This is a genomic window from Streptomyces sp. CNP082 (assembly GCF_059570535.1).
In genome coordinates, this window is the sequence record NZ_JCANSZ010000041.1 from 1 (window position 1) to 55,900 (window position 55,900).

The 55,900-nt window shown below is 70.8% G+C and carries 60 protein-coding genes and 1 pseudogene (1 of these 61 cut by a window edge); 23 read left to right on the top strand and 38 right to left on the bottom strand.

Annotated features, from left to right (window positions below; all coding sequences use genetic code 11):
* Together B124_RS26770 and B124_RS26775 are read right to left on the bottom strand one after the other, a co-directional pair.
* Nucleotides 1-245, bottom strand: a 245-nt coding sequence (locus B124_RS26770) for a transposase (protein WP_496505530.1), incomplete at its 3' end; no start/stop codon positions are given.
* A gap of 196 nt (nt 246-441) precedes the next feature.
* Complete coding sequence (locus B124_RS26775; RefSeq protein ID WP_496505596.1) at nt 442-1,665, bottom strand: IS701 family transposase; 1,224 nt, start codon at nt 1,663-1,665, stop codon at nt 442-444.
* 250 nt (nt 1,666-1,915) lie between these two features.
* Here B124_RS26775 and B124_RS26780 point away from each other — a divergent pair, with 250 nt between their 5' ends.
* Entirely contained in the window at nt 1,916-2,326 is a 411-nt protein-coding gene (locus tag B124_RS26780; protein ID WP_496505531.1) for a VOC family protein, read from the top strand.
* Here the strand turns inward: B124_RS26780 and B124_RS26785 are convergent.
* From B124_RS26785 to B124_RS26795, 3 genes are all read right to left on the bottom strand, one after another.
* Nucleotides 2,323-4,443: an ATP-binding protein gene (locus tag B124_RS26785; protein WP_496505532.1), complete on the bottom strand. Its 2,121-nt coding sequence runs from the start codon at nt 4,441-4,443 to the stop codon at nt 2,323-2,325. The genes B124_RS26780 and B124_RS26785 overlap by 4 nt on opposite strands.
* Nucleotides 4,444-4,827: 384 nt before the next feature.
* Complete coding sequence (locus B124_RS26790; RefSeq protein WP_496505533.1) at nt 4,828-5,088, bottom strand: DUF397 domain-containing protein; 261 nt, start codon at nt 5,086-5,088, stop codon at nt 4,828-4,830.
* A complete protein-coding gene (locus B124_RS26795) occupies nt 5,085-5,915 on the bottom strand; it encodes a helix-turn-helix domain-containing protein (protein ID WP_496505534.1) in 831 nt (276 codons plus the stop codon). Before B124_RS26795 ends, B124_RS26790 begins: the two co-directional genes overlap by 4 nt.
* A 145-nt stretch (nt 5,916-6,060) precedes the next feature.
* On the opposite strand from B124_RS26795, the gene B124_RS26800 reads away from it, so the two are divergent.
* Nucleotides 6,061-6,309 carry a hypothetical protein gene (locus B124_RS26800; protein WP_496505535.1) on the top strand — a complete coding sequence of 83 codons (249 nt, stop codon included), beginning with the start codon at nt 6,061-6,063 and terminating at the stop codon, nt 6,307-6,309.
* Nucleotides 6,306-6,806, top strand: a complete 501-nt coding sequence (locus B124_RS26805) for a hypothetical protein (protein WP_496505536.1) — start codon at nt 6,306-6,308, stop codon at nt 6,804-6,806. The genes B124_RS26800 and B124_RS26805 overlap by 4 nt, the downstream gene beginning before the upstream one ends.
* Before the next feature lie 59 nt (nt 6,807-6,865).
* Here the strand turns inward: B124_RS26805 and B124_RS26810 are convergent, their stop codons facing one another.
* From B124_RS26810 to B124_RS26820, 3 genes are all read right to left on the bottom strand, one after another.
* Nucleotides 6,866-7,270 (bottom strand): PIN domain-containing protein, encoded by a 405-nt coding sequence (locus B124_RS26810; RefSeq protein ID WP_496505537.1) that lies wholly within the window; start codon nt 7,268-7,270, stop codon nt 6,866-6,868.
* Nucleotides 7,267-7,512 carry a type II toxin-antitoxin system Phd/YefM family antitoxin gene (locus tag B124_RS26815; protein WP_496505597.1) on the bottom strand — a complete coding sequence of 82 codons (246 nt, stop codon included), beginning with the start codon at nt 7,510-7,512 and terminating at the stop codon, nt 7,267-7,269. Before B124_RS26815 ends, B124_RS26810 begins: the two co-directional genes overlap by 4 nt.
* Nucleotides 7,513-7,703: 191 nt before the next feature.
* Nucleotides 7,704-8,297 carry a TetR/AcrR family transcriptional regulator gene (locus tag B124_RS26820; RefSeq protein ID WP_496505538.1) on the bottom strand — a complete coding sequence of 198 codons (594 nt, stop codon included), beginning with the start codon at nt 8,295-8,297 and terminating at the stop codon, nt 7,704-7,706.
* 88 nt (nt 8,298-8,385) lie between these two features.
* Here B124_RS26820 and B124_RS26825 point away from each other — a divergent pair, with 88 nt between their 5' ends.
* Nucleotides 8,386-9,096: an SDR family oxidoreductase gene (locus B124_RS26825; RefSeq protein WP_496505539.1), complete on the top strand. Its 711-nt coding sequence runs from the start codon at nt 8,386-8,388 to the stop codon at nt 9,094-9,096.
* A 174-nt stretch (nt 9,097-9,270) separates the two neighbouring features.
* On the opposite strand, the gene B124_RS26830 is transcribed toward B124_RS26825, so the two are convergent.
* The 6 genes from B124_RS26830 to B124_RS26855 all read right to left on the bottom strand — a co-directional run bounded on the left by B124_RS26830 (nt 9,271) and on the right by B124_RS26855 (nt 14,556).
* Nucleotides 9,271-10,644: a serine/threonine-protein kinase gene (locus tag B124_RS26830; RefSeq protein ID WP_496505540.1), complete on the bottom strand. Its 1,374-nt coding sequence runs from the start codon at nt 10,642-10,644 to the stop codon at nt 9,271-9,273.
* Nucleotides 10,645-10,773: 129 nt separating this feature from the next.
* Nucleotides 10,774-11,511, bottom strand: a complete 738-nt coding sequence (locus tag B124_RS26835) for a hypothetical protein (protein WP_496505541.1) — start codon at nt 11,509-11,511, stop codon at nt 10,774-10,776.
* Nucleotides 11,512-11,683: 172 nt separating this feature from the next.
* Nucleotides 11,684-12,697 (bottom strand): sulfatase-like hydrolase/transferase, encoded by a 1,014-nt coding sequence (locus B124_RS26840; protein WP_496505542.1) that lies wholly within the window; start codon nt 12,695-12,697, stop codon nt 11,684-11,686.
* 60 nt (nt 12,698-12,757) lie between these two features.
* Nucleotides 12,758-12,976, bottom strand: coding sequence for a hypothetical protein (locus tag B124_RS26845; RefSeq protein WP_496505543.1), 219 nt, complete (start codon nt 12,974-12,976; stop codon nt 12,758-12,760).
* A 372-nt stretch (nt 12,977-13,348) separates the two neighbouring features.
* Nucleotides 13,349-14,035 (bottom strand): GntR family transcriptional regulator, encoded by a 687-nt coding sequence (locus B124_RS26850; protein WP_496505544.1) that lies wholly within the window; start codon nt 14,033-14,035, stop codon nt 13,349-13,351.
* Entirely contained in the window at nt 14,035-14,556 is a 522-nt protein-coding gene (locus B124_RS26855) for a peptide deformylase (protein ID WP_496505545.1), read from the bottom strand. The genes B124_RS26850 and B124_RS26855 overlap by 1 nt, the downstream gene beginning before the upstream one ends.
* A 24-nt stretch (nt 14,557-14,580) precedes the next feature.
* On the opposite strand from B124_RS26855, the gene B124_RS26860 reads away from it, so the two are divergent.
* Nucleotides 14,581-15,516, top strand: coding sequence for a threonine ammonia-lyase (locus B124_RS26860; RefSeq protein WP_496505546.1), 936 nt, complete (start codon nt 14,581-14,583; stop codon nt 15,514-15,516).
* A gap of 188 nt (nt 15,517-15,704) precedes the next feature.
* On the opposite strand, the gene B124_RS26865 is transcribed toward B124_RS26860, so the two are convergent.
* Together B124_RS26865 and pdxR are read right to left on the bottom strand one after the other, a co-directional pair.
* Nucleotides 15,705-17,180, bottom strand: a complete 1,476-nt coding sequence (locus B124_RS26865) for a tryptophanase (RefSeq protein WP_496505547.1) — start codon at nt 17,178-17,180, stop codon at nt 15,705-15,707.
* Nucleotides 17,181-17,322: 142 nt separating this feature from the next.
* Nucleotides 17,323-18,714: a MocR-like pyridoxine biosynthesis transcription factor PdxR gene (pdxR, locus tag B124_RS26870; RefSeq protein WP_496505548.1), complete on the bottom strand. Its 1,392-nt coding sequence runs from the start codon at nt 18,712-18,714 to the stop codon at nt 17,323-17,325.
* 442 nt (nt 18,715-19,156) lie between these two features.
* Between pdxR and B124_RS26875 the strand changes: the two genes are divergently transcribed.
* Together B124_RS26875 and B124_RS26880 are read left to right on the top strand one after the other, a co-directional pair.
* Nucleotides 19,157-20,248, top strand: a complete 1,092-nt coding sequence (locus B124_RS26875; protein ID WP_496505549.1) for an exonuclease/endonuclease/phosphatase family protein — start codon at nt 19,157-19,159, stop codon at nt 20,246-20,248.
* Nucleotides 20,245-21,180 carry a DUF6772 family protein gene (locus B124_RS26880; RefSeq protein ID WP_496505550.1) on the top strand — a complete coding sequence of 312 codons (936 nt, stop codon included), beginning with the start codon at nt 20,245-20,247 and terminating at the stop codon, nt 21,178-21,180. The genes B124_RS26875 and B124_RS26880 overlap by 4 nt, the downstream gene beginning before the upstream one ends.
* 35 nt (nt 21,181-21,215) lie before the next feature.
* Here B124_RS26880 and B124_RS26885 read toward each other — a convergent pair whose 3' ends face one another.
* Complete coding sequence (locus B124_RS26885) at nt 21,216-22,418, bottom strand: RNA-guided endonuclease InsQ/TnpB family protein (protein ID WP_496505551.1); 1,203 nt, start codon at nt 22,416-22,418, stop codon at nt 21,216-21,218.
* Nucleotides 22,419-22,492: 74 nt separating this feature from the next.
* On the opposite strand from B124_RS26885, the gene B124_RS26890 reads away from it, so the two are divergent.
* The 7 genes from B124_RS26890 to B124_RS26920 are packed head-to-tail and all read left to right on the top strand — an operon-like array spanning nt 22,493 to nt 29,443.
* Nucleotides 22,493-22,885 carry a hypothetical protein gene (locus tag B124_RS26890; protein ID WP_496505552.1) on the top strand — a complete coding sequence of 131 codons (393 nt, stop codon included), beginning with the start codon at nt 22,493-22,495 and terminating at the stop codon, nt 22,883-22,885.
* A gap of 15 nt (nt 22,886-22,900) precedes the next feature.
* A complete protein-coding gene (locus B124_RS26895; RefSeq protein ID WP_496505553.1) occupies nt 22,901-24,427 on the top strand; it encodes an ABC transporter substrate-binding protein in 1,527 nt (508 codons plus the stop codon).
* 19 nt (nt 24,428-24,446) lie between these two features.
* Nucleotides 24,447-25,535, top strand: coding sequence for a LacI family DNA-binding transcriptional regulator (locus B124_RS26900; protein WP_496505554.1), 1,089 nt, complete (start codon nt 24,447-24,449; stop codon nt 25,533-25,535).
* Nucleotides 25,532-26,461 carry an ABC transporter permease gene (locus B124_RS26905; protein WP_496505555.1) on the top strand — a complete coding sequence of 310 codons (930 nt, stop codon included), beginning with the start codon at nt 25,532-25,534 and terminating at the stop codon, nt 26,459-26,461. Before B124_RS26900 ends, B124_RS26905 begins: the two co-directional genes overlap by 4 nt.
* Nucleotides 26,458-27,363, top strand: coding sequence for an ABC transporter permease (locus B124_RS26910; protein WP_496505556.1), 906 nt, complete (start codon nt 26,458-26,460; stop codon nt 27,361-27,363). The genes B124_RS26905 and B124_RS26910 overlap by 4 nt, the downstream gene beginning before the upstream one ends.
* 29 nt (nt 27,364-27,392) lie before the next feature.
* Nucleotides 27,393-28,412, top strand: a complete 1,020-nt coding sequence (locus B124_RS26915; RefSeq protein ID WP_496505557.1) for an ABC transporter ATP-binding protein — start codon at nt 27,393-27,395, stop codon at nt 28,410-28,412.
* A complete protein-coding gene (locus tag B124_RS26920) occupies nt 28,409-29,443 on the top strand; it encodes an ABC transporter ATP-binding protein (protein WP_496505558.1) in 1,035 nt (344 codons plus the stop codon). Before B124_RS26915 ends, B124_RS26920 begins: the two co-directional genes overlap by 4 nt.
* A 236-nt stretch (nt 29,444-29,679) precedes the next feature.
* On the opposite strand, the gene B124_RS26925 is transcribed toward B124_RS26920, so the two are convergent.
* Both B124_RS26925 and B124_RS26930 read right to left on the bottom strand, forming a co-directional pair.
* Nucleotides 29,680-30,246, bottom strand: coding sequence for a DUF6817 domain-containing protein (locus B124_RS26925; protein WP_496505559.1), 567 nt, complete (start codon nt 30,244-30,246; stop codon nt 29,680-29,682).
* Between the two features lie 161 nt (nt 30,247-30,407).
* Complete coding sequence (locus B124_RS26930) at nt 30,408-30,845, bottom strand: ATP-binding protein (RefSeq protein ID WP_496505560.1); 438 nt, start codon at nt 30,843-30,845, stop codon at nt 30,408-30,410.
* A 297-nt stretch (nt 30,846-31,142) separates the two neighbouring features.
* On the opposite strand from B124_RS26930, the gene B124_RS26935 reads away from it, so the two are divergent.
* The gene (locus tag B124_RS26935; protein ID WP_496505561.1) at nt 31,143-32,471 is read left to right on the top strand and encodes an NsdA family TPR-like regulatory protein; all 1,329 of its coding nucleotides are present in this window, start codon (nt 31,143-31,145) and stop codon (nt 32,469-32,471) included.
* Between the two features lie 9 nt (nt 32,472-32,480).
* Nucleotides 32,481-33,032, top strand: coding sequence for a GNAT family N-acetyltransferase (locus B124_RS26940; RefSeq protein ID WP_496505562.1), 552 nt, complete (start codon nt 32,481-32,483; stop codon nt 33,030-33,032).
* Nucleotides 33,033-33,095: 63 nt separating this feature from the next.
* Here B124_RS26940 and B124_RS26945 read toward each other — a convergent pair whose 3' ends face one another.
* Nucleotides 33,096-33,428 (bottom strand): hypothetical protein, encoded by a 333-nt coding sequence (locus B124_RS26945; RefSeq protein ID WP_496505563.1) that lies wholly within the window; start codon nt 33,426-33,428, stop codon nt 33,096-33,098.
* Nucleotides 33,429-33,713: 285 nt separating this feature from the next.
* On the opposite strand from B124_RS26945, the gene B124_RS26950 reads away from it, so the two are divergent.
* Together B124_RS26950 and B124_RS26955 are read left to right on the top strand one after the other, a co-directional pair.
* The gene (locus B124_RS26950) at nt 33,714-34,001 is read left to right on the top strand and encodes a type II toxin-antitoxin system Phd/YefM family antitoxin (RefSeq protein ID WP_496505564.1); all 288 of its coding nucleotides are present in this window, start codon (nt 33,714-33,716) and stop codon (nt 33,999-34,001) included.
* Nucleotides 33,998-34,285 carry a type II toxin-antitoxin system RelE family toxin gene (locus B124_RS26955; RefSeq protein ID WP_496505565.1) on the top strand — a complete coding sequence of 96 codons (288 nt, stop codon included), beginning with the start codon at nt 33,998-34,000 and terminating at the stop codon, nt 34,283-34,285. The genes B124_RS26950 and B124_RS26955 overlap by 4 nt, the downstream gene beginning before the upstream one ends.
* Before the next feature lie 47 nt (nt 34,286-34,332).
* On the opposite strand, the gene B124_RS26960 is transcribed toward B124_RS26955, so the two are convergent.
* Complete coding sequence (locus tag B124_RS26960) at nt 34,333-34,857, bottom strand: hypothetical protein (RefSeq protein WP_496505566.1); 525 nt, start codon at nt 34,855-34,857, stop codon at nt 34,333-34,335.
* A 97-nt stretch (nt 34,858-34,954) separates the two neighbouring features.
* Between B124_RS26960 and B124_RS26965 the strand changes: the two genes are divergently transcribed.
* From B124_RS26965 to B124_RS26975, 3 genes are all read left to right on the top strand, one after another.
* Nucleotides 34,955-36,325, top strand: a complete 1,371-nt coding sequence (locus B124_RS26965; RefSeq protein ID WP_496505567.1) for a BTAD domain-containing putative transcriptional regulator — start codon at nt 34,955-34,957, stop codon at nt 36,323-36,325.
* Nucleotides 36,326-36,438: 113 nt separating this feature from the next.
* On the top strand, nt 36,439-37,023 hold the full coding sequence (locus B124_RS26970) for a TerD family protein (protein WP_496505568.1): 585 nt from the start codon (nt 36,439-36,441) through the stop codon (nt 37,021-37,023).
* A gap of 194 nt (nt 37,024-37,217) precedes the next feature.
* Nucleotides 37,218-38,414 carry a right-handed parallel beta-helix repeat-containing protein gene (locus B124_RS26975; RefSeq protein WP_496505569.1) on the top strand — a complete coding sequence of 399 codons (1,197 nt, stop codon included), beginning with the start codon at nt 37,218-37,220 and terminating at the stop codon, nt 38,412-38,414.
* Between the two features lie 104 nt (nt 38,415-38,518).
* On the opposite strand, the gene B124_RS26980 is transcribed toward B124_RS26975, so the two are convergent.
* The 4 genes from B124_RS26980 to B124_RS26995 form a co-directional block, all read right to left on the bottom strand.
* A complete protein-coding gene (locus tag B124_RS26980; RefSeq protein WP_496505570.1) occupies nt 38,519-39,358 on the bottom strand; it encodes a hydrolase in 840 nt (279 codons plus the stop codon).
* Nucleotides 39,359-39,461: 103 nt separating this feature from the next.
* Complete coding sequence (locus B124_RS26985) at nt 39,462-40,364, bottom strand: carbohydrate ABC transporter permease (RefSeq protein WP_496505571.1); 903 nt, start codon at nt 40,362-40,364, stop codon at nt 39,462-39,464.
* 1 nt (nt 40,365) lies between these two features.
* On the bottom strand, nt 40,366-41,268 hold the full coding sequence (locus B124_RS26990) for a carbohydrate ABC transporter permease (RefSeq protein ID WP_496505572.1): 903 nt from the start codon (nt 41,266-41,268) through the stop codon (nt 40,366-40,368).
* Nucleotides 41,265-42,590: an extracellular solute-binding protein gene (locus tag B124_RS26995; RefSeq protein ID WP_496505573.1), complete on the bottom strand. Its 1,326-nt coding sequence runs from the start codon at nt 42,588-42,590 to the stop codon at nt 41,265-41,267. The genes B124_RS26990 and B124_RS26995 overlap by 4 nt, the downstream gene beginning before the upstream one ends.
* 248 nt (nt 42,591-42,838) lie before the next feature.
* Here B124_RS26995 and B124_RS27000 point away from each other — a divergent pair, with 248 nt between their 5' ends.
* Together B124_RS27000 and B124_RS27005 are read left to right on the top strand one after the other, a co-directional pair.
* Nucleotides 42,839-45,379: a beta-glucosidase family protein gene (locus B124_RS27000; protein ID WP_496505574.1), complete on the top strand. Its 2,541-nt coding sequence runs from the start codon at nt 42,839-42,841 to the stop codon at nt 45,377-45,379.
* A complete protein-coding gene (locus B124_RS27005; RefSeq protein ID WP_496505575.1) occupies nt 45,363-46,373 on the top strand; it encodes a LacI family DNA-binding transcriptional regulator in 1,011 nt (336 codons plus the stop codon). The genes B124_RS27000 and B124_RS27005 overlap by 17 nt, the downstream gene beginning before the upstream one ends.
* A gap of 27 nt (nt 46,374-46,400) precedes the next feature.
* Here B124_RS27005 and B124_RS27010 read toward each other — a convergent pair whose 3' ends face one another.
* From B124_RS27010 to B124_RS27070, 13 genes and pseudogenes are all read right to left on the bottom strand, one after another.
* On the bottom strand, nt 46,401-47,555 hold the full coding sequence (locus tag B124_RS27010; RefSeq protein WP_496505576.1) for a universal stress protein: 1,155 nt from the start codon (nt 47,553-47,555) through the stop codon (nt 46,401-46,403).
* An 8-nt stretch (nt 47,556-47,563) separates the two neighbouring features.
* Nucleotides 47,564-48,160: a potassium-transporting ATPase subunit KdpC gene (kdpC, locus tag B124_RS27015; RefSeq protein WP_496505577.1), complete on the bottom strand. Its 597-nt coding sequence runs from the start codon at nt 48,158-48,160 to the stop codon at nt 47,564-47,566.
* A 14-nt stretch (nt 48,161-48,174) separates the two neighbouring features.
* Nucleotides 48,175-50,229 (bottom strand): potassium-transporting ATPase subunit KdpB, encoded by a 2,055-nt coding sequence (gene kdpB / locus B124_RS27020; protein WP_496505578.1) that lies wholly within the window; start codon nt 50,227-50,229, stop codon nt 48,175-48,177.
* Nucleotides 50,226-51,887, bottom strand: a complete 1,662-nt coding sequence (gene kdpA, locus B124_RS27025; protein WP_496505579.1) for a potassium-transporting ATPase subunit KdpA — start codon at nt 51,885-51,887, stop codon at nt 50,226-50,228. Before kdpA ends, kdpB begins: the two co-directional genes overlap by 4 nt.
* Nucleotides 51,887-51,976, bottom strand: coding sequence for a K(+)-transporting ATPase subunit F (kdpF, locus tag B124_RS27030; protein ID WP_496505580.1), 90 nt, complete (start codon nt 51,974-51,976; stop codon nt 51,887-51,889). The genes kdpA and kdpF overlap by 1 nt, the downstream gene beginning before the upstream one ends.
* On the bottom strand, nt 51,973-52,101 hold the full coding sequence (locus B124_RS27035) for a hypothetical protein (RefSeq protein WP_496505581.1): 129 nt from the start codon (nt 52,099-52,101) through the stop codon (nt 51,973-51,975). Before B124_RS27035 ends, kdpF begins: the two co-directional genes overlap by 4 nt.
* Nucleotides 52,102-52,251: 150 nt before the next feature.
* Nucleotides 52,252-52,440, bottom strand: a pseudogene (locus B124_RS27040) (hypothetical protein); the annotation flags it as partial.
* Nucleotides 52,441-52,526: 86 nt separating this feature from the next.
* Entirely contained in the window at nt 52,527-52,853 is a 327-nt protein-coding gene (locus B124_RS27045) for a DUF1048 domain-containing protein (RefSeq protein WP_496505582.1), read from the bottom strand.
* Between the two features lies 1 nt (nt 52,854).
* Nucleotides 52,855-53,211, bottom strand: coding sequence for a DUF1048 domain-containing protein (locus B124_RS27050; RefSeq protein ID WP_496505583.1), 357 nt, complete (start codon nt 53,209-53,211; stop codon nt 52,855-52,857).
* Complete coding sequence (locus B124_RS27055) at nt 53,208-53,534, bottom strand: PadR family transcriptional regulator (protein WP_496505584.1); 327 nt, start codon at nt 53,532-53,534, stop codon at nt 53,208-53,210. The genes B124_RS27050 and B124_RS27055 overlap by 4 nt, the downstream gene beginning before the upstream one ends.
* Nucleotides 53,535-53,839: 305 nt before the next feature.
* Nucleotides 53,840-54,565: an SGNH/GDSL hydrolase family protein gene (locus B124_RS27060; protein ID WP_496505585.1), complete on the bottom strand. Its 726-nt coding sequence runs from the start codon at nt 54,563-54,565 to the stop codon at nt 53,840-53,842.
* 233 nt (nt 54,566-54,798) lie between these two features.
* Complete coding sequence (locus tag B124_RS27065; RefSeq protein ID WP_496505586.1) at nt 54,799-55,083, bottom strand: SpoIIE family protein phosphatase; 285 nt, start codon at nt 55,081-55,083, stop codon at nt 54,799-54,801.
* 216 nt (nt 55,084-55,299) lie between these two features.
* Nucleotides 55,300-55,900, bottom strand: the 3' portion of a protein-coding gene (locus tag B124_RS27070) for a DUF3558 family protein (protein ID WP_496505587.1). Its footprint extends 5 nt past the window's final position; the window shows 601 of its 606 coding nt (coding positions 6-606); the start codon falls outside the window, past its right edge — the gene reads right to left on this strand; its stop codon occupies nt 55,300-55,302.

The window sequence follows — 55,900 nt, forward strand, 5'->3', positions numbered from 1 at the left end:
TGGACGTGGGCCAGCAGCCGGTTCCAAGTGCCGTCGGCCGACCAGCGGCGGAAGCGTTCGTAGACCGTTTTCCACGGGCCGTAGCGTTCGGGCAGATCCCGCCAGGCCGCTCCGGTGGACAGCTTCCACAAGATGCCGTTGACCACCTGACGGCGATCCCGCACCGGACGGCCCATCCGCGAAGGAGCCAGCAACGGCTCGATCACCACCCACGCCTGATCAGTCAGCTCATGACGACGCACCACGAACAGACCAACGCACCAACCACTTTGCGGACACGACCTAGTACTCCAGTCGCAGTTTGCTATCGGTGCTGGTCAGAAGCGCTATTCTGAGTGTACTTGGTTGACGTGCCGTCAGGTGTGGGTGGTTCGTGACCTCGGGTGCGGTAGTGGCAGCGGCGGGCGGTGGCTTGGTGGCGGCGGCGCCATCTGGACCAGTTCAGTGCGTGGCCGGTGCGCCGGAGATGGGGCTGGGCAGGGCCAGTTGCCAGGAGTCGCCGGATTTCTGCCACGGTGAGCGGTGCCAGGGCGCCGGAACCGTTTCTGCTGCCCCCCTTGTGCTGGCTTGGGCAGCGGTGGCAGCGAGGAAGGCGTGGGCGAGCATGGCCAGGGTGATGTGCCGGTACCAGCCTGGATACCGGCGGACTTCGTACTGGTCCAGGCCACACTCGTTCTTGGCGGCCTGGAAGGCTTCCTCGATCGCCCAGCGGGTTCCGGCGATGCGCACCAGTTCGGCGATGCTGGTGCCGGTGGGTGCGTAGGCGAGGTAGTAAGCGATCTCCTCTGGCCGGGTCAGACTGCGGCGGGCCAGGACCCACCGGTGGTGGGCAGGCTTCTCGCCGTCGAAGTCGTCAATGGTGGGCAGGCGAGCTGCGGCCCAGTCGTAGACGCGCGGGCCCTTCGCGCCGTCGCCGCAAGAATGGCGTTCCCACACCTCGTCGGGGGCCTGGGCGATGGCGAAGTCGATGCGGCCCACGGCGTGGACGTGCTGGGACTTGGGCACGGCCAGGACGTAGCCGACGCCGGCTTCCTCCAGCATCCGCCGGAAGCGCCACTCCTGGCCGTAGGCGGAATCCGCGGTCACCCAGGCGATCGGCAGCGGTGAGGCCAGCGCCCGCGCCACCATGGCCCTGGCCAGCTCGCCCTTGGTGGCGAACTCCCGCTGCCGGGGGATTTTCGCCGCAGCGCAGCGGTCAGGGTCGCTGGTCCAGGATTTCGGCAGGTACAGCTCCCGGTCCACCAGCGCCCGCCCCTTCGGTGAGGCATACGCGGCGAAGACGCCTATCTGGCAGTTCTCGGTGCGTCCCGCGGTGCCGGAGTACTGCCGCTGCACCCCGGCCGACGTCACGCCCTTCTTGAGGAACCCCGTGTCGTCCACGATCAGCACACCGCCGGGCTCACCGAGCTTCTCGGCGACGTATTCCTGAAGGTCATCGCGTATCTCATCGGGATCCCAGCAGGCCCGGCTCAGCAGGTGCTGCAACCCGGCCGGAGTGCTGTGGCCGGCGTACTCAGCCAGTTGCCAGCCGTTCTTCCGGCCCACCGGTCCCAGCAGCCCGCGCACATAGGCCCGCATGCGCAACCGCAGATCCACCCGCCCGAACCGGTGACCGATCCGCACCAGCAGCTCTTCCAGCTCCGCCGACCAGACATCGGGCCGCACATCATCTTGCACGACAAGTACAACGACCTACCGCACCCAAGGTCACGAACTACCCACACCTGACGGCACGTCAACCAAGTACACTCAGAATAGCGCTTCTGACCAGCACCGATAGCAAACTGCGACTGGAGTACTAGGACCAGGGACCGATGGCGTACGGGCGGGTGATCTCTAAGCTCGCTGCCAACCGAGCCCACGGATGCGGACGCTGGTCCGCCGGGCCGCTCCGACCAGGATCAGGAGGTACCCCATGCCGGCCGACGCCGCAGCACACATCCGCATCGCCCGTCCCTCGCGCGACCTGACGGCAGCGGAACGCTTCTGGGTCGCGGGCCTCGGGCTCGACGTCCTGTACCGGCATGAGGCGGACGGCACCCCCGGCGAGAGCTCGCTTCTCATGGTCGGCTGGCCCCGGGGAAGCTGGCATCTGGAACTCGTCCGCGACCCCGCCGCCCCCGTGGAGCCGCGGCCGACCCCCGAGGACCTTCTGGTCGTCTACCTCGGCGAACCAGTGCCCGACACCCTGGTGGCGCGGCTTGTGCGGCACGGCGGGAAGCGCGTGCCGGCGCACAATCCGTACTGGGACACCTGGGGCGTGACGCTCCGGGACCCCGACGGGTATCTGCTGGTGCTGTCCACCCGCACCTGGTCCGACTCCTAGCCGGGCGCGGCGGGGAGATCCGCCAGCCACTGCCGCAGGCGGTCCGCGTCCCCGGGGCGGCCGTGGGTCTCGTACCATGCGAGGCTCTGCTCCCAGACGGTACGGGCCTCAGCGTGCCGGCCGAGGGCGACGTAGATCTCTCCGACGTGCTCCAGCATCTCGGTCTCGTTGTGGGCGTTGCCGGAGTCGCGGTACAGGGCCAGCGCCTGGTGGTAGTGCTCCAGGCCCTTCGCGTAGTCGCCGGTCTGCTGGGCGATGTACCCCAGGCTGTCCAGGGTGCTCGCCTCGCCGACCCGATTGCCGCGCAGGCGGCACAACGCCAGTCCCGCCTCGCAGGACTCCCGGGCCTCGGCGTAGTTCCCCAGGAGCGCGTGGTGCCAGCCGGCGGTGTTGAGCGCTCTCGCCAGCCAGATCTCGTCGTCGAGTACCTGGAAGAGCCGCTTGGCCTCCAGGGCGTGGAAGAGCGCCTTGTCGTGCTTGCCCTGCCGGCCGCGGATCCACGCGAAGGCGAAGTGACTGTGCGCCTTGTCGCTGGCGGAGTCGGCCTCGTCCGCGCAGGCCAGCGCCTGCGTCATGTGCGCGGCGGCTTCGTCGTACCTGTTCAGCGGCGCGCAGGTGTAGGCGACGGAGCGGTGGGCCAGCGACAGGGTGACCGGATCCGCCAGGCGCTGGGCGGCGGCCAGGCCGGCCTGCCACATGGCGTAGTTGTCCTGGGCGTAGCCCCGCCACAGGTGGAACGTGCCCAGGCCCCAGATGAGCTGCCACACCGCCGCATGCCACCCGCGGTCGATCGCCACCTGCTGTGCGCTCCCCAGGTTGGGCTTCTCCGCCTCCAGCCACGCCAGTGCCCCGGCCTCGTCCGTCAACGTCTGCGAGACCCGCCCGGGGACGGGCTCGGGCAGGCTGACGGGCTCCCGGTGCGGGTGGAGCAGCCGATCGGCGGCGCACGCCGTGTGGACGTAGAAGTCCGTCACCCGCCGCAGCGCAGTGAGACGGTCGTCTTCCGGGAGGTCGCGCTCGGCCTGCTCCCGGGCGAACAGCCGGATGAGGTCGTGCATACGGAACCGGTTGGCGGCGTCGCGGCGGCACAGGTTCGCCTGCTCCAGCTCGCGCATGACCAGCCGCAGCCGCGACAGCGGCCACCCCACGAGACTGGCGGCGGCCGGCAGGCCGATGTCCGTACCCGGCGCGACCCCCAGCAAGGTGAACGCCCGCGCGGCGTCAGGCGACAGGGCACGGTACGACGAGGAGAAGGCCGCCCGCAGGTTCACCCGCATGTCATCCGTCTCCAGCACTTCCAATCTGGTGATGGTGTCGACGAGTTCGTCGGCCAGGGCAGCCAGCGGCAGGTGCGGACTGGCGGCGGCGCGGGCGCCGACGATGCCCAGCGCGAGCGGCAGGCCGGCGCAGATCTCCACGAGCTGAGCCACCGCCCCGGGCTCCGCGGCAATGCGCTCCGCGCCGACGCGCTGGCGTAACAGCTCCCGTGCCTCCTCCTCGGCCAGGACGTCCAGCGGCAGCGGCAGCGCGCCGTGGCTCGCGACGAGACCGGTCAGCGAGGTGCGGCTGGTGACGAGGACGGTGCAGGTCGCGGTGCCGGGCAGCAGCGGGACGACCTGCGCGCTGTCGCGGGCGTTGTCGGCGAGGATCAGCAGTCTCTGCCCGCTGACCACGCTCCGGTAGAGCGCCGCCTGCTCCTCCGGTCCGGCGGGGATCGACGACGGCTCCACCCCGAGAGCGTTGAGGAAACCGCGCAGCGCCGCCGACGGGGTGACCGGCTCCATGGAAGGGTCGAACCCTTGCAGATTGACGAACAACTGCCCGTCCGGGAACCGGTCCAGGTGCTGGTGGGCCCACCGCAGCGCCAGCCACGTCTTGCCCATCCCGCCGGCCCCGCCGATCGCCGAGATCACCAGCGGCCGGCCCTGCCCGGCCCCGGCCTCACCATCGAGCGCCTCGGCGAGCCAGGCCAACTCGTCGCCCCGCCCGGTGAACTGCCCGGGTAACTGGGGCAGTTGCCGCGGCACCACAACGGGTGGCGGCGCCTGCTGTACGTGCAGGTCCCCCGCGACGGTGCCGACCTGCACCACGACCCCGTCGACCGCCCCGTCGACCACGTTCCGGACGGATCCCTCCCCGTCTGTACGGGCCGGCTCCCCCCGCCCTTCCGACGCTTCCGGCGTACTGTCCGTCACCGCACCGATCACCCACTCCGTCGAGGGCACCACACCACCGACCAGCTTTCCCCGCCGGCCCTTCCGGCGCAATGCCCACCCCGGCCGGGCGGGGCGGGTGATCCTCGTTCGGCGAAACTCGGCTCGGGTGGGTGATTTGGGCTGATTTTGGGGGCGGGTTACCGCGAGTTCGTCACGGCGAGGTGCAATCGCCGCCCACCCCGTACATCGCCCGACCCGGATCACCCGACGACCGGGCCCACCCCCGGACGGCTCCGGTTGCCCGGAGCCGTCCGGGGGGTGCCCAGGCCGGGGCCGGGAAGGCGTTCAGCGGGTGCCGAACTCGTCCCGCTGGACGGCGGTGACGAATGCGGACCAGGCTGCGGTGTCGAAGCTGAGGGCGGGGCCGTGGGGGTTCTTGCTGTCGCGGACCAGGATCTCGCCGGTGGTTGCCGCGTGGTCCGGCGCCCACTCGATGCACTCGCCCCCGTCGCCGCCGCTGTACGTGCTCTTGACCCACACCCACTCGATGCATTCGCCGCCGTTGCCGCCGCTGTACGTGCTCTTGATCCACCGTGTGCTGCTCATCTGGTGTACTCCTCCGCGATCTCCCGAATCAGAGCCAGGGACTCGTCGGGGTCACGAGCGGAGGCCCGCAGACGCTCGTACGCCGTGCGCGCGCTGTCCACCGCCGCGGCGGAGTCCGTCACGTGCCCCTGCCCCTTGCTCTCCGAGTACAGGACTGTTGCCCCGTCGTCTGGCGTTAGCAGGATAAACGGACCGGGCGACGCGGGGGCACCCGCTGCGAAGCGCAGAACTTGGAGCGTGATGTGGGGGTTTCCTGCGACGGAGACAAGGTGGCGGAGCTGGTCGGCCATGACGGCTCGGCCGCCCACTTCGGTCCGTAGCGTCGATTCGTGCAGGATCACCCACAGCAGCGGCGGCTTGTCGCGCTCCATGACCTCGCGACGGGTCAGCCTGGCTTCGACCCTGGCCCTGATCTGGTCGTCGCTCTCGCGTGGTTGCGTGGCCCGGAACGTGGCCTCCGCGTAATCCCCGGTCTGAAGCATCCCCATGATCAAGGAGTTGGAGTAGTTCTCGATCCGGCTGGCCTGCTTCTCCAGGTTGATGTACGGCACGAACCAGCCGGGATGCCCGCGTTCGCTCACCCGGACCAGCAGCCGGGCGAAGTACCCCGACGTGTCGAAGTACCGGTCGCACCCTTCGGCGAAGTACATCGACGCCCGCGCCTTGCCGTGTTTCACCTTCGACACGTACGGCTCCTTGTAGCCCGTAGCGTCTGCCAGTTGGCGCTGGTTGACGCCCTTGTGGGCAAGGGCCGCCGCCACCTCGCGCCCGAACCACTCAAGGCCGTTCCCCGGCTCGTCGCTCAGTTCGGATAATGGCTCGGTCATTCGTTCAATCCCCTTTCTTTTCCACGTGCCTTGGAACGCCGTTTGGCCTGTTGAGAGTACGTCGCGACGGTGATGCTGGCGGCACACTTCGTGATTACCGACCCGGACGAGGGACCCGGGAAGTAAGAGGCAAGGAGCGACGGATATGGCGACGATGGGCAGCCCCCAGACGCCCGACAGGGTCACCCAGGCCGGGCAGGCGTGCGACGAACTGCGGGAGGCGCTGAAGGAGGCAGGGGTGGTGTTGCCGTCCTTGGGACTCGACCCCGTTTCGTGCACCGGGGCCGCGCCGCTCGGGCTGATCGACCTGGGGCGCTGCAACATCGCCACCGCCCGCGCGCTCGCCGCCGCCCTCCGGTCCCGCGGCACCCGGCAGCGGGAGATCCCGCAGTGACTGCGAACCGGCCGGGGGGCGACGGGTTCCTGCCCGCCGTGGAGCGGCCGTGGCGCGACGCCTGGCCGCCGGTGGCGCGGGCCGGGGACGGCAACGGGTGGCAGTCGGGCGCGTGTTGGCTGTTCTGCCGGCGGGAGGAGGTGGCCGTGGTGTGGGTGGGGTCGGTGATCACGCCGGGGGCCGGCGGTGAGATGTACGGCTGCGGGGCGTGCATCGCCGAGCTGGACCACATGGTGCGCGCCCAGGCCCACGGCCGCGACCGCCGCGGCCACCGCGCCGCCCGCTACGCGACGCTGACCCTCCCCGCCTACGTACCGCCGCGCACCCCGCCCGGGGAAGGCCGGCACCGCGCCGCCGCGGGCGGCACGGCCGAGGCGTCCCCCCGGCTCCGTACCCCCGGCGCGACGTCCCGCGCCGGGGGGTGCGACCACGCGCGGACGGGGAAACGCGGCGGCAAGACCTACTGCCAGGACTGCGAACAACAGCTCTACCTCTGAGGCCCCGGCCGCCCTGCTGGAGACGCCCCGCGGCCGAAGCCCGCGGCCAGCCTGCATCGCTACCCGGCGACGATCATCTCCGCGGCCACGCCGGGCAGTTCATCGAACTTCGCCTTGGCGTCTGTGGTCGCCACCGTCCGGTTCGTAGCGATCGCCGTGGCCGCGATGATCAGGTCGTGTGCCCCACGCGGCCTGCCCGACCTGCGTGTGTACGCAAGCAGTCGGGCGTACACACGAGCCACATCCAGCGTGTAGTCATCCACAGGCACTACGGCGAGCACCGCGTCGACGAATGCCTGGCGCCTTCGCGTGGTGAGTTCGTCACCGGCGAGTTCCACGCCTTGGAGCAGTTCAGCCGCAGTGACCGCGGCGATGGTGATGTCGTCGTCGCGGTCACGCAACAGCTTGGCCAGTTCAAGCCGACCACGGTCAGCCGAAGCGAGGACGCCGGTGTCGAGGATCACCCTTCCCACGGGTCCTCCAGGGTGAGCAGTTCCCGGGTGTCCAGCACATCGGAGGCGAAGTCTTCGTCGAGGGTCGCGGCGTGTGCTTCCAGTACGTCGGCGAGCGCGGCCCCGTTCCCGCGTGGCGCGGGCCCGAGGATCGCCAGGCGTCTGCCGTTGCGAGTGATCACGATGGTTTCCCCGTGCTCGGCCTGGTCCAGCACCGAGGCGAAGTTCCGGGCCGCCGCACCGGCAGCCCTCAGGTGCGCGCGACGGGGACAAACTCTGGGTAACCCTCACGCCATACGGGGGCAAATCGCCCACGCGGGCCGAGTTTTGCTCAACGAGACGCACCCCCCGCCGGCACGCCCGCCCGGCGGGCGAGGGCGCCGCTGAGTGCGCGGCCCAGCCCGTCGGTGGCTCCGGTGATGACGATGGTTCGATCGGGCATGCGCTACTCCTCGCCGGGGTGGTCGGTCAGCACTCGCCGGATGGCGGTGATGTCGCCTTGGTCGAGCAGGCGCTCGGTGGCGAGGACTCGGTACCAGATCAGACCGAACACCACGTCGGCGGCGAAGGCTGTCGTCAGGTGAGCAGGCTTGTCGCCCCGCTTCGCAGCCCGCTCGACGATGGTCTCAAGCGCCGTCCTGCGCTTGATCAGGAAGCCGTCCTGGAAGCGGCGGCGGAAGTCTGCGTCCCGCTGCGCCTCGGCCATCAGGGAGCGCAGGGCGGGGGCCACCCCCGGGAATGCCAGCAGGGCCGCGGAGTCCCGCAGGAACGCGTCCAGCTCCGCGTCGAAGGCCCCCTGGTCCGCGGTGGAGACCTTCAGGTCCGCCTTGAGCGCCAGCGCTTCGAGCAGGACGTCCGCCTTCGTGGGCCACCAGCGGTACACGGTCTGCTTGCCTGCCCCCGCGCGGGCGGCGATGCCTTCGACGGTGAGGTCCTGGAAGCCGACCTCGGTCGTCAGCTCGTAGGCCGCGGTGAGGATAGCGAGCCGGGTCTGCTCGCTTCGCTTGCGGCCACGGGCGGGTGTCGTAGCGCCGGTCATGGATGCCAGCTTAACCATACCGAGACGCCACGTCTAGAAACGGTGCTACGCTGATGTGAGACGCGACGTATCGAAATAAGGAGTCAGCATGTCCACTGCACTCGTGATCGGCGGCACGTCGGGAGTCGGCCTGGCGGTCGCCCGGCAACTCGCCGGTCGAGGACACGCGGTCCACATCGCCGGACGCAACCCGGAGCGACTGCACGACGCAACGGCAGCCATCGGCGGAGACGTCCACGGGCACGTACTCGACGCCGCCGCCGCGGCGGCGGTCGCGGCGCTCGCGGCCCGGATCGCCCCGATCCGCCACCTCGTCATCACCCTCGGCGGCAGGCGCGGGCTCGGCCCGCTCGCCGACTTGCCCCTCGACGGCCTGCGGCAGGCGTTCGAGGAGAAGTACTGGCCCACGGTCACCGCACTCCAGTCCTCGCTCGCCCACCTCGGCGAGGACGCCTCGATCACCCTTGTCGGAGCCGTCACCGCACGGGCCGCACTGCCCGGCACCGCCGGGGTCGGCTCGCTCAACGCCGCTGTCGAAGGACTCGTCCAACCGCTCGCCGCCGAACTGGCGCCGGTCCGGGTGAACGCCGTCTCGCCGGGGTACGTCGACACGCCGTGGTGGGACGGACTCGCCGCCGAGGACCGATCAGCCCTCTTCCAGCAGGCAGCCGACGCCCTGCCCGCCAAGCGCATAGCCACAGCCCCGGACGTCGCCGAGGCCGTCGTGCTGCTGGCCACCAACCCCAACATCACCGGAACCGTCCTCGAAACGGACGGCGGCGCACACCTCACCGCCTGACGCCCTGTCACCATTGCCGGGCCGCCGCACCGGCAGCCCTCAGGTGCGCGCGACGGGGACAAACTCTGGGTAACCCTCACGCCATACGGGGGCAAATCGCCCACGCGGGCCGAGTTTTGCTCAACGAGACGCACCCCCCGCCGGCACGCCCCCCCCGCGCCCGCTCGCCGTCGCTCAGTCCGAGAGGAGTTCAAGCATGTGGGTGCGGAAGGTGTCGACCGCTGCGAGCAGGGCCTGATGCGCGCTTTCTCCCGTCAGGAGGGTCGTCGGCAGCGGGAGCGTGGTATCGAGCGCGGCGAGGGTGCGGCGGTGGGCGGCTAGCCATTCGCCGTGGCGGGCCGCGTACGACTCGATGGCCTGCCACGACTCCGCGTCTTCGTGGTCGCGTAAGCGGTGGAGTTTGTGTTCCTCGTCTTCCAGGATGCGGCTCACCCGGTGGGTGTGCGTGTCCTTGAGGTTCTTCAGGCCCGTCAGCAGGTCCGCGTCCGAAGGCGGCGACTCGGCGATGACGTCCAGGAGCCCGAGGTGGACCTCCAGTTGGCTGTGCAGCCGCTCCCGTGCCGCGCGTTCCAGTTCCTCCACGGGGTCGGCCCGCGTGATCCGCGTCGGGGTGGCCTCCACGGCGTACGTGGGCGGGGCCGGCGTGGTGCGGCGGGTGGGGCGGAGTTTCCAGGGGCGGCGGCGTGGCGTGCGGGCCCCGGGGGCTGCCGCCGTACGGGACGTGTGGCGGGTCAGGGACGCCGCCGTTGCCGCGAGGGTTGCGCGGTCGGCGGGGTTCTTGGCCAGCAGCGCCGTGAGGACCGGGGCCAGCGTGCCGGCGTGGCGGAAGGGCGCCGGGTCGGATTCGCAGACGGCCTGGCGCAGCGTCCACAGGTCCGCCCCGTGGAAGGGCAGGCGGCCCTCGACGGCCGCGTACAGCGTGGCGCCGAATGACCACAGGTCCGAGGCGGCCGTCGCCGGTTCGCCGCTCAACTGCTCGGGGGAGGCGTACGCGGGAGTGCCCAGCATGCCGCCGGTGGTCGTCAGGCCCGTCGCGCTCTCGGGTCCTGCCGCGTCGGCGATGGCGGCGATGCCGAAGTCGGTGATCACCGCGCGCCGGGCGGTGACCAGGATGTTGTCCGGCTTCAGGTCGCGGTGCACCACGCCCGCGGCGTGGGCCTCGGCCAGCGCGTCGAGGACCTGGACCCCGATCTCCGCGACCCGCGGCACCGGCAGCCGGGTCCGTTCCCGCAGTACGGTGGCCAGGGAGCTGCCGGCGACGAACTCCATCACGATCACCGGGGCGCCGTCGTGCTCGACGACGTCGTACACGGTGGTGATGCCGGGGTGGTTGAGGCGGGCCGCCGCGCGGGCCTCGGTGATCATGCGGCGTAGCTGCTTGTCCCGCTGTCTGTCCTCGACGCCGGCGGCGAAGAGGATCTCCTTGACCGCGACCTGCCTGTCGAGCAGCTCGTCGCGAGCGCTCCAGACCCGGCCCATGCCACCCTGCCCCACCGGTCGGTCCAACCGGTACCGGCCCGCGATCAGCAGACCGCTCGCCCCAGCCATGCCTCCATCGTAGGCAGGGGCAGGTGCGCCGCAGGAGTCGGAAGCGGAGGCGGAGACGGCTGACGGCGGTGGTACGGGCCCCCCGACCCGTACCGCCGCCGTCCCGGAAACGGGCGCCCCCACCGCCCGCTACATGGTCTCCAGCCGGATGTCCGAGAGCTGCTCCTCCGTCAGCACCGAGTCCGCGGCCGGCGCCTCGGCCTTGACCGGCTCCCCGAACGCCGAGAAGGCCAGGTCGACTTCCGCGCCCTCCGGGTCGGTGATGGCCACCGGGTACGGCTTGCCCTCGGCGGCGATCTTCATGCTGGCGCCGTCGCTGGTCGAGGGGTCCTCGTTCACGTACGGGACGACCGCGACGCCCTTGTGCTCCGTCTGCTCCTTCTGCGTCATCCCGGGGCTGAACGAGACGACGCTGTCCGTCTGCTTGACGTACGTCTTCAGGTTGCACAGGTCCGCGAGGGCCGACGGGGCGTCGGACTTGGCCTCTTCCAGGTACGAGCCCTCCACCTCGGCGATCACCGGAGCGTCGTACATCCATTCGGATTCCAGGTAGGCGGCGTCCGGCTTCAGCCACGCGGTGTCGCCCTGCATGACGAACTCGACGGCGCCCTCGTCGCTCTTCGCGCTGCCCGCGCAGTTGCCCTCGCTGTCCACCTGCACGTCGATCTGGGCGGGGTCGGCGATCAGGATCATCTCGCCGGTCGCGTGGACGGACTTGACGCCGCGCATCGCCTCGACGGCGTCCGCCTGCGCGGGACCGCCGCTCGCTCCGCCCTCGTCGTCGCTGCCGCAGGCGGCCAGCGCGAGCAGCGCCGCCGTCCCGGCCGCCGCGACGGCGGCCCGGCGCCCACGTATGCCGTGCTTCATTTCGACCTTCGCTCACTCTCGACTGCGCGGTGTCCCCGGCGAGTTGGCGCGACGGCCGGGCCGGAGAAGGCGCACACGCTACATGCGGAGTGCGGGAGTGCCAAAACGTTCCTGGTACGCGGGACGCGCGGGACGCGCGGGCCCCGTGCGCCCCGGCGGGCGCGCGGCGCGGCTAGGCGCCGGGCGGCCGGTGCCAGTTGTGCGGGGGCAGGAGGGGGTCGTACTGCCCGGCGGGCAGGTCGTCGGTGAGCCGCAGCGCCCAGCGGTGCAGCCGCTGCGTCAGGTCGGTCCGTACGTCCCGCAGCCGCGGGTCGTCGAAGCGGTCGTGCAGCTCCATGGGGTCGGCGGCGACGTCGTACAGCTCGCCCGTGCCGTCCACGTGCTGGTAGAGCTTGTAGCGGTCGTGCCGCAGCATCCGCGACGCGCCGCTCTGCGTCACGCTGTTCAGCTCGTCGTACCTGGTCCCCTCGTACGGGAAGTGCAGCTCGGGCCGTGCGTCGTCCGGGTACGGCAGCCCGCCGTAGCCGCGCTCGGTGACGATGTCGGCGAACTCGGCGGCCGGGTAGTCCGCCCCGGTGAGGATCTGCCACAGGCTGCGGCCCTGGACGCCGAGCGGCAGGGGCCGCCCGACCGCCTCGCAGACGGTGGGCAGGAGGTCGGCGAGCGAGACGAAGTCCCGCCGGTTGTCGCGGGGCTTGACGCCGCAGCCGTGCACGACGAGCGGGACCCGCGCCAGCACCTCCGGCATCCCGGCGCCCTTGCGCTGCAGGCCGTAGTCGCCGGTGTAGTCGCCGTGGTCGGCGAGGAACACCAGCAGGGTGTCGCGCCAGACGTCCTGCGCCCGCAGGTGGTCGACGAGGCGGCGCAACTGGTCGTCGATGAGCCGGAGCATCCCGCAGTACGTGGCGCGATAGCGCCGCCAGAGCCGGTCGTACCCGGGCCGCTTCTCCTCCACCAGCTCCCGCAGCCACTTGTACGCCCCGCCCTTGGCCTCCGCCGCCTCGGGCCCGCAGGCCCGCGCCGGCACCTCGTCCTCGCCGAAGAGCGAGAAGTACGGCTCCGGCGCCTGGTACGGGTTGTGCGGCTCGGGCATGGAGACCCAGGAGAAGAACGGCCTGCCGGGGTCGCGGGCGCTGATCTGCCCGATGGCGTCGGAGACGATGCGGTGCGCGAACTGCAGCTCCACCGGGAACGGGGTCGCCTCGGTCGTCGGCCCGTGGTCGATGGAGCGCAGCCAGGCGGCGAACTACTGCTGCTCGGTGGTCTCGTCGGGTCCGCTCTCGTGCCCGTACGGGCCCGAGAAGGCGTCGAAGAACTCCTTCCGCCCGCGGTACATGTGCGTCTTCCCGGCGTAGAAGAGCTGGTAGCCGGCGCCGCCGAGCACGTCGAGCAGGTCGTCGCCGCGGACCACCGCCTGCGGCGTGGAGTTCTGCCGCACCCGGTGCGCGCTGGGCCGCCGGTCCACTCCAGGCGTCCTCGCGGGGCCACAGATCGGCTCTGGTGTCGGCGAGCCCGTACGGCTCGGGGTCCGGCCAGTTCGCGGGGGACTCCCCGGCCGCCGCCGCCGCGTCTGCGGCGCCCGCCGCGCCGGTGGCGGCGGACGCCGCGCCCGCGGGCAGCGCCAGCGCGCCCACGGCACCCGCGGTGCCTGCCAGCACGGCCCCGGCTGGTGCGCCACCCGTACTCGGTACCGGTGCTCATCCGTCGCACTCTCCTCGATCGACTGATCCGGGGCTACGGAGCACCATGCGAACGCGCGCCGAATCAGGTCAATGAGGCGGGTATTTAATCCGGGCCAGGCGGTCCGCACCACACGGAAAGCCCGGCATTTTTCCGGTCAGGATGCGGGCCGGTCCGCGTGGCCGTCGAGCCAGTCGAGGATGGTGCGCATGCCGTCGTGCCAGTGCTTCTCCAGCAGGTCGGCGGCGTGCGCGAAGTCGCCTTCGGCGAGCGCCGCCAGCACCTTCCGGTGCTCGTGGTCGACCTCCGCGCGGTGCTTGACCTCGCGCATGTACGCGAGTTCGTAGCGGGACAGGTTCGTGCGCAGTCGGGTGAGCATTCCCAGCAAGTGCCTGTTGCCCGCCGCCGCGGCGATCGTCGTGTGCCACTCGGTGTCGAGTTGCCAGCGGCGTACCGGGTCGGCGCACTGGGCGAGTTCGTCGAGGGTGGTGTGGAGCTGCCGCGTCGTGACGGCGTCGAGCGACGTGATCGTGCGGGTGGCGAGGGCTTCGAGGGTCGCCAGGACGGGGTACAGCTCGGCGGCGTCGCGGCGGATGAGGGGACGTACGGTGAAGCCGCGGGCGAGGGCGGACTGCAGGACGCCTTCCGCCTGGAGGCGGAGGAGCGCTTCGCGTACCGGCGTGCGGGAGACCTGGAGGGTGCGGCTGAGGCCGGCCTCGGTGAGGGGGGCGCCGGGGGCGTACTCGCCCGAGGAGATCAGGTCGACGACGCGGAGGTAGACGGCTTCGCGGAGCGGTTCGGCCCGGGTGATGGGCTCGGGGGCGCCGACGGGGTACGAGGTCATCAGTAGGGGCTTTCATCGCGGTGGCGGTGCTCGAACTCCGAGCGCATGCACAGGGTGGTCGTCGAGGTCATCCGGTCGACGGCCATGATGCCGTCCAGGTGGTCGATTTCGTGCTGGAGCAGTTCGCCGAGGTCGCCGTCCGCGCGCAGGCTGTGCTGCTCGGCGTCCGGGGACTGGTAGACCACGTCCACCCACGTCGCCCTGCTGACCTTGCAGAAGAACTGCACGGAGAAGCTGAGACAGGCGTCCCACAGTTCCCACGTCGTCTCGGATCGTCCCACGATGCGCGGATTCACCAGCGTCCAGGGGGTGTCCAGGTGGAGGTGGACGATCCGGTGGGGCACGCCGATCTGCGGCGCGGCGATGCCGCGGCCGTATCCGGTGCGCGCCACCCAGTCGGCCAGCGTGTCCGCGAGGTCGGCTGTGGTCTCGGCGGTCTGTGCTGATCCCGGCTCCGGGACGGCGGTGGCAGGCACGCGCAGTGCGGGGTCGCCGAGTTGGAGAGTCGATCGTACGGCCATTCGCCTATCGTATACGATACGCAGATGGTGAAGCCCCTGCAGGTGCAGAACATCGAGGAAGCGGCCGGCCTTGTCGATCCCGTCTTCCGGGACAGCCCGTACGTCGAGGACGCCGCACTGGCCCGCCGGGTGGGCCGGGACCTGGCGCTCAAGCTGGAGATGTGCAACCCGATCCGCTCCTTCAAGGGCCGCGGCGCCGACTACTTCATGCACGACGTGACCGGCGGACAGCAGGTGGTGTGCGCCTCGGCCGGCAACTTCGGCCAGGCCATCGCCTACGCGGGCCGCGCGCGCGGCATCGCCGTCACCGTGTACTGCGCCCGCAGCGCGAACCCCGTCAAGGTCGCCCGGATGCGCGACCTCGGCGCCGAAGTGGTCCTGGCCGGCGACGACTTCGACGCCGCGAAGGACGCCGCGCGGGCCTACGCGGACGGCGCCCCCGGCCGCCTCTTCGTCGAGGACGGGCACGAGCCGCGCATCTCCGAGGGCGCCGGCACCATCGCCGTGGAACTCGCGCCGCTGCCCGGCACCCTCCTCGTACCGCTCGGCAACGGCGCCCTGATCGGCGGCGTGGCCTGCTGGACCAAGGCCCGTGCGCCCCGGACCCGCGTCGTGGGGGTCTGCGCGGCGGGCGCCCCCGCGATGGCCGAAAGCTGGCGCCGGGACGAGCCGTTCTCCACCCCCGAGGCCCGGACCATCGCCGACGGCGTCGCCGTGCGGGTGCCGGTGCCCGATGCGGTGGCGCGGATGCGCGGGGTGGTCGACGACGTCGTGCTCGTCGACGACGACCAGATCCGCGAGGCGCTGCGGACGGTACGGGACACCCTCGGCCTGATCCTCGAACCCGCCGCCGCTCTCGGCGTCGCCGCGGCACTCCAGCACCGCTTCCCGGCCGGCACCCTCGCCACCATCGTGACCGGCAACAACTTCTCCCCCGAACTCCTCGCCGAACTGCGGTAGTCCCCCGGCAAGGTCTACCGGCCCCCGCCCCGCTGCAGTTTCGATCACGGGGTGTCCTGCAGCCGGTGACGTCGTTGGTGGCAGTCGGTGGCAACGGCTTGATGATGGCAGCGCCAGGTGATCCAGTGCAGTACGTGTTCTCGGTCGCGAACGGGCGTCGGCAGGACGGCAATGCCTCGACCGCCGCATCAACGACTTTCGCCGTACTCCCCACCTGACCCGACCGGCTTTGCCGCATTTTCCTCCCACGTGAAACGGGCAAGGAAATGCCTGAGGACCGGCGGCTCGAACTCGAAGGTCATCCCCCGGATCTCATGGGCCCGTTTGCTGAGGGCGATGATCGCGTCTGCGATGTAGTCCATGTGGTCGTTGGTGTAGACCCGGCGTGGGACCGTCAGCCGCAGCAGCTCCAGAGGCGAGGGCTCCTGCTCGCCTGTGCGCGGGTTGCGACCGAGCATGAGCGAGCCGATCTCGACCGCGCGGACGCCGGACTCGACGTAGAGCTCACAGGCGAGCGCGTGGCCGGGGAAGAGTTCGCCGGGAATGTGCGGCAGCATCTTTGCCGCGTCGACGAAGACCGCGTGGCCGCCGGTAGGGGACTGGATCGGGACGTTGCCGGCCTTCAGCCTCTCGCCGAGATGGCGGACCTGGGCGATGCGGTAGTTGAGGTGCTCTTGGCGCATCCCTTCTTCGAGGCCGACCGCCAGGGCCTCCATGTCACGGCCGGCCAAGCCGCCGTAGGTGACGAAGCCCTCCATCGGCACGCAGCGCATCTGCACGGCGCGGAACAGGTCCTCGTCTTCCTTGAAGCAGCAGAGGGCGCCGATGTTGACCAACCCGTCCTTCTTCGCCGACATCGTAAAGATGTCGGCATAGGAGAACATCTCGCGGGCGATCTCAGCGATCTCGCGGGCGTGGAAGGCCGGGTCGCGGTGCTGGATAAACCAGGCATTCTCTGCGTAGCGGGCGCCGTCGATAATGAAGGGGATGCCGTGCTCGCGGGTGATCGCCGAGGCGGCGGCGAGGTTGGACATCGAGACCGGCTGCCCGCCGGCGCTGTTGCACGTGAGGGTCGCGATCACGCCCGCAATGTTCTGCGCGCCGCGGGCGGCGATCACCTTCTCGAGGGCGACAAGATCGAAATTGCCCTTCCAGTCATGGTCGGTGGTCGTGTTCATAGCCTCGGGAGTCAGCACGTTGACAGCCTCGGCCCCGGCAAGCTCGACATGTGCCTTGGTCGTGTCGAAGTGGTAGTTCGAGACGAATGCCGGCTCCTCAGAGCCGGTCCGTTGGACCAGCTCCGGGAAGAGGATCTGCTCGGCACCCCGCCCCTGATGAGTCGGAATGGTGTACGGGTATCCGAACAATAGCTCGACGGTCTCGGCCAGCCGGTTGAAGCTGCGGCTGCCCGCGTACGCCTCGTCCCCTGTCATCAGCGCCGCCCACTGGCGATCGGTCATCGAGCCCGTGCCGCTGTCTGTGCAGAGGTCGATGTAGACGTCCTCGCTGTTGAGGAGGAAGGGGTTCAGTCCTGCCGCCTCCAGTGCCGCCTGCCGCAACGGCTTGTCCAGCAGGCGAATCGGTTCGGTCATCTTGATCCGGAACGGCTCCGGAACACGCGCACCCACAGGAAGGTCTCCTTCGGCTTTTTCGGGTTCGGTCACTGCCCCCCGGGCTTGCAGGGCAGGAGGCGAACCTAGATCTGATCTGGACCGATAACCAGTGCCAGAACTTCGCCAGAAACTAGGACCAGATCGTCAGAAGTGAAGCCCCGAAGGATGACTCGACACGTGCAAGATCGCTCTGCTACACGTTGGCGACCTCGGCCAGGCGCTCGACGGCCTCCTTCAAGGCTCGCTCGTGGTGCGCGGCGAAGCCCACCAGGAGTGTCGGCGGTCGAGTGGCGGCGATGCTGTGCTCGGCGATCCCGCCGACTCTGATCAAAGCCTCGAGTGCGCGGCGCCGGAAGTCGTTCTCGTTCGGAACGTTGATCTCTACCGCCAAGTGCAGGCCGGCCGGGATGCCGAGCACGCGCGAGCCTGGAAAGTGGTCTTCGAGTGCCGCCAGCAGCGCGGTACGCTGCTTCCGGTAGCGGATCCGCAGTCGCCGCAGGTGCCGGTCCATCTCCGACCGCTCGAGGTAGTCGGCCAGGGTGAGCTGGTCGAGAGTCGGCGAGCCGAGGTCGGCGTAGCGCTTACGTTCGATCACTTCGTTGACGAGGTGATCCGGCAGCAGCAACCAGCCAAGGCGTAGTCCCGGCATCAGCGACTTGCTTACCGAACTCGTGTAGAGGACAGCCTGCGGCCGCAGTCCCTGGAAGGCCCCGACCGGGCTCACCGCGTAGCGGAACTCGGCGTCGTAGTCGTCCTCGATCACAAATCGATAGCCCCCGTCGAGCCATCGCAGCAACTGCTCGCGCCGCTCCGGCGAGAGCAGCACCCCGGTCGGGAACTGGTGTGCCGGCGTCAACAGGACAGCCTGCGCGCCGCTCTCTTCGAGCGCGTCGACCTGGATTCCCTCACCGTCGACCGGGACCGGGACGATCGAGATTCCGGCGCGGCTGATCACCTCGCGCTCCTCATTGTGCGACGGATCCTCGACAGCAATCCGTTCAATGCCGCGGGCGCGTAGCGCCGCGCTGACCAGGCCGATGGCCTGCGTCGCCCCTTGGGTGATGACCACGGACTGGGCGGAGGCGGCGACGCCGCGGACCCGACTGAGGTAGTTGGCCAACGCCTCCCTCAGCCGCGGGTGGCCGGCCGGCGTCAGATAGCCGAACTCGCTGTCGCCGATCTCGCGCAACACGCGACGCAGGGAAGAGATCCAGGCGCCGCGAGGAAAGGCATCGAGCGCCGGCACCCCGGGGGAGAGGTCGAAGCGGAGGGTCGACGGTGGCGGAGCCAACGGGTCCACCGGACGGCCGCCACTGCCGACGGCGTGCGTGGCGACGCGCGGCGCCGCCCGCTCGCGGGCGGTCACATAGCCCTCGGCGATCAGTTGGCTGTAAGCCTCGACCACCACCCCGCGCGAGACCCCGAGCTGCGCGGCGAGCATTCGTGAAGACGGAAGCTCCGCCCCCGGTCGCAAAGTGCCGTTGCGGATCGCGAGCCGCAACTGGCCCTCAATCTGCTCGTGCAGCCTGCCGCGGCCGGCGACGAGCGTGATCAACAGCTCGGTGGCGGAGTTGGTGCGGGCCAAGGTCAGGCGCTCCGATCACAGTAGGTTTTGCGACGAACGACTGGACCTGAAAACAAGCTCCATTGTGCCCCAGTAACCGAACCTGTTGGCGCTACGCTACCGCACCCGGCAACTCGCCGATGGACCGCACGGCAGGAGAGGTCGAGAGGAACGGGCCGACGGCGTACGTGGCGGTCGCGATTGTCCGGAACGAGCTGGCTGTGCAGTTGCGCGTCGGGGCTGCGCGCCCGGAGTGAAGGCGACCTCGACCCCGGCATCTCGCGCAGCATCAGCAGGTTCGCGTCGTCGTAGTCGCGCAGCACCACCGGGTACGTGCACTCGTCGCGTCCGGACCGTTTACTTCCAGCCACCGCATGCGTAATGTGCCTGTCGCAACGCTCACGTTAACGTTCATGTCGAGGCTGGAGCCGAGATGCGTCCTAGATTGCGTGCAATATCCCCCGTGGTGGTCCCCGGTGTCGCGATGGCCCTCGCGCTGCTCGGCGGGCCCGGTGCCATGGCCGCCGCCGGGCAGGACCAGAGCAGCGAACCCGCGCCGTCCGCCCGGACCGCCCCGACCGTGGACGTCCGGGTCGGTACGTACAACGTGTGCGGGCACGGGTGCCTGCCCACCAAGGAGGAGTGCGAGCGGGTCATCGGCCGCGACTGCGCCACCAAGCTGCGGCCGTGGGCCGAGGGGCGGGCCGAGGACGTCGCCGCGGACATCGACGCCGCCGGGCTCGGCGTCGTCGCCACGCAGGAGATCGGCAACAACGCCACCCCCACCCAGCCCGAGGTCGACGTCGAGTCCTTCCGCGCGCCGCTGACCGCCGCCCTTGAGAAGCGCGGGTACGCCGAGGCGCCCGCGGACTACGCCGGGACCCGCCACCCCGAGCAGGGCTACCCGCTCAAGTCCGGCGCCGGGCGCTTCACGTACTACGACGCCGAGCGCTACTCCCACCTCGACAAGCGCGGGCGCGAACTGCCCCACGACCTGCTGTGGCTGCCGGACTCCACCGAGATCTACGGCAAGACCATGACCTGGAACGTGCTCCGCGAGAAGGCGTCGGGCGCCCGCTTCGTCGTCGTCGACATGCATCTGGAGTACCGCAAGAACGGCGCCACCGACCCCAACGGCTGGACCAAGAACTGGGACGAGGTCCGCTACGCCGACGCCAGGCGCACCGCCGAGGAGCTGACCCTCCGCAACAAGCACACCCGCAACCTGCCCATCGTCTTCGCCGGCGACATGAACTCCAGCACCGACGCCGAGGGCGCCAGCGCCATCGACGCCTTCGCCGACACCGGCTACGTCGACTCGATCGCGGTCGCCGACCGCGTCACCGGCGACAGTTACGCCTCGTACAACGGCGGCAAGATCCCGCTGCCGCTCGGCGCGAAGATCGACCACCTCTTTGTCAGCGAGGGCACGCGGGTCAGCGAGTGGGTGCAGATTCCGCAGACCACCGAGACCGAAGGGGAGCAGGCCGAACTCCTGCGCTCCGACCACAACATGTCCTACGCCACCGTCCACCTCCAGAAAGGAAACCGGTGACGACCGCACCACACCCCGATCCGCGCCTGCTCGACCCGAAGCTGGCGAAGTTCAACCCGCTGCGCCGCGTCCTCGTCCACGACGACTTCAACACCGGGACGCACGGCTGGATCGAGCTGATCGGCAACCACGACCAGCACGGTGACCTCGACACCGTAGACGAGCACATGTCGGACTTCCGGCCGCCGCAGCTCAGCTCGTGCAACTTCTTCGACGTCGGCACGCACGGGGCCATGTCCGGCACGTACGCCCTGAAGGTCGCCACCCGGCCGGTCACCGGCCACACCGGCGTGGCGATCCGGCGGCTGACGATGTCCGGCCGGGGCCGGGTGCAGTTCGAGACGTACTTCGCGTACAAGGCGGAGGCCGCCTCGGCGGAGAACGGCGCCGCCACCGCCGCCGGCGGCGGCAGGTGGGACGCCAACAACCACCCGTCGGAGCAGCAGTTCGGGGCCGTCACCGTCGCGACCGACATCTGCGACGGCGTGCGCTACCACAACGTGGTGCGATACCAGAACACCGATCTGGACCACACCGTGCAGCACCGCTGGATGTACCCCACGGTCCCCGAGCCGACCCCCCGCGAGCACTTCGAGGGCAAGGTCAAGCTCCCGCGGACCGCGGACTTCACCGCCCCCGACCCCGCCGACTGGCGGCAGTTCGGGGAGCGGCAGGACCTCTGCTTCAACGAGGTCCCCACCAAGGTCAACTGGCACTACCTGCGCTGGGTCATCGACACCAGCACCCGCAGCAACGTCGAACTCCAGGTCAACGACGTCGTCCACGACATGCGGGACGTGCCCGTCCCGCCGTACGACGAGGAGTACGGGTCGCTGCAGAACCTGCTCAACTTCTACGTCTCCGTCCGCACCCACACCGACGTGCGGAACTTCCTGTACCTCGACTCCGTGCTGATCTCGGTGGACTGTTGACATCCTCCCCCTCCGGGAGGAAGGGGATTCCTGGCTCAGGCAGCCTGCGGGAGCGGCGCTCCCGGAGGTCTTACGCCCTCGACACCAGCCGGGTTGAGACCAGCCCGGACGAGCATCACGCGGGCGGAGTTCTTGTCCCTGGGGCGGGACACTCCGCACGCGATGCACGTATACGTTCGTTCCGAGAGAGGCAGCGCGTGCTTGGTTCTCGCTCCGCAGTCTGCGCAATCCATCGTGGTGTGCGCCGGGTGCACCAAATGGACACCACGGCCGTGCTTGCGGGCCATCTCCACCAGGGCCGCCTTGGTGGCTCCGATTGCTGCATCGGCGGCCTTGCGGGCCATCGTGGTCCTGGCGAGGAATTTCGGACGAAAGTCCTCCACGGCGATCATGTCGTGGTCACGGACCACGCGCTTGGCCCACTTGCGGGCCGTGTCCTGCCGCCGCCGGGCGACCTTCCTATGCAGTTTCGCGGTCTGCCGCTTCGCCTGAAGGTAGCCCTTAGACGCCGCCTTCCCCTTGGCGGGACGCCTGCGGGCCATCATCCGCTGATACCGGGTGAGTTTCTGCGTGGCCGCCTGGCCGTACTGCGCGTGCGGCAGGTCGTGGGAGTCAGAGGTGGTCGTGGCGGTCTCTTTCACGCCCCAGTCGATGCCGATCACGCGGCCCGTGCCAGGCAGCTTCTCGGCCTGGGCGGGCACGACAAAACTCGCGTACCAGCCTCCGGTGCTGTCCTGGTAAACACGCACGCTCGACGGGTCGGCCGGCAGATCCCGCGACCACACCACGCCCAGCACAATTCCGCCAGCCAGGTGCAGGCGCCTTCCCTTCAGATGGAAGCCGCGCCGGGTGTAGTTCAGCGACGGGCGCGCCTCGCGTTTCTTCTTCCATCGCGGCATACCTGCCCGGCAATGCCGCGGGACGCGTTCCTTGATGTCCTTGAGTACCTTGGCACGGGACTTGGCGAAGTCACGGATGAGCTGCTGCTGAGGAACCGACGCCCCTTCAGCGAGCCATGGTGTTCGTGCGCGTGCCTCGGTCAGCATCTTGTCGAGCGTGGCCGGGCCGACTTTCTCACCGTCGGTGTACGCCTTCTTGGACCGGGCCACGCACTCATTCCAGATCCACCGGCACCGGCCCCACTCGACTTCGAGTGCGCGCCGGGCCGTACGCGACAGGCGCACACGGTAGCTGTATCGGGCGTACCCGATGTCTTCCGTGGTCGCTTCTGTCGTCATGCATCCGAACCTACCTGGAAGGACTGACAGTTGACGTCCCGCCTCGGCACCCTCGATGGACCGGTGAGTGCCCCATGACCATGCGACAGTCCTTCACCGCCGTCATCGAGCGGAACCGGACGCTGACGGGCGAGTTCGCCACCGAGCCGTACGAGGCCGCCTGGGCCCGCGAGGCCCGCTGGTTCGTCCGCGTCCTCGACTCCTCGGGGCGCGCCCCGAAGATGCTCGTACGCACCCAGATATCGCCGGACGGCCTGCACTGGTGCGACCTCGATGCCGGTGCGGAGCAGTCCGTCGACCCCGGCGAGGGGCCGCTGCACAGTTGGCCGGCGGCGGAGTTCGGCGGCTGGCTGCGGCTGCGCGGCACGGTCGTGGACGACCCGGCGGCAGACCCGGCCGACGCACAAGACCCCGACGGCGCGCCCGCGTCCGTCAAGGTCCTGATCTACCTGGCCCTCAAGTCTTGACCCGGAGGTGGTGAGATGACCAGGACGAGCACAAGGGGCCGTCCGGGGCGGCGGGACTTCCTCGCCCTGGCGGGCCTGGGCGCCTCGGCGGTGCTGCTGTCCGGCTGCGGCATCGGCAGCGCCGCACCCCGCGGCGCGCTGCGCGCGGCGTTCGGGCAGCCGGTCACCGACCTGGACCCGTACAACGCCGCGACCGCCGTCGACGAGGCGTCGCTGATCGTCAAGCGGCTCGTCTTCGACACCCTCGTACGGCGCGAGGGCGGGGAGCTGGCGCCGGGGCTTGCGACCGGCTGGCGGCGCGAGGGCGACACCAGGTGGGTCTTCACGCTCCGCCGCGGCGTCCGCTACCACGACGGCAGCAGGCTCACCGCCCGCGACGTGGTCGCCTGCCTGAAGCACACGCAGCAGGTCGCGTCCGCGCAGACCCCGCTGTGGGCGACGGTCACCGGCGTCGAGGCGCCCGACGACCACACGGTGGTCTTCACCACCGACGGGCCCCTCGGCTCGCTCCCGGTCAACCTCACGCTCCTGTTCATCGTCCCGGCGCGGCTGGTCGCCGACCCGGAGCAGAAGCGGAGCCCGGTCGGCTCCGGTCCGTTCCGGGTCACCGACTTCACCCCGTCGACCTCCGTCGAGCTGGCGCGGTTCGACGGCTACTGGGGCGGCCCGGCCCAGCTGCCGGCGGTCTCCATGCCGTACATCGCGGAGACCTCCACGGCGATCACCGCCCTGCTGGGCGGCGACGTCGACCTGCTCTGGCCGGTCCCGCCTGACCAACTGCCCGAGGTCACCGGGGCGTCCGGCGTCACCGTCGAGACCATGCCCTCCTGGACGTACTACTTCAACTGGTTCAACTGCTCGCGCAAGCCCTTCGACAACCCCGACGTCCGCCGCGCACTGTGCCAGGCCGTCAACGTGCCGCAGATCGTCGACTCCCTCTTCGGCCGCGGCGGCAAGCAGATGCGCGCCCCCATCCCCGAGACCGTGGCCGGCTTCGCCGCCCAGGAGCCCTGGCCGTACGACCCGGACGGCGCGCGCCGGCTGCTCAGGCAGGCCGGGCTCGGGCGGGGGTTCAGCACCTCGGTGATGTGGTTCGACGCCACCGGGCCGCTGTCGCGGGAGCTGGCGCAGGCGCTGATCTCGGCGTGGGACGGCATCGGCGTCACCGTGGAGCCGCAGAGCATCGAGAAGGCGATGTGGCTGGAGCGGCTGAACACCCTCGACTGGGACATGAACCTCCAGACGAACACCGTGACCACCGGCGACGCCGCCTTCACCATCGGCCGCCTCTACACCTCGGAGGCCAATCGCCTCGGCTACGCGAACAAGCAGCTCGACGCCGTCCTCGCCCAGGCCGCCGGCGCGCCGGAGGGGCCGGAACGCGACGCCCTCTACGGCGACGCCTGCGGGACCATATGGTCGGACGCCGTCGGTCTCTTCCCCGTCACCCTCGTCACCGGGTACGGGCGCGCGAAGGCGCTGACCGGCTTCACACCTGCCGCGAACAACCAGCCCGACCTCGCCGTGGTGGGGCGCCGATGACACCGCGCCGGAGGATCCCATGACCGCACGCCGCCGACCCACGCTGCGCGACATCGCCCTGTCGCTCGACCTGTCGGTCAACACCGTCTCCCGGGCGCTCGCCGACAAGGACGCGGTCAGCCCCGAGACGCGCGAGCGCGTCAAGCAGGAGGCGGAACGCCTCGGTTACGTGCCCAACACCATGGCCCGCTCCCTCGTGCTGCGGAACGCCATGACCCTCGGGCTCGTCATCACCAACCCGTCGAACCCCTTCTACGCCCGCCTCATCTCCGCGATCGAGGAGCGCGGACGCGAACGCGGCTACTCGCTGATGCTGATGGTCACCGAGGACTCCGCCGAGAACGAGCGCCGCGCCGCCGAGGAGCTGATGCGCTGGGGCGTGGACGGGGTGCTGGCCATCCCCGTCCAGCACGGCGCCGACCACTGGCACCGGCTGCGCAAGTCCGGCACGCCCGTGGTGCTGCTCAACCGGCACCTGCCCGAGCTGGACGCCGACGTCGTCGGCGTCGACTACTACGCGGGTGCCTCGGCGGCGACCGCCCACGTGCTGGACAGCGGGGCGAGGGAGCTGTACCTCGTCGAGGAGGATCTGGAGATCTCGCCGGTCTCCGAGCGTATCCGCGGCTTCCGCGAGACCCTCGCGGCCCGCGGGATCGACGCCCCGGACGACGCGGTGGTGCGCGTGGAGCCGGGGGCGGCGGCGCCGGAGGGCGCGCCGGTCTCGGGGCCCTTCGACCCCGGCGTGGCGTACGCCGTCGGCGCCGGCCTGGCCCGCCGGGCGGGGCCCGGCGCCGTGGTGCTGGCCGGCAACGACTACCACGCGCTGGGCCTGTACCGGGCGTTCCGCGAGCGCGGGCTGCGGGTCGGCACCGACATCGGCGTCGTCGGCCACGGCGACCACCCGTTCTCCGCGTACCTCGACCCGGCCCTGACCACGGTCCGGCTGCCCGCGTCCGACGTGGGCCGCGCCGGCGTCGACCGGCTGCTGGAGCGAGTCGGAGACGGAGCGGCCGGTGCGGACGACGCGGAGCCGATCCGTACGCTCCTGGCCCCCGAACTCGTCGTACGCGACTCGGCCGGACCACTGGGAAGAAGAGGTGAGCAATGATGGGCGCGTTCCTGGCCAAACGCCTCGCGCAGGCCGTCGTGGTCGCCTTCGGCGCGCTGACGCTGGTGTTCCTGATCGTGCGCGTCGTCCCCGGCGACCCCGCCAAGCTGATCGTGGGCCCCGACGCCTCCGCCGGGCAACTGGAGAGCGTACGCGCCGACTTCGGCCTCGACGACCCGCTGTGGCGGCAGTACGTCGACCACCTCGCCGGCATCGTCCGCGGCGACCTCGGCGACTCCTGGCGCCTGGGCGGCTCGGCCCTCAGCAACACTCTGGACCGCTTCCCCGCCACCCTGACCCTGTCGCTCGCGGCGCTGCTGCTGACCGTCGCGGTCGGGATCCCGCTGGGCATGCTCTGCGCCCGCCGCCCCGGCAAGCTGCTCGACCTGGTGGTCTCCACCGGCTCGCTCGCCGGCCAGGCCATCCCGTCGTTCTGGCTCGGCATCGTGCTGATCCTCATCTTCGCCCGCCGGCTCGACTGGCTGCCGGCGACCGTGGACGGGTCACCGGCCGCGGTGCTGCTGCCGGCGGTCACGCTCTCGCTGCCGTTCATCGGCTGGCTCGCGCGGCTGGTGCGCAGCAGCGCGCTGGAGGAGGGCGGCAAGGACTACGCCCGTACGGCCCGCGCGAAGGGCGTGGGCGAGTCGACGATCCAGTACGTGCACGTCGGCCGGAACATCGCGATCCCGGTGGTGACCGTGCTCGGCCTGCTGATGGGCAACTTCATCGCCAACGCCGTCATCATCGAGGTCGTCTTCTCCTGGCCCGGCATCGGCTCGCTGATGGTCGACGCGATCACCAACCGCGACTACGCGGTCGTCGAGGCCGCGATCCTGACGATCACGCTCGCGTACATCGTCCTGAACCTGCTCGTGGACGTCGTCTACTTCATCATCGACCCCCGTCTCACCCCGGAGGACGCATGAGCGCCACGACCACGGCCGCGCCGGCGAAGGCCGCCGGCTCCCCGCGTACGGGCAGAGCCCCCGGCGCCGCCGCGCGGCAGGTGCCGGTGCGGGTGTGGACAGGCGCCGGGGTGCTGGCGCTCTTCGTCCTCGCCGCCCTCGTCGGGCCGCTGCTGCACCCGTACGACCCGGTCGACGTCGACCTGCCGAACCGGCTGCTGTCCCCCGGGGAGCGCACCGACGACGGCGACATCGCCTGGCTGGGCACCGACCAGATGGGACGCGACCTGCTCGCCAACCTGCTGGCCGGGGCGCGGATCTCGCTGCTGGTCGCCGCCGCGACGATCCTCGTCGGCGGCGCGGTCGGCCTCGTCGTCGGGCTGGTCTCGGGCTACTTCGGCGGCTGGACCGACACGATCGCCTCCCGCATCGGCGACATCCAGCTCGCCTTCCCCTCCATCCTGCTGGCGATCCTGCTGGCCGGGGTGCTCGGCCCGTCCGTCACCAACATCGTCATCACGCTGGCGATCACCCGGTGGGTCATCTTCGCCCGCGTCGCGCGCGCCTCGGCGATGGCCACGCGCCGGCTCGGCTTCGTCGACTCGGCGCGGGTGCTGGGCGCGGGACACGTACGGATCATGGTCCGCCATGTGCTGCCGTCCCTCTGGCAGCCGCTGCTGGTCGCGGCGACGGTGCAGGTGGGCCTGGTGATGGTGGCCGAGGCGTCGCTGAGCTTCCTCGGCCTCGGCGTGCCGGTCGACACGTCCTCGTGGGGCGCCACGGTCTCCGCCGGGCGCGACTACCTCGGCTCGGCGTGGTGGATCTCCACGATGCCGGCGGCGGCGCTGGCGCTGGTCGTGACCGCGGTGGGCGTGATCGGCGACGGCTTCCGCGACGTGTCGGACCCGCGGTCGCAGCTATGAGCCCGGACATGAGCAGAGAGGAGAACAGAGTGTCTTCCACGACCGCGGAAACGGCCCCGGCCGCCCGCCTGCGCGACGTCCACATCGGCTTCGGCGACGGCCGCGACGGCACCCGCCCCGTCGTCCGCGGGGTCGACCTGGACCTCGTACCCGGCCGGGTCACCGCCCTGGTCGGGGAGTCGGGCAGCGGCAAGTCGCTGACGTCGCTGGCCCTGATGGGCCTGCTGCCCCCGGGCGCGCGGGTGACGGCGGGCACGGTCGAGATCGACGGCAAGGACACGGCCGGGTTCACGGCCGGGCAGTGGCGCGAACTGCGCGGCGCAAAGGTCGCGATGGTCTTCCAGGACCCGATGGCGGCGCTGAACCCGTCGTTCACCGTGGGCTGGCAGATCGCCGAGACGCTCCGCCGCCGCGGCACCGGCCGCCACGCGGCCCGGGAGCGGGCGGTGGAGCTGATGCGGACGGTCGGCATCCCCGACGCGGAGGCCAAGTACGGCGCGTACCCGCACGAGTTCTCCGGCGGCATGCGGCAGCGCGCGGTCATCGCGATGGCGCTCACCCTGGACCCGGCGGTGCTGCTGGCCGACGAGCCCACGACGGCGCTGGACGTCACGGTGCAGGCGCAGATCCTGCGGCTGCTCGCGGGGCGGCAGCGGGACGCGGGGATGGCGATGCTGCTCGTCTCGCACGATCTGGGCGTGGTGGCCCGCGTCGCGCAGGACGTGGCGGTGATGTACGCGGGCCGGATCGTGGAGACGGGCGCCCTGGACGACGTCTACACCGCCCCCGCGCACCCGTACACCCGCGGCCTGCTCGACGCCGTCCCGGACCCGGCCCGCCCCGGCCGGCTGGTCCCCATCGACGGCCAGCCGCCGGCCCCGGGCAGGCAGCCCGCGGGCTGCGCGTTCGCGCCGCGGTGCCCGTACGCGACGAAGGTGTGCGGCACGGAAGACCCCGCGCTGGCGGCCGTCGGGACCGGCCACGCGGCGGCCTGCCACCACAGCGAGAAGGTCCAAGCCAGCGCAACCGCCGCGGAGGCCGCGTCATGAGCACGATGCAGACGACCCCGCAGCAGCCGGCCTCGGACGAGCCCCTGCTGCACATCAGCGGCCTGCACGCCGGCTACACGGTCCCCGGCCGCGCCGGCCTCGGCCGCCGCCGCCGGATCGACGCGGTCGCGGGCGTCGACCTGACCGTACGGGCGGGCCGGACGGTCTGCATCGTGGGCGAGTCCGGCTGCGGCAAGTCGACGCTGGCCCGCTCGGTGGTGGGGCTGCTCGAACCGTTCGCGGGCTCGGTCTCCTTCGCGGGCCTGGACCTGGCGACGGCGGGCCGCCGGGAGCGGCGGCGGGTGGCGCACGACCTGCAGATGGTCTTCCAGGACCCGTACACCTCGCTGAACCCGCGGATGCGGGTGGCGGACATCGTCGCGGAGGGCTGGCACATCCACCGCGACCTGGTCCCGCCCTCCGACCACGCGACGGAGGTGGCCCGCCTCCTCGACCAGGTGGGCCTGGACGCCTCGTACGCGACCCGCCGCCTGCACGAACTCTCCGGCGGCCAGTGCCAGCGGGTGAGCATCGCGCGGGCGCTGGCGCTGCGGCCGAAGCTCATCGTCTGCGACGAGGCGGTCTCGGCCCTGGACGTCTCCGTACGCGCGCAGATCCTCAACCTGCTCGCGGACCTCCAGCGCGAGCTGGGGGTCGCGTACCTCTTCATCTCCCACGACCTCGACGTGGTGCGGCACATCGCGGACGAGGTGGCGGTGATGTACCTGGGCACGATCGTCGAACACGGCACCGCGACCCAGGTCTTCGAGTCCCCCCAGCACCCCTACACCCAGGCCCTCCTGAAGGCCGCCCCCTCGGTCCACGACCGCCCGGGCACGGCCAGGGACCTCCCCCTCGCGGGCGAAGTCCCGTCCCCGTCCGACCCCCCGTCGGGCTGCCGCTTCCGCACCCGCTGCCCCCTGGCGGCGGCGGTCTGCGCGGAGGAGCGGCCGGAGCTGCGCGTAGGGGACGGGGGCGGCCACCCGGCGGCGTGCCACTTCGCGGGACAGGAGGTGGCGACGGCGCGGTGACGGGCCCGCGGGCGCGTCGATACGTGCGCGACAACACCGGCCGCCGGGCAAGCCCGGCGGCCGGGACCCGGCGTCGTTCCGGGACGGCCCCGGCGGGCTGGCCTGTCTCCTGCCGGGGCCGCGGGCGCACCTCGCCGTGACGAACTCGCCACAACACCCCCTACAAACAGGGGCAAAACGCCCACACGCCTCGACTTTTGCCCACCGAAACGCACCATGTCCTTGCCATGATCTGACTACCGGCCGTTCGGGGTGGCGCCGAGTACGGCCGCGCAGTCCTGCCAGGCGGGCGGGGTGAGCAGCGGGCGGAACCCGGTGAACAGGGCCAGGAGGCTCGCGCCCTGGCGCTCGCGGAAGGCGTCGTCGACCTGTGCGATGTCGAGTTCGTTCGCCGCGGTGAGCTCCGCGAAGTCCCGTCGCTCACCGGCGGTGGGCACGCGGCCGGCACCGGTGAACCTGTCGTGCAGGGGCGCGGCGGGGTCGGTGAGCACGGGGTAGGCGGCTTGGCGGTCGCGACTGGCGTAGAAGTAGACGATCGCCTCGGCGTCGGCGCCGATCAGCCGTTGCAGCCGGTCGCGTTGGCCGAGCGGCAGCAGGGCGGGGCCGAAGCCGTCGGTGCCGTAGAACGCGTGGCACAGCCCGGCGAGCTGCAACGCCGGGCGGGCTCCCCAGGCGGCGAGCCGGCGGCGGACGCGCTCCAGGTGGGCGGACAAGGTGCCCCCGGGGTGCTCCATGGTGTCTGCCCCCAGGTCGTGCAGCAGCCGATGAGCGGCCTGAACCGCGGCAGAAGTCTCGGCATTCACGGGGCAGGGCCCTTCTGTCGGACGTACGAGGCGGGGTGCAGCGGAGAGGGTCGGCACCCGGCTGGCCCACCCCGTGTCGTCCGGATCGACGGGTGGGACTGGCCGGGTTGCCGCCCGGGACCCCGGAGGATCGTCCCGTGATGGCCATACCCCAGTCAATCCTAGGGTTCTATAGGTGATGTCCAAGCTGAACCTTCACCCTTCTCCGTAACTTCCCTCCGGGCAGTGCTGGATTCGACCACCTCGGCCCAGACCTGCTTGCCGACGCCCTTGCGCTCGGACACCCCCCACCGGGCTGCGCAGTGCTCGACCAGGTGAAGGCCGTAGCCACCCCACTCGTCAGGCGTCCGCTGCTCCGGCCGCGTGCCGCAGGCGTCGTGCACCTCGATACGCACGCCGCTTTCCTGCCGTACGAACCGCGTCTGGATCTCCCGCCCCGGCGGTACGCGGGCATGCACCACGGCGTTGGTCATCAGCTCCGAGACCACCAGCGAAGCCGGCTCTTCAATCCCGGCCAGCCCCCACGCGGCCAACGCCTTGCGCAACTGCGCCCGTGCCAGCCCCACGCATCGGGGATGGCGTCGCCACTGCCACTTCATGACTGAAGCGTCAGCCACTCCGTTCTGATCTGTCGTCGTACGCGGCACCGTGTTTCGCCTCGTCTCGCCTCAAAACTGATGTTCCGTCGGTGATTGGGGTGCTCACTCGGTCTATTGGCTGCGTCCTGTGGGAAACCTGTGCCTGATCCATGACGATGAGTCTGGGATGAGTCACCGTGACCGTGCGAGGGCCTGAACCGGACCTCTGCAGGACCGTGTGCGGTCCTCGTGCGGACATGGGCCCGCATCGGCTGGACTGTGGCTGCATGGTGGGCTCACGAGACAGGGAGGGGTGCGGTGGCAGGCAAAGGCAGGGAGCACCCGCGCACAGTGCTTGAGTACCTCCTCAGCCAGAGGAAGGACCGAACGTACGAGGAGATCGCGGCAGAGTTCAACAAGATCGCGCAGGATCTCCACGAGGACGCCACCCTCAGCACACGCCACTTGAGACGACTTGCAAGCGGCGCACGCGCCAACGTCACTCCCGTGACTCGCCGGGTCTTACAGGCGATGTTCGGCAGGCCGCTGGACGAACTGCTTCGCCCGTGCGGTGAAGGGGTTTCCGGCACGGCAGGGCAGCCAGCCGGTCTGGCTATCGCCGTGGATCACTCCGATGGCGACAAGGAGCTCATCAAAGTGGCAGCGAAACGTGCACGGCAGTTCGCCCTCATGGCAGGCGCAGGGAATCTCACCGACGCGGCGATGGAGCAAGTGTACGAGGATGTGCACCGCCTTGCTCTTGACTACCCCAAGAAGCCGCTGTCGGGCATCCTCGGGGAACTGGTCGCGACGCAGGAGACGGTCTACTCGCTCCTGGAGAACCGCAGGCAGCCGAATCAGGCGCGGCAGTTGTATTTTCTCGCCGGAGTCGTCAGCGGGTTGCTCGCCAAGGCCAGCCACGACCTTGCCGACCCGCATACCGCCATGACGCAGGCGCGTACCGCCTTCCTGTGTGCGGACAACGCCGACCACGATGGACTGCGCGCGTGGATTCGGGGACTTCAGTCGCTCATCGCCTACTGGGCAGGACGGCCCCGAGAGTCCGTGAAATTCGCGCAATCCGGGACCGAGTTCGCGAATCGGAAGTCCAGTACGACTAGCGTCTGGCTGCCGATCAGTGAAGCCCGTGCCTGGGCGGTTCTCGGGAACACGGAAGAGACGCAGGCGGCGATCCGCCGGGCGGAGTCCGCATGGGACCATGTTGCGGAAGACGAGTTGGACGAGCTCGGCGGTCTCTGCACATTCGGTCGAACACGGCAGTTGTACTACACGGCTGACGCCTTCGCCTGGCTGCCGTCACAGGATCGAGTTGCCCAGGAGTATGCGAGCGGGGCGGTCGAGCAGTACGAGGACACCAGCGGGCCCGAGTGGGCCTTCGGCGACCAGGCAGGCAGCCGGGCGGATCTGGCCATCGCCAGGATCAAGGCCGGTGAGCTGGAGGGTGCTGCCGAAGCGGTTCAACCTGTCCTGGAACTCGCCCCTGAGAACCGCATCGTCGGCGTCGTCAACAGCGCGCTCAGAGTCCACAAGGCGCTACGGAACTCGCCTCTCTCCGAGGCTGGCGGCGCCCTGCAAGAGCACATCGAGGTGTTCGCCAGGACGCCGCTCAAGTCACTTCCCCGATAGGAGTCCAGAGTGCCGTATCCCGTCCGGATAACCGGAAAATCGGTGACACTCCGGGAGTTCACGATGGAAGACGTCGATGACGCCTTGGAGATCGTGGGAGACGACCGCGTGACCGGGTTCCTGTCTTTCGACAGCCGTGACCGCGAGGCGGCGCGCGCGATGCTCGCGGGGGCCGTTCAACGTGCGCAAGACGAACCTCGTACGGAGTACTACCTCGGGGTCACCCTCCCCCCCGGCGACCGTGTCATCGGTTTCGCTCGCCTTGCTCTGGGAGGAGTCAAGGCAGCCAAGCTGGGCTACGCGCTCGCATGGTCCGAGTGGGGAAACGGATACGCGACGGATGCGGCGGGGGCGTTGATCGATTACGGCTTCCAGGAGTTGCTCCTGCATCGCATCACAGCCGCTGTCGGACCTGACAACCCTGCCTCGATCGAAGTGGTCAGAAAACTCGGGTTCACTCGCGAGGGCACGCTCCGCGAACACGTCTTCACCAACGGAAAGTGGCGCGACAGCATCCTGTTCTCCCTGCTCGAAGGGGATGCCAGGGAGGTGGACGCTTGAGCGAAGCCCGCCCCGGTGACCGCCCGCCCCGGCGGGCGAGGTGGCTCCCGGCGCCGGAGCTGCTCAGGCGCGAGTGGCCGCGGCCCGGTCGATCAGGATCGGAAGGGCGGTGTGGCGCCAGAAGTGGAGGGAGACGGTGCCGTCGCTCATGCCGGAGCCGGTGGCCAGGTGCCGGACGTAGCGGCGATCGTCCAGGTCCGGTCTGGTCGGCAGGTCCTCGCCGGTGATGGCGGCGAATTCGGACTCCACGATGGTGACGATGCTCAGCGGGAACTCGGGGATCGGCCGCCCCCGCAGCCGCTCCCGCATCTCCTGCCACACCACCGGATCACCGCGCAGGCCCCACTGGTGGGGGCGGCGGGCGAACAGCGTGTCCAACGTGGGCTCGTCGGCCATATGGCGAAGTCCCGTTCTACGTCAGGTCGGCGAGGAGGCCGTCCAGGGCCTTCTTGAGGGCGGCGCCGTTCGCCGGGGCGAACTGCTGGCGCTGGTCCCAGCACCACAGCCGTACACAGGGGTGAGGTGGCCGTCCGCGGTGACGTCCGGAAGCCCGGTCTGGGCCGTAGGTGCGGCGAGGGCGAGGCCGAGTGACAGTCCTGCGCCACACAGTGTTGCGATTTGATCGCATGGAGTGCGCGCGCTCGGAGCGCCCGCTAGATGTACATCTGGTACACTGATTACATGAGAGAGCCTATCGTCGAAGCCATGGGCGAGGTGCGAGCCCACCTGGCCGACAGCATTGACCGTGCCCGCCGTGAAGCTACCCCCACCATCATTACCCGGCGGGGCAAGGCCGAGGCCGTGATTCTCGACCTGGCCGAGTACCAGCGCCTCAAGCAGCTTGAGGAGCGCGTCGAGGATGCCTGGCTCTCCCGACTTGCCGCAGACTCCCTGGCCGAAGGGCGCGAGCCGGCCGTCAGCCTGGAAGACCTCGCTGCTGAGATCCTGGGCGAGGCCACCCAGGCATGACTGACGGCGTCTACTGCACGAAGTTCACCTCCACTGCTCAGCGTCAGATGCGGGCCGTGCCGCTCCGTGAGGCGCGCAGGATCCTTGTCCGCCTCGGAGAGTTTCAGCGCGCGGTGGACAAGGGTGACACTTCGGCCTTCGACATCAAGCCCCTGACCGGACAGAAGGGCATGTCCCGACTGCGCGTCGGCGACTACCGGGTCGTCTACACGATCGACAACGGCGAACTCGTCATCTGGGTCGTCGCCGTCGGTGACCGCCGCGACGTGTACCGCGCCCTGTAGGCCACTGGCGTCGCACCGGCAGCCAGGGCAGCCGGCGGCCTGCCCGGTCAGTCGATCTGGTCGCAGACGTCGGTCAGCTTCTTCGTGCCTTCCTTCCACGTAATCGTCCGCTGGCCGTCGGCGGTGAACGCCGCGGTGTACACGCCGTCGACCACGTACTCGCCGCGCGGCAGGTTCCCCTGTCCCTCCCCGAAGCCGACGAGGAACGGGCCCGTGGCGTAGTAGACGTACGCGCCGTCGGGTTCGTAGCGCGCGATGGACCGGCCGCCGGCGTCGGCGTCGTGGAAGGCGCCGGTGTCGAGGTTGGTGACGCGGACGATGAGGGCGCCCTTGTACAGCTCCGTCTTCGGGGAGCCGTCGGGGTAGGTGGCGATGGTCTTGACCATGACCTCGTCGAGGAGGGGCTCCGTGCGGAAGGGGAAGTCGCAGCGCTCGCCGGCGGGGTAGTTCACCGGGGGGTACGTGACGGGGCGCCAGCCCCGGTCGTCACCCTCCGCGGCGGATACCGCCGGGGCGGCAAGGGCGGCGGTCAGGGAGAGCGCTGCGGCTGTGGCGGCTGCGTAACGGCGCATTGGTATGGGCTCCTTCGGCTCGCGTGGTGTGCCTGCGCCCGAGCCTGGTCCGCCCGCCTCACCATCCGCTTACCACAACCGGCGGTACGCTGCCCACGTGTGGGAGTTCCGCCTGCTCGGTCCCTTCGAGGCGGTACGTGACGGCGTCCCCGTCCAGGTGAGCCGGCGGCGCCAGGAGCGGCTGCTGCTCGCGGTGCTGCTGCTCACCCCCGGGCGGGCGGTGGCAGCGGACCGGATCGCGGAGTTGCTGTGGGACGGGGACAGGAGCGGGGGCCGCGGCACCCTGCACACCTACGTCAGCCGGCTGCGCCGCGCGCTCGGGCCGTACGGGGTACGCATCGCCACCCGCGGCGACGGGTACGCCGCCGAGCCCGGCGGGTGGCGGACCGACGCCGCCGAGTTCGCCGAACGGGCCCGCGCCGCCGCCGCGTTGCCCGACCCCCGCGAGCGGCTGCGCCGTACCGAGGAGGCGCTGGCCCTGTGGCGCGGCGAACTCCTCGACGGGCTCGTCGACGGCGAGCTGCGTGCCCGGCTCGGCGGGGACCTCGCCGAACTGCGGCTGACCGCCCTGGAGCAGCGCGCCGAGGACCGGCTGCACACCGGCCGCGACGGTCACCCCCGCGGCCCAGGCACCGGGACGCTCGCCGCCGAGCTGCGGCCCCTGGTCGCCCGCCACCCGCTGCGCGAGCGGCTGGTTGCGGCGCTGATGACCGCCCTGTACCGCGCCGGCCGGCAGGCCGAAGCGCTCGACGTCTACCGCACCACCCGCCTCGCCCTGGACGCCGAGCTGGGCGTCGCCCCCGGCCCGGCGCTGCGGGACGTCCACGCCCGGGTGCTCAGCGCCGACCCGTCGCTCGACGAGCCGCCGCTGCCCGCGTACGCCGTACAGGTCCGGGACGTACGGCTGCCGCTGCACACCAGCGGCCAGCCCGCCCTGGAGTTCTGCAACACCTGGGCCGGCTGGGGCGGCGCCCGCGAGCGCGGCGCGGAGTGGCTGACCGGCTACCGGGCGCTGGCGGTGTGGGCCTGCCACCTCGGCCTGCTGGAGGACTGGCTGGTCACCCGGCTCCTCAAGCAGGCGGAACAGCAGCCCGCCGCGGCCCTGGACGCGCTGGCGGAGGCCCGCGAGCTGCGTACCGCGCTGCACGCCTGCTTCGTCGACCCGGCCGACGGACGGGCCTTCCGGCAGGTCGCACGAACCGCCGAAGCCGCCGCCCGGGCAGCGGAGTTCGTACGTGACGAGGACGGGCTCGGCCGCTGGCGGCTGCCCGCCTCGACGGGCCTGCGGCTGCCGGTGCTCGCGGTGGCCCGCAGCGCCGCCGACCTGCTCGCCGACCCGCAGCGCCTCACCGTGACGGCGTGCCCGTCGCCCGACTGCGGCTGGCTGTTCCTCGACGCCCCGGGGCGCCGGCGCTGGTGCTCCCTGGGCACCTGCGCGACGCGGGAGGCCGCGGGCTGCCTGGGCTGACGGGCACGACGGGGCGCGTGGATACGGGGCTGCCGCCCTTCCCTGTTGTGCGGTGAAGGGAGGTATGTTCCCTGTACGTCGCAAGGCACTCTCTTACCACCGAAGGATCGGCAATGATCACGCTCTCCAAGGAAGACGAACCGGCGGACCTGACCGGTGTCACCCACTTGTCGATAGGGGTTTCGTGGGACCCGACCGCCGGGAGCAGCGGCGGGATCATCGGCAAGCTGCGGCAGACCAAGGGCACCGACCTCGACCTGATCGCCATCGCCATGGCGGGACCCGACCCCGTGCGGCTGGCCGGGCTCGACTCGCTGGACCCCCTGGGCAACGGTGCGATGGTGCACAGCGGCGACAACCAGACGGGGAAGGGCGACGGGGACGACGAGACCGTGACCGTCGAGTTCTCCAAGGTGCCGGACCGGGTCACCGCCATCGTCTTCGTCGCCGCCGCGTACAAGAAGGGCAGCAGCTTCACGAAGGCGCGGAACATCAGCTTCAAGGTGTACGACGCCTCGGGCGGCAGCGCGCAGCAGGTCGCCGACATCTGGCCGAGCCTGCTCTCCGCGGACAACGGCTGCGCGGTGGCGAAGGCGACCCGCAACGGCGCGAGCTGGACGCTTCAGGTGATCAACGAGACCGGGAAGATCAAGCAGGGCAACGAGCAGTCGCTCATGCGTTTTGCCGCCGGCAAGTAGTCGAAGAAGCAGCCGGAGAAGCGTCCGCCCCGGGGGCCCTTCCCCGCCGGCGGGCGCATTTTCCTTCCCTTGACGGCCCTTGTCGTGGCCGTTAATTTGTTCGCGATATGGCGAACATTGTTCGGTATTGCGGACAATTCTTCGCCAGGGGCCTCATCCTCATCTCCCTCCCCCACGCAAAGGAGTTGACGATCATGGCTCAGCGATCTGGTGCCCGGCGCTCCACAGCCGTCGCGGGCGCCGCGGCTGCGGTCCTGGCGGCGGCCCTGACGATGCAGGGCACCGCCTCGAGCGAGGCGCAGGAGCAGCCCGCCGCCCAGGCGCCCCGCGCCGCGGCGCAGGACTGCGGCGCGGGTACGCACCACGCCGAGGCCGTCAAGGAAGGCTCCACCTGGACCGCCCGCCACGGCAGCGACGTCGTCTACACCGGTGACGACATGCTCGCCGCGATGAGCGCCGCCGTCGGCAGCCTCACCCCGAACCGCACCGGCCAGGAGCGCGTGGTCGTACGCGGTGACGGCACGATGCGCGCCGACACCCGGCTGGGGCTGCCCAGCCACACCGCCCTCGACGTGTGCGGCACCATCAACGTCACCGGTGCGTCCGCCACCGACATGGCGCCGGTCTACGCCCGCGGGGTCACCGACGTGGACGTCCAGCACCTGACCGTCACCGGCACCCCGCTGTACGGCGTCTTCATCCGCAACGCCACGGACGTCCACCTCGGCCAGATCGACATGCGGCTGTCCGGCGGCGGCATCGGCGTGCGCGTCGACCGGATCAACACCACCGAGTGGACCCGGAACGTACGGATCGACAACGTCTACGTCTCCGGCGCCGGGTCCCACGCGGTGGAGACCTACGGCGTGGACGGCCTGACCATCGGCACCGTCACCGCCCGCGACGTCGGCGAGTCCGGCCTGCTGCTGAACCAGACCGTCAATGCCGAGATCGGCACCGTGGATGCCGTGGACGCCGGCACCGGCACGGGCTACGCCGCCTTCCGCATGGCCAACCGCAACGGCCGTATCGGCGCCAGCTACGCGACGAACGTGCACGTCGGCCAGGTCATCGCGCGCGGCGGCGGGCGCGGGGTCTTCTGCGTCTCCGAGAGCGGCGGCGCGGTCATCGACCGCGTCGACATCGCCGACACCGGTAACAACGCCGTCCTCATCGAGAACTGCTACAACGTCACCATCGCCGGGCAGAGCGGCAGCGTGTCGGGCCCCGGCGACATCCGCCTGGCGGCCCGCAGCGAATTCGCCAACAACCGGGACATCACCCTGCAGAACCTCACGGTGACCAACTCCGCGGTCAACGAGAACCCGTGCGGCGAGAACACCGTCGTGCGGAACATCCAACTGGTCAACTCCCCGCAGAACACCTGCTGAACCGCGCCGCCGGCCGCGCGCCGGGCCGGGGGGCGAGCCGCCGCCCCGGTCCGGCGCCAGGTCCGGCGTCTGGTCCGTCGTCAGGCCCGTCGTCAGGCCCGGCGTCATTCGCAGCCGATGCGGCTGGTGCCCACGGCGACATCGTCGTACCAGAGGGTGTCCGTGCCCTGGCCGTAGCTCTCCCAGCCCAGCCGCAGGTCGGTCACGGAAGGCTGCCAGGTGCCGCTGTTCAGCCACTGCTGGTCCACGTCCTGGGTCGGCGTGCCGTCCACGATCAGCCCTTCGACGCTCTCGCCGTCGAGCCAGGTCTCCAGCCGGCCGGCCGGTTCGATCCGGTACTCCACGCAGGACCACTGCTCCAGCGGCAGCGGCCGGCTCAGCGCGACGCCCGCCGGGCTCTGGGCGGGCAGCGTGGCGTCGTCCGACTCGCGGTTCCACTGCAGGGCCGCGTTCTGCCCGCCCATGCGCAGGTCGGTGTCGCGCGCGTTGGTGTCCCGCATGGCGAGGAAGGTGACGTGCTGGACGGGCAGCGCGGTGGTGTGGCGGACCCAGAAGCGTACGAACAGCTCGGAGCCCGCCGGTACGTCGTCGAGCGAGGTGCCGGCGAAGGCGTGGTTGCAGTACCCCTCGCCGCCGTTCACCCGCAGGGACGTCGTGCCGCCGTGGGCGACGGCGGTGTCCACCGTGACGGTGCCGGTGCCGGTGCAGTCGTCGGCCTGGAAGCTCCAGCGGCCGGAGGGCTGGGTGCCGGTCTGGGACTCGAAGTCCTCGCAGAAGCCGTCGGCCGTACACGCCTGAGCCGGCGAGGACCCCGACGCGCCGGCGTCGGGGTCCGGGCTGGCCGCGGTCGCCGTCAGGGCCGTGAACCCCGCGAGGAACAGGGCGAGAGCCCCGCCGAAGGCGGCGCGCGGACGGCGGGGCGGGCGAGCGGGGGAGAGCGCCATCGGTCCTCCAGGGACGTGGGGGGTGCGTACGGGAGTACGCAAACGCATGGGAGCGCTCCCAGAGCGTAGCCAGATCCCCGCGAGGAGGCCAGGGTCCGGGTGGTCACCGGCTGAATCCCGCGGTCAGGCCGCTGAGCAGTTGGCGGCGGCCGAAGACGTACAGGACCAGCAGGGGCAGCGTGGTCAGGACCACGGCGGCCAGGACGGCGGGGATGTTGACCCCGTACTCGCTCTGGAAGGTCCAGAGCGAGAGCGGCAGCGTCCGCTTGTCCGGGCTCTGGGTGAGGATCAGCGGCAGCAGGAACCCGTTCCAGATCGTCAGCGCGTTGAAGATGGTCACGGTGAGGATGGCCGGCCGGGTGAGCGGCGCCGCCAGGCGCCACAGCGTCCCCCACTCGGTGGCCCCGTCCACCCGCATCGAGTCGAACAGCTCCTTGGGCACGTCCCGGATGAAGTTGGCGAGGATCAGCACCGACAGCGGGATGGCGAAGGCGATCGACGGGAGGATCAGCGCCAGCAGGCTGTCGTACAGGTGCAGCTTGATGACCATCAGGTAGACCGGGATGGCCGTGGCCTGCAACGGGATGGCGAGGCCCATGAGGAAGAGCCCGTTCACCGACCGCAGGAACCGCAGGCGCCAGCCGCGCACGATGGCGTACGCGGCCATGAAGGAGACGGTCACCGCCGGCACCACGGCGCCGACGGTGACCACCACGCTGTTCACGAAGTAGCTGACGAAGTCGGACTCGATGACCAGTTGGTAGTTGTCCAGCGTGGGGTCGTCCGGCGGCGCCAGCGGGTTGCTCGCGTAGTAGTTGCTCTGTGCCTTGAGGCTGGTGATGAGAATCCAGTAGAGGGGGATGACGACGACGGCGAGCCAGAGCCAGGCGGCCAGGCCGCCGGGCCAGTTGCGTCGGCGTATCGCCGGACCGGGGCGGGGCCGCCGCTCGCGTGGCACGGTCTTGTGCGGTTGCGGTTTGGTCAGGGTGGTGGTCGTGGTGGTCACGTCAGACTCCCTCAAGCTGGCTCTCGCCGGCGTCCTTGCCGCCGAGCCGGCGCAGCAGCAGGGCGATGGCGAGGCCCACGAGGACGAGGATGACCGCGATGGCGCTGGCGGGTCCCATCAGGTTGGCCTGGAAGCCCCGTTTGTACATGTCCAGCGCGAGGACCCGGGTGGCGTCCCCGGGGCCGCCCTCGGTCAGGACGAAGATGAGGTCGAAGAAGGTCAGCGACCCGATCACCATCAGCGTCGACGACGTGATGAGGGTGTACTTCAACTGGGGCAGCGTGATGCTGAAGAACTGGCGGACCCGTCCGGCGCCGTCCAGTTGCGCGGCCTCGTACAGGGACTGGGGGATCTGCTGGACGGCCCCCTGGTAGATCAGCGCGTGGAACGGGATGAACTGCCAGGAGACGATGAAGATGACGACGCCGAACGCGAGCCAGGGGCGCCCCAGCCAGTCCTTGCTGAACCACTCCACGTCCAGCCCGGCGCTCAGCCCGAAGTTGGGGTCCAGCAGCGCCTTGTACGCGACCGCGATCGCCGCGGAGCTGAGCAGGAGCGGGATGAAGTAGACCACGCTCAGCACGGCGCGGTAGCGCTGGCGGCCGGCCAGGAACGTGCCGAGCAGGATGCTCGCCGGGGTCTGGACCGCCCAGGACACGGCCATCACCAGGAACGTCACCCAGAGGGCGTGCGGCAGCCCGGGGTCGGTGAGCACCTCCCGCCAACTGTCAAGACCGGACGGGTGGATGTCGCCGATCCCGTCCCACGTCGTGAAGCTCAGCAGGAGGACGCCGACGAGCGGGACGATGGCGAAGCCGACGAAGAACACCAGCGCCGGCACGGCCAGCCACGGCAGGATGCCGGGCCGGTCCCCGCGCCGCGTGGTGCCGGTGACGGTACTCAATTGCCGATGACCGCGTTGAGGTTGTCGACGAACTGCTGCGGCGAGACGGACAACTGGAACAGTTTGACGATGTTGTCCAGCAGGGTCTCGGCGGCCGTCGGGCTGAGCGCCTGGTCCCAGGACTGGCCGAACACCTCGGCGTTGCTGGCGATGCCGTAGACGAACTCCAGGAACTCGGCGTTCTCCGATTCGGCCAGCAGCTTCTCCGAACCCTTGCGGATCGGCACCGCCCCGGTGCCGATCCACTCCTTCACCTCGGCGTCGGTGAGGACGCCGTTGGCGAAGAAGTCCTTGGCGATCTTCTTCTCCTCGGCGCTGGCCTTCGAGGAGATGGACAGGTACTGGCCGGGGTTGCCGACGGAGTTGGCCGGATTGCCCTTGCCGCCTTCGACGGGCGGGAAGTTCATGAAGCCGAGGCCGCCGCTGGAGACGAAGTCCCCGCCCTCGGCCTGCTGGATGCCGTACGACCAGGAGCCGTGCAGCATCATCGCGGCCTTGCCGGTGTAGAGCAGCGCCTGGTCGGCGTTGGAGTCCGCGGTGATCGAGGAGAAGCCCTTGATGAAGCCGTCCGCCTTGACCAGGTCCTGCATCTTGGTCAGAGCCTCGATGGCGGCCGGGTGGGACCAGGCGTCCTTCTCGCCGTCGAAGACGGCCTGGAACACCTCGGGGCCGCCGATGCGGTCGAAGAGGAACTCCAGCCACATCATGTTCGTCCACCGGGACTGGCCGCCGAGGGAGAACGGCGCCACGCCCGCATCGTTGAGCTCGGGCACCAGGGCCATGATGTCGTCCCAGGACTCGGGCGGCTGCACGCCGACATCGTCGAAGACCCTCTTGTTGTAGAACAGGACGATCGGCTCCACGCTCTCGAACGGCATCGCGTAGATCCTGCCGTCGACGGTCGCCGCGCCGAACGAGGACGGGAAGAGCCGGTCCTTGACCTCGGGGTTCTCCTCGAACCACGGGGTGAGGTCGTCGACCTGGCCGGCCTCCGCGTAGGTGCGCAGCGTGCCGCCGCCCCAGCCCCAGATGACGGTGGGTGCCTTCCCGGCGCCGATGGCGGTCTTGATCTTCGTCTTGTACGCGTCGTTCTCGAAGGTCGTGGTCTCGATCCGCCCCTTGGAGCTGGCCTCGTTGAACCGCTCCACGGCGCCGTTCCTGACGCCTTCCTGGGGCTGGCCGCTCAGGTGCCAGTACGTGGCGGTGGGGCCGTCGCCGCCGCCGTCGCCGGGACCGGACGAGCCGCAGGCGGCGAGTGCCGCGGACGCCGGCACGCTGGCCGCCAGGCTGAGGAGGGTACGACGAGAAAGGTGGGTTGCCATGTGTTTTCTCCGCTCGCGAGGTCGTCAGCTTCCGCCGAGCTGGTGACTGAAAACTTTTCGAAATTTGCGCTTCTGTAGGCCCCGTGTGTGCAAGTTAGGGAGCGGCTGTGGGGCTGTCAAGGGATGGGTAAGCCCGTTGTCGCTCAACGGCTTTGCGCCTACTCTCGGGCTGTGACGACTTCAGGGGGAGCCTGACGGAAGCCCGAAAATGTTTCGATACTTGGCGATCAATCGCAGAGGAGGGCGCGATGCCCACGGCTGAATCACTCCCGGAGCCGGGCCGGAGCACTCCCCGCTGGCGGGATCCGGCGCTGCCGGCGGCGGACCGGGTCGACGCCCTCCTGGCCGAGATGACGGTGGCGGAGAAGGTCGCGCAGCTCGGCAGCCGCTGGGTCGGCAACGGCAACGTGCGTACGGGCGAGGACGGCGGCGCCGACGGGGACGGCGGCGACGGCGACGGGGACGGTGACGGGCGGGCCGGGGGCCATCGCGTGGCGCCGATCGAGGAGGTCTTCGAGTCCGGAAGCGTGCCCCTGGCCGAGGCCGCCCGGGACGGTCTCGGCCACCTCACCCGGGTGTACGGCAGCCGCCCGGTGACCCCGGCGGAGGGCGCCGCCGAACTCGTCGGCCAGCAGCGCACGGTCATCCAGGGCTCCCGGCTCGGCATCCCCGCCCTGGTCCACGAGGAGTGCCTCACCGGATTCACCACGTACGGCGCCACGGTCTATCCGTCGGCCCTCGCCTGGGCCGCTACGTTCGACCCGGAGCTGGTGCGGCGGCTGGGGGCCGCGATCGGCGGTGACATGCGGGCGGTCGGCGTGCACCAGGGGCTCGCGCCGGTCCTCGACGTGGTCCGCGACTACCGGTGGGGGCGCGTCGAGGAGACGATGGGCGAGGACCCGTACCTGGTCTCGATGCTCGGCGCCGCCTACGTCTCCGGCCTGGAGGGCGCCGGCGTCATCGCCACCCTGAAGCACTTCGCCGGGTACTCCGCCTCGCGCGCCGCCCGCAACCACGCGCCGGTGCCGATCGGCCGCCGCGAGCTGATGGACGTCATGCTGCCGCCGTTCGAGACCGCGGTGGCGGTGGGCGGAGCCGGTTCTGTGATGAACGCGTACACCGACGTGGACGGGGTCCCGGCGGGCGTCGACTCCTGGCTGCTGACCGATCTGCTGCGCGACGAGTGGGGGTTCACCGGCACCGTGGTCTCCGACTACGGCGCGGTCGCGTTCCTCGCCGGCATGCACGGGGTGGCCGAGGACACCGGCCAGGCGGGCGTCATGGCGCTGAGCGCGGGCATCGACGTGGAGCTGCCCGACACCGTGGGCTTCGGCCGCCACCTCGCGGACCGGGTCCGCCGGGGCGAGTTGCCCGAGTCCCTGGTGGACCGGGCGGTGCGGCGGCTGCTCACCCAGAAGGTGCGGCTCGGGCTGCTCGATCCCGGCTGGACGCCGGAGTCCTCGGTCGCCGCGGCGGGTGAGGCCGATCTGGACTCGCCGGAGAACCGGGAGCTGGCCGGGGAGTTGGCGGAGCGGTCCGTGGTGCTGCTCGACCCGGGCGACGCGCTGCCGCTGCTCGGCGGGTCAGGTGCGTCCGGTGCGTCCGGTGCGTCCGGTGCGTCCGGTGCGTCCGGCGCTCCCGGCGCTCCCGGCGCTTCCGGCGAAGGGCGTACGGCGCCGGGCCGGGTCGCCGTGATCGGGCCGTGCGCCGCCGACCCGCGCACCCTCATGGGCTGCTACGCCTTCCCCAACCACGTCCTGCCCCGCCACCCCGGCCTCGGCCTCGGCGTGACGGTGCCGACCGTCCTGGACGCGCTCCGCGGCGAACTCCCGGACACCGAGATCGTCCACGAGCCGGGGTGCGACGTGTCCGGCGGGGACCGGTCCGGCTTCGCCGCCGCGACGGCCGCGGCCCGCGCGGCGGACCTGTGCGTGGCCGTGGTGGGCGACCGCGCGGGCATGTTCGGCAACGGCACGTCCGGCGAGGGCTGCGACGCCGAGGACCTGCAACTGCCCGGCGTGCAGGCCGACCTGCTCACCCAGCTCTTCGCCACCGGTACGCCCGTGGTCGTGGTGGTGGTCTCCGGCCGCCCGTACGCCCTGGGCGAGGTCCATCCCCGCGCCGCCGGCCTGGTCCAGGCGTTCATGCCCGGTCAGGAGGGCGCGGCGGCGATCGCCGGCGTGCTGTCCGGCCGGGTCCAGCCCGCCGGCAGGCTGCCGGTGCAGATCCCCCGCCGGCCGGGCGGCCAGCCCGGCACGTACCTCCAGCCGCCGCTCGGCGGCAACACCCACGGCATCAGCAGCATCGACCCGACGCCGCTGTTCCCCTTCGGCTACGGCAGGTCGTACACCGCCTTCGAGATCGACGACCCGCACGTGAGCGCGGCCGGGATACCCACCGTCGGCGAGTTCACCGTGTCGGTGCGGGTGCGCAACACCGGTGCCCGCGCGGGTCGCGAGGCCGTCCAGCTCTACCTGCGCGACGTCGTCGCCCAGGTGACCCGGCCGGTCCGGCAGTTGGCCGGCTTCGCCCAGGTCCACCTGGAGCCGGGCGCGAGCGCGCGGGTGCGGTTCCATGTGCACGCCGACCGGACCGCGTTCACCGGCCGGGACCTGCGGCGGATCGTCGAACCCGGCGAGGTCGAGGCGCTGGTGGGCACCTCGTCGGCCGACCTCCCCTGCAGCGTTACCGTACGGTTGACCGGCCCCGCCCGGCTGGTCGGCCACGACCGGCGGCTCACGACGCCGGTCGACATCAAGCTGGGGGAAGCCGATGCCGACGGACACTAGGCGCACCACGCTGGCGACCATCGCCCGGGCGGCGGGTGTCTCGGTCGCGACCGTGTCCAAGGTGGTCAACGACCGCAGCGACGTGGCGCCGCGGACCCGCGCCCGGGTGCTGGAACTGCTGCACCAGCACGACTACTTCGCGCCCGTGTTCCGCCACACCGAGGTGCCGCAGAGCGGCACCATCGAGGTGCAGTTCGCGGGCGACCTCAAGCCGTACGCGGCCGAGGCGGTGGAAGGCATCGTGGAGGCCGCCGCCGAGCTGGGGGTCTCGGTGGTGGTCGGCAAGTCGTCCCACGGCCCGGACTGGGCGCGGGACCTGGTCACGGCCGGGCGCCGCGCCCTCATCGGGGTCACCAGCGTCTACACCGAGGCGCATCTGGAGGCGCTGACCCGGGCCGGCCTGCCGGCGGTCGTGCTCGACCCGCTGCACCTGCCGCACAGCCGGATCAACAGCGTCGGGGCGACCAACTTCGCCGGCGGCCTGGCCGCGACCCAGCACCTGCTCTCCCTCGGCCACCGCCGCGTCGCCCACCTCGGCGGACCGGCCGTGGCCGCGTGCAACCAGGCCCGCGCACACGGCTACCGCGCCGCCATGGAGGCGGTGGGGGCGCCGGTCCCCGCCGCGTACGTACGTACCGGAGAGTTCGAGTACCACACCGGCCTGGCCGGCGCCGCGGCGCTGCTGGACCTGGCGGAGCGGCCGACGGCGGTGTTCGCCGGCAACGACGAGATCGCCCTCGGCGTCATCGAGACCGCCCGCGCCCGCGGCCTGCGCGTCCCCGAGGACCTGAGCGTGGTCGGCTTCGACGACACGCTCCTCGCCCGCGTCGCCTCGCCGCAGTTGACCAGCGTGCGCCAGCCGCTGCGGGAGATGGGCGGCGTCGCGCTGCGCACCGCGCTCCGCCTGGCCAACGGCGAGAAGGTGGAGTCCCACCACATCGAACTCGCCACAGAACTGGTGACCCGCGCGTCGACCGCACCGCCCCGGGCCTGACCGGTGCCGCCGGACGCGTGCGCACGGTCATGATCGGTCGCCGTCCCTCTCCGGTGCGGTCCCGGGTGTGCGGGTGCGGCGGCGCAGCCAGCGGCCGTGGGCGGCTTCGGAGTGGGTGACGACGTAGACGTCGATGTCGTCTCCGGATCCTTCGATGAGGACTTCGTCCATGCCGCGGCGGATGAGCTGTTTGACGCGGCTGCGGCGGGTGGCGCCGACGACGATCTGGGTGGCGTTGACTTCCCTGGCGAAGGCGAGGACGGCGTGGGCGCGGTCGTCGCCGGTGACGGTGTGGAAGGTGCCGCCGAGTGCCTCCACCAGGTCCCGCTGACGGGCAAGCAGCTGCGGGGAGGCGCTGGTGAGCCCGTCGCTGGGGAGGACGTGGACGGCCAGGAACTCGCCGCCGGCGCCGCGTGCGGCGATGCGTTTGGCCCGGCGGATGAGGGTCTCGCCTTCCGGGCCGCCGGAGAGGGCGACCAGGAGGCGTTCGCGGGTGTTCCACGGCTCGTGGATGCCGTGGTCCTGGCGGTAGCGGAGCAGGGCTTCTTCGACGCGGTCGGCCGCCCAGAGCAGGGCGATCTCCCGGAGTGCGGTGAGGTTGCCGGAGCGGAAGTAGTTGGCGAGGGCGGCCTCGATCTTCTCGGGCGGGTAGATGTTGCCGTGGATCATGCGGCGCCGCAGGGCCTCGGCGGACATGTCGACGATCTCGATCTGGTCGGCGCGGCGGATCACGTCGTCGGGGACGGTCTCGTGCTGACGGATGCCGGTGATCTGCTCGACGATGTCGTTGAGCGATTCGAGGTGCTGGATGTTGACGGTCGAGACGACGTCGATGCCCGCGTCGAGGAGGTCCTCGACGTCCTGCCACCGTTTCTCGTGGCGGGAGCCGGGGACGTTGGTGTGGGCGAGTTCGTCGACGAGGGCGACCTGGGGCCGTCGGGCCAGGACGGCGTCGGGGTCGAGTTCCGTGAAGGTGGCGCCGCGGTAGGTCATGGTCCTGCGGGGTACGGTCTCCAGCCCTTCGGTCATCTTCCGGGTGAGGGGCCGTCCGTAGTCCTCGACGAACCCGATGACCACATCGGTGCCCCGGCCGGCCCGGCGCTGGCCTTCGGCGAGCATGTCGTACGTCTTGCCCACCCCGGGAGCGGCCCCGAGGTAGACGCGCAGCGTTCCGCGCGGCACGGTTGCCTTCACCCCTTCCGGGCGAGTTGTGCCAGCGCGAGGTTGAGTTCCAGGACGTTGACGCGCGGTTCGCCGAGGAAGCCGAGGACGCGTCCCTCCACGTGGCCGTCGACCAGGGCACGGACGCGCCGGCCGGCCAGGCCCCGGGCGGTGGCCACCCGCGGCGCCTGCTGGCGGGCGTACGCCGGGGAGATGTGCGGGTCGAGTCCGCTCGCCGAGGCGGTGAGGGCGTCCGCCGGTACGCGGGAGGGGGCCGTGCCGTCCCGGGCGGCGGCTGCTGTCCGGCGCTGCCGGACCTGGGCCAGGAGTTCCCCGTTCGTCGGTCCGAGGTTGGAGGCACCGGAGGCCAGTGCGTCGTAGCCGCCGTCGGCGCCGGCCGCGGAGGGCCGGGAGTGGAACCACTGCCGGCCGGCGAAGTCCTGTCCGAGCAGCGAGGAGCCGACCGTACGGCCGTGTTCGGTGACCTTCGAGCCGTCGGCCTGGCCGGGGAAGGCGAGGTGGGCGACGGCCCAGACGGCGAGCGGGTAGCCGGCGCCGACGACCACGGTGAGGGCCAGCAGTACGCGCAGTCCTGCCGCGGCCTGCCGGAGGAAGCTGGTGGTCAAGGCGTGGACCTCCTTCACAGGCCCGGGAGCTGGGAGACGACGAGGTCGATCAGCTTGATGCCGATGAAGGGTGTGACGATGCCGCCGAGTCCGTAGAGGCCGAGGTTGCGTCGCAGCATGGCCCCGGCGCTGGTCGGCTTGTAGCGGACCCCGCGCAGCGCGAGCGGGATCAGGACGACGATGATCAGCGCGTTGAAGACGACGGCGGAGAGGATCGCGGACTCGGCGGTGGCCAGCCGCATCACGTTGACGTCGTCGAGCTGCGGATAGGCGGCGGCGAACATCGCGGGGATGATCGCGAAGTACTTCGCGATGTCGTTGGCGATGGAGAACGTCGTCAGCGCGCCGCGGGTGATGAGGAGCTGCTTGCCGATCTGGACGATCTCGATGAGCTTGGTGGGGTTGGAGTCCAGGTCGACCATGTTCCCGGCCTCCTTGGCGGCCGTGGTGCCGGCGTTCATGGCCACGCCGACATCGGCCTGGGCCAGGGCCGGGGCGTCGTTCGTGCCGTCGCCGGTCATCGCGACGAGCCTGCCGCCGCTCTGTTCCGTCCTGATGAGGGCGAGCTTGTCCTCGGGGGTGGCGTCGGCGAGGTAGTCGTCCACGCCGGCCTCGCGGGCGATGGCCTTGGCGGTGGCCGGGTTGTCGCCGGTGATCATCACGGTGCGGATGCCGAGAGCGCGCAGTTCGTCGAACCGCTCGCGCAGCCCCGCCTTGACGATGTCCTTGAGGTGGATGACGCCCAGCACCCGCGCCGGTTCGTCCGGCAGATGTTCGGCGACGACGAGCGGGGTGCCGCCTTCGGCGCTGATCGCGTCCACGGCGGCGCCGGCGTCCGCGGGTGAGTGGCCGCCGTTCTCACGCACCCACTTCATCACCGCCGCGGCGGCGCCCTTGCGTACGCGGCGGTCGTCCAGGTCCACGCCGGACATGCGGGTCTGGGCGGAGAACGGTACGAAGCGGGCATGCTGGATGACCCCTTCCTCGCGGGCCCGCAGGCCGTAGCGTTCCTTGGCCAGCACCACGATGGACCGGCCCTCCGGGGTCTCGTCGGCGAGGCTGGCCAACTGGGCGGTGTCGGCCAGCTCGGTACGCGAGACGTCGCCGACGGGTACGAAGCCGGTGGCCTCCCGGTTGCCGAGGGTGATCGTGCCGGTCTTGTCGAGCAGCAGGGTGTTCACGTCCCCGGCGGCCTCAATGGCGCGGCCGGACATGGCCACCACGTTGTGCTGGACGAGCCGGTCCATGCCGGCGATCCCGATCGCGGACAGCAGGGCGCCGATGGTGGTGGGGATCAGGCACACGAGCAGGGCGACGAGGACGACGATCGGCTGCTGCCTCCCGGAGTAGGCCGCGAGCGGCTGGAGCGTGGTCACGGCCAGCAGGAAGACGATCGTCAGTGAGGCCAGGAGGACGTTGAGCGCGATCTCGTTGGGCGTCTTCTGCCGGACCGCGCCCTCCACCAGAGAGATCATCCGGTCGATGAAGCTCTTGCCGGGTTCGACGGCGATACGGACCACGATCCGGTCGGAGAGCACCTTGGTGCCCCCGGTGGCCGCCGAACGGTCGCCTCCGGACTCGCGGATGACGGGCGCCGACTCCCCGGTGATGGCCGACTCGTCGACGCTGGCGATGCCCTCGGTCACCTCGCCGTCGCCGGGGACGATCTGGCCGGCCTCGACGACGACCAGGTCGCCCACCCGCAACTGCGTCCCCGGCACCTGTTCCTCGGTGCCGTCCGCGCGCAGGCGGCGTGCCACCGTCTCCTGCTTGGCCCTCCGCAGCGTGGCCGCCTGCGCCCGCCCGCGTCCCTCGGCGACCGCCTCGGCGAGGTTGGCGAAGACCACCGTCGCCCACAGCCACACCGCGGTGGCCACCGAGAAGACACTGGCGTGCCGGATGGCGAAGACCGTGGCGAGTACGGAGCCCACCCACACCACGAACATCACCGGGGCCCGCACCATGTGCCGTACATCCAGTTTCCGGAACGCGTCCGGCAGGGAGACCAGCAACTGCCTCGGGCTGAAGAGGCCGGCCGTGACCCGGCGCGGGGGTGTGGCCGACGTCATGACAGCCCCTCCGCGAGCGGGCCCAGCGCGAGGGCGGGGAAGAAGGCCAGGGCCGCCACGATGACCACGACGCCGACCAGCAGCACGACGAAGAGCGGCCGGTGGGTCGGCAGCGTGCCCTCGTCGACCGGGACCGGACGCTGCCGCGCCAGGGAGCCCGCGAGCGCGAGTGCGAAGACGATCGGCAGGAACCGGCCGACGAGCATCGCCACCCCCAGCGCGGCGTTGTAGAAGACGGTGCCGGAGCCCAGTCCGGCGAAGGCGCTGCCGTTGTTGTTGCCGGCGGAGGTGAAGGCGTACAGCACCTCGGACAGTCCGTGGGGGCCGGGGTTGAGGACGGACCCGCGCGGCCCGGCGAAGCCGAGGGCAAGGCCGGTGCCCAGCAGCACCGCGAGCGGCATCGCCAGTACGTACAGCGCGACGTACGTGATCTCGCGTCCGCGGATCTTCTTGCCCAGGTACTCGGGCGTGCGGCCCACCATGAGCCCCGCCAGGAACACCGCGAGCACGGCCATGACCAGCATCCCGTACAGGCCCGATCCCACTCCGCCCGGCGACACCTCCCCCAGCAGCATGTTCAGCAGCAGCATCCCGCCGCCCAGGGCGGTGTAGCTGTCGTGGGCCGAGTCCACCGCTCCGGTGGACGTCATGGTCGTCGCGTTGGCGAACAGCGCCGAGTTCCAGACGCCGAAACGCTGTTCCTTGCCCTCCATGGACGCGCCCGCGGCCTGCGGCACGCTGCCCGGATGGGCGGCCTCGGCGGCGGTCACCGCCGCCAGGCCCCCGGCCCACAGGACCGTCATCGCGGCCAGGACCGCCCACCCCTGCCGGGTGCTGCCGGCCATCCGCCCGAAGGTCCGGGGCAGCGCGCTCGGGATGAGCAGCAGGAGGAAGACCTCCACCAGGTTCGTGAACGGGTTCGGGTTCTCGAAGGGGTGCGCCGAGTTCGCGTTGAAGAACCCGCCCCCGTTCGTGCCCAGCTCCTTGATCGCCTCCTGCGAGGCCACCGGGCCGCCGACGAGCGCCTGCACCCCGCCGCCCGGCGTACGCATGTCCTGGGGGCCGGTGAAGTTCTGCACCGCGCCGCCCGCGACCAGCACGATCGCGGCGACGAAGGCCACCGGCAGCAGGATGCGCACGGTCCCGCGCACCAGGTCGACCCAGAAGTTGCCGAGCTGGTCGGTACGGGACCGGGTCAGCCCGCGTACGAGCGCTACGGCCACCGCCATGCCGACCGCCGCCGACAGGAAGTTCTGCACCGCAAGACCGGCCATCTGCACCAGGCACCCCAGGGTCGATTCGCCGGAGTACCACTGCCAGTTCGTGTTCGTCACGAACGACACGGCGGTGTTGAACGCGCCGGAGGCCGGCACGGCACCGGATCCCAGCGAGAGCGGGAGCACGCCCTGGATCCGCAGGAAGCCGTACAGGAAGAGCACCGACACCGCGGAGAACCCCAGCAGCGACAGCACGTACGCGGTCCACCGCTGCTCGCTGTCCGGAGCCACCCGGACCACCCGGTAGACCAGCCGCTCGACGGCGAGGTGCCGGCGGCTCGTGTACACCCGCGCCATGTACTCGCCCATCGGCACGTGCGCCGCCGCCAGCGCGGCCACCAGCACACCGATCGTCGTCAGCCCGGCGGCGGCGTCGCCCATCAGAACCGGTCCGGGAAGAGCAGGGCGAGGACGAGGTAGAGCAGCAGGCCGACCGAGACGATCAGGCCGACCGCGTTCTCCGCGCTCACCGGCGCTCGGCCCCCTTCACCACCAGGACCAGCACACCGAAGAACGCGACGGTCACGGCGACGAAGACCACGTCGGCCATCGGCGATCTCCTCGGGGGCGTGTGCCGGCACTCGTCGTCCGGCACCCGCCGACGACCATGCCCAGCCCTACCACGCCCCGGCTCCCGCCCCGGCGCAGGCGACTCCGCCGCACCCGGCACGGTCACCGGCAAGGCCTATCGGTGCGCGAACCGCACGAGGGCCCGCCCCACCGTTCCGCGGCAGCGGTCCTCGCCTTACGCGGTGGCCTGGTCGGGCAGTTCGGCCGGGCCGGGCCGGTGTCCGGGTGCGGCGCACAGGGTGAGAACCATGCTCAGCACGCCGCCGGGGGTGTCTTCTACGGCCAGGGTGCCGCCGATGCCTCGGCGAAGCCGCGGGCCACGGCCAAGGCCCACGCCCACGCCGGCGTCGCCGGGGGCGTCGCCCCGGGCACGGCGCGCTGAAGCCGCGCGCCTGCGGCGCCGGCCGGTCCAGGACCGTGATCACCGTGGCGCCGCCGCCGGGGCGGGTGTCACTTCCCGGCCGTGCCGGCTTCCTTGCCGAGGGACTCCTGATAGACGTCCGCGTACGTACGCGAGTCCTTGATCAGACCGTCCGCGAACGCGGCGACGTCGTCGCCGATGAGCTCCAGGACCCCCTTGCCCGCGGCGGCGCCCTCCTCGAAGAAGTCGACGATCCCGGGAAGCAGATCCCCGTCGGGCAGGTCGACCGGTCCGACCTTGAACAGGTACGTCTGCATCTCCTTGTAGACGATCCGGTAGTCCGGCGGGAGCGCCTTGACCCGGGCCACGTGCGCCCGCCACTGCTTCTTGCCCTCGATGATGTCGTTGATACGCACGTCAGCCCTCCAGCCGGCTCAGCTTCTTCGCGACGTTCCTGTTCAACTGCTCGCGCCACCGGTCGCGATAGGTGCGCGCCCCTTCCCCGCCGGCCAGCGCCGAGCAGAACCCGGGGATGTCGTCGCCGAGCACCTCGTGGACGCTCTGGCCGTCCGCCGCGGCCTGTTCGAGCAGCCCCAGGGCGGAGTCGAGGATCGGCAGCAGGTTGCGGCCGGTGAAGTTCCCGTAGGGAAGGAGGTGTCCCCTGATCTGGTCCCAGGCCTTCCGGTACTCGTCCGGCAGGGCCTCGGCCCGGGCGTCGAACGCCTTCCACTCCCTGGTGAGATCGCTGCCCGTGATGGTCTCCCAGAACTTCATCTCCCGCCCTCCTTGAGTCTGTTGATGCGTGCTGAGACGTACTCCCACTTCGCCCAGAACGTCGCGAGTTCCCCGCGGCCGGCGTCGTTGAGCGAGTAGAACTTGCGCGGCGGGCCGACCCCGGAGGGCCGTTTCGTCACCTGGACGAGTCCGTTCCGCTCCAGCCGCACCAGGATGGTGTAGACCGTCCCCTCGACGACGTCGGCGAAGCCGAGCCCGTTCAGGCGACGGGTGATGGCGTAGCCGTAGGTCTCCTCGCTGCCGATGATCTCCAGCACACACCCTTCGAGCGTGCCCTTGAGCATCTCCGTCAGGTCTTCCACCGTGCGTCCCGCCTCCGTCCAGTACTGCGTGCCGCTGAGTACCACTATACAGTATCACCGACTACCGGCCCGATGCGGCCCACCTTGCCGCCGACTTGATCGAACCAGCCCCGCGAGCAGGATGGGGCGCGGCTCGTTCGGCGAAACTCTGCCCGCGCGGGTGATTTGGGCTGGTTTCTGGGGTGGGTTACCGCGAGTTCGTCACGGCGAGGTGCGCATCGGCCGTCTTCAAGGGGCGCCTCGGCACAGCCGCATGACTCGCCGGTACCGCCGGGCGGTCGTCCGGTGGTACCGGCCGCTCGCGGTCAGGCGCACAGCGCGTGCGCACGTGTGGCGCATGCGGCGGGCGGTGCCGGGGTGAGGGCGCCGTACCAGACCGTGGCCATCTTGCTGTAGCCGCCCGCGTTGGGGTGTACGCCGTCGGCCAGGTCGGCGGGGGTCAGCGCGCTGTACATGTCGACCAGATGCACGTTCTTGCCGGCGTTGGCCGCGTTCTCCACGATGCCGGGGATCGTCGCGTTGAACGCCCGTACGACCGAGTCGTTGAAGCCCAGCGGGACGATCGTCGCCACGTAGAGGTCCGCGTCCGGCGCCTGCGCGGTGATGTGGTCGACCAGGGCGGCGAGCCGTTGCGGTGCTCCGCCGGGGTCGCCGCCGTACATGTCGTTGGTGCCGATGTGCAGCAGGATGGTCTCGGGCTGGTACGCGGCCAGCCAGCCGGAGACGTTCTGGTCGATCTGGGAGATCGTCCAGCCCGAGTGGCCTTCGTGGTTCTTGTCGCCGAGGCTGTCGGGGCCGTTGGACTGGGAGCCGACGAAGTCGACCTCCTGGCCGCCTGCCACGAACTTCTGCCACAGGTCGATGCGGTAGCCGCCGGGGACATTGAAGCCGTCGGTGATCGAGTCGCCGAGCGGCATGACCCGTACTCCGGCGCGGGGTTGGGCGTGGGCGGCGCCGGCGGTGGGCACCAGGGCTGCGATGAGCGCCAGCAGGGCGATCAGACCGGCGAGAACGTGCCTGCGTCGTAACACGTGTGGTCGCTTCCTCTCGGGGGGTCGGGTCGGGGGTCGCTCAGGCGGCGCCGGCGGGGATGGCCGAGGCGATCACGGCGGCGAGTGAGGTCAGGGCTGTCCTGCGGCTGCTGCCGGGCGGCGTCTGCATGGGCCGATGCCTCTCTGTGGCGGGGGGGCGGGCATCGATGGGAGCGCTCCCAGAAATGTAGTGCGAAGCGGGTCCCGCGTAAACGCCTCCGGCACGGCCGGGATCAGGTGTACGTCGTCCGCTCGGCATCACACGCAGGAGACGAGGAGCAGCGCGATGTCGTCGCTGCTTTCAGCGGCAACCTCTCCTTCGCCCGTTCCGTGATCCTGTCGGCGAGCACGTCCAGCGGCTCGTCCCCGGTCCGGGCGAGCGTCTCCGCGAGCCTGTCGATGGAGGCGCCCACATCCTCGCCGGGCCGCTCCACGAGGCCGTCGGTGCAGAGCGCGAGCATCGCGCCGGGCGGCAGGGGTACCTCGACCGTCTCGAAGGAGACATCCTCGTCGGCCACCGCGTACGGGAAGGCCAGCGCGGTGCGGGGAAGCGGCGGGCCAACTCCTGCCCGGGGCCTGCGAACGGGCCGCCTCGGCACGTCGTACTCCCTTCAGTTTTCCCGGGGTGAGGCTGCTTCGTCGTATTCGGCAAAGACCTCAGGGCGTGCGTGTATTCCTTGCTGCGCTCGGTCATGCCGTCATGCTGCCCGGGGCAGCCGACGTTCCTGACCCTCTTATTGGAGGTGGGACAGGATCGCTTTCGCGAAATTGGTCGCCAGAGTCGGGGCGTCCGGGCCTGCGGCGTTCTCGCCCAAGGGGACGACCATGAGCCTGAAGGACTGGTTTCCGCCTACGGAGACGAGCATGACGTATGTCTCTCTGCCGTGATCCGTGCTGCTGCCCAGCAGCGCCCGGTTACCGCTGATGTTCTTCCGGGTGAGGTGCTGGAAATTCTCGGCCTTCGTCTGGTCCGTCGACGTGTAAGGGGTGAAGGAAACCAGCCCGCCCCGCGCGCCCCACTGGCAGGACTTGGCGTCGTAGTTCGTTTCCGCCGCGTCGGTGAAGATCCCGAGCTTGCTGGAGCGGATGTCCTCGTCGTCGATCGCGCGGCAGGGACGCCGGGCCAGCTCGGCAAGGGCGAGCGGACCGCCGGACCCGGTGCTGGACGGTGTTGTGGAACCGGCCGCCTCCGAGGCGCCCGCGCCGCTCGGCGGCGGGGAGGCGGCGGGGCTGGTCGGGGTGGTGCCGGGCGAGCGGTGGGTGTTCCCGTCTGCCTTGTCGTCCCCGGGCGAGTCGCACGCCGTCGCCGCACCCGACACCAGGAGCAGGGCTACG

Coding starts and splice junctions, on each gene's coding strand:
- B124_RS26855 (WP_496505545.1), bottom strand. CDS start 14,556: ATGGCCGTACGATCGACTCTCCAACTCGGCGACCCCGCACTGCGCGTG.
- B124_RS26970 (WP_496505568.1), top strand. CDS start 36,439: ATGATCACGCTCTCCAAGGAAGACGAACCGGCGGACCTGACCGGTGTC.
- B124_RS26950 (WP_496505564.1), top strand. CDS start 33,714: ATGAGAGAGCCTATCGTCGAAGCCATGGGCGAGGTGCGAGCCCACCTG.
- B124_RS26980 (WP_496505570.1), bottom strand. CDS start 39,358: ATGGCGCTCTCCCCCGCTCGCCCGCCCCGCCGTCCGCGCGCCGCCTTC.
- B124_RS26830 (WP_496505540.1), bottom strand. CDS start 10,644: ATGGCTGGGGCGAGCGGTCTGCTGATCGCGGGCCGGTACCGGTTGGAC.
- B124_RS26800 (WP_496505535.1), top strand. CDS start 6,061: ATGGCGACGATGGGCAGCCCCCAGACGCCCGACAGGGTCACCCAGGCC.
- B124_RS26885 (WP_496505551.1), bottom strand. CDS start 22,418: ATGACGACAGAAGCGACCACGGAAGACATCGGGTACGCCCGATACAGC.
- B124_RS26780 (WP_496505531.1), top strand. CDS start 1,916: ATGCCGGCCGACGCCGCAGCACACATCCGCATCGCCCGTCCCTCGCGC.
- B124_RS26955 (WP_496505565.1), top strand. CDS start 33,998: ATGACTGACGGCGTCTACTGCACGAAGTTCACCTCCACTGCTCAGCGT.
- B124_RS26910 (WP_496505556.1), top strand. CDS start 26,458: ATGAGCGCCACGACCACGGCCGCGCCGGCGAAGGCCGCCGGCTCCCCG.
- B124_RS27000 (WP_496505574.1), top strand. CDS start 42,839: ATGCCCACGGCTGAATCACTCCCGGAGCCGGGCCGGAGCACTCCCCGC.
- B124_RS26850 (WP_496505544.1), bottom strand. CDS start 14,035: ATGACCTCGTACCCCGTCGGCGCCCCCGAGCCCATCACCCGGGCCGAA.
- kdpA (WP_496505579.1), bottom strand. CDS start 51,887: ATGGGCGACGCCGCCGCCGGGCTGACGACGATCGGTGTGCTGGTGGCC.
- kdpB (WP_496505578.1), bottom strand. CDS start 50,229: ATGACGTCGGCCACACCCCCGCGCCGGGTCACGGCCGGCCTCTTCAGC.
- B124_RS26895 (WP_496505553.1), top strand. CDS start 22,901: ATGACCAGGACGAGCACAAGGGGCCGTCCGGGGCGGCGGGACTTCCTC.
- B124_RS26905 (WP_496505555.1), top strand. CDS start 25,532: ATGATGGGCGCGTTCCTGGCCAAACGCCTCGCGCAGGCCGTCGTGGTC.
- B124_RS26790 (WP_496505533.1), bottom strand. CDS start 5,088: ATGAGCAGCACACGGTGGATCAAGAGCACGTACAGCGGCGGCAACGGC.
- B124_RS26900 (WP_496505554.1), top strand. CDS start 24,447: ATGACCGCACGCCGCCGACCCACGCTGCGCGACATCGCCCTGTCGCTC.
- B124_RS26960 (WP_496505566.1), bottom strand. CDS start 34,857: ATGCGCCGTTACGCAGCCGCCACAGCCGCAGCGCTCTCCCTGACCGCC.
- B124_RS26860 (WP_496505546.1), top strand. CDS start 14,581: ATGGTGAAGCCCCTGCAGGTGCAGAACATCGAGGAAGCGGCCGGCCTT.
- B124_RS26820 (WP_496505538.1), bottom strand. CDS start 8,297: ATGACCGGCGCTACGACACCCGCCCGTGGCCGCAAGCGAAGCGAGCAG.
- B124_RS26835 (WP_496505541.1), bottom strand. CDS start 11,511: ATGAAGCACGGCATACGTGGGCGCCGGGCCGCCGTCGCGGCGGCCGGG.
- B124_RS26995 (WP_496505573.1), bottom strand. CDS start 42,590: ATGGCAACCCACCTTTCTCGTCGTACCCTCCTCAGCCTGGCGGCCAGC.
- B124_RS26825 (WP_496505539.1), top strand. CDS start 8,386: ATGTCCACTGCACTCGTGATCGGCGGCACGTCGGGAGTCGGCCTGGCG.
- B124_RS26920 (WP_496505558.1), top strand. CDS start 28,409: ATGAGCACGATGCAGACGACCCCGCAGCAGCCGGCCTCGGACGAGCCC.
- B124_RS27050 (WP_496505583.1), bottom strand. CDS start 53,211: ATGAAGTTCTGGGAGACCATCACGGGCAGCGATCTCACCAGGGAGTGG.
- B124_RS26945 (WP_496505563.1), bottom strand. CDS start 33,428: ATGGCCGACGAGCCCACGTTGGACACGCTGTTCGCCCGCCGCCCCCAC.
- B124_RS27005 (WP_496505575.1), top strand. CDS start 45,363: ATGCCGACGGACACTAGGCGCACCACGCTGGCGACCATCGCCCGGGCG.
- B124_RS26795 (WP_496505534.1), bottom strand. CDS start 5,915: ATGACCGAGCCATTATCCGAACTGAGCGACGAGCCGGGGAACGGCCTT.
- B124_RS26890 (WP_496505552.1), top strand. CDS start 22,493: ATGACCATGCGACAGTCCTTCACCGCCGTCATCGAGCGGAACCGGACG.
- B124_RS26975 (WP_496505569.1), top strand. CDS start 37,218: ATGGCTCAGCGATCTGGTGCCCGGCGCTCCACAGCCGTCGCGGGCGCC.
- B124_RS26930 (WP_496505560.1), bottom strand. CDS start 30,845: ATGAAGTGGCAGTGGCGACGCCATCCCCGATGCGTGGGGCTGGCACGG.